The organism is Paraburkholderia sp. J10-1 (assembly GCF_905220165.1).
In the GTDB taxonomy this organism is placed as follows: Bacteria; Pseudomonadota; Gammaproteobacteria; order Burkholderiales; family Burkholderiaceae; genus Paraburkholderia.
This window is the reverse complement of the sequence record NZ_CAJMYW010000008.1, coordinates 57,672-113,470: the sequence shown is the minus strand read 5'-3', so window position 1 is coordinate 113,470 and position 55,799 is coordinate 57,672. Positions and strand designations below refer to the sequence as shown.

The window sequence follows — 55,799 nt, the reverse complement described above, 5'->3', positions numbered from 1 at the left end:
CGGTTCCCTCGCCCAGACGCAGATCGAGCGTCAGCAGTTCACGCGCGCCGAAGTGATCGAGCATGCGGCGGTGCCCTGCTTCGTTCGATGCATGCGCAAACACGCAGTAGTCGCGCACGTTTGGCGCAAGCGAGTCGGCCACGAGCAGCGCCGAGGTCGCGATAAAGCCGTCCACGAGAATCGCCATGCGCGAGCGCGCCGCTTCGAGGTACGCACCCGCCATCATCGCGATCTCAAAGCCGCCGAACGCGGCGAGCACGTCGAGCGGCTCGCGCGCGTCGGCATGATGCGCGAGCGCCGCCGCGAGCACGTTGCGCTTTTTCGCGAGGCCTGCATTGTCGAGGCCCGTGCCGCGCCCGACGCATTCATCGATCGGCACGCCGCACAGCCGGCTCATCAGGCACGCTGCCGACGACGTGTTCGCAATGCCCATCTCGCCAAAGCCGATCACGTTCGTGCCGAGCGCCGCGTGGTGGCGCACGCGCTCCGCGCCCGCCGCGAGCGCGGCGAGGGCTTCGTCGCGCGTCATGGCGCGCTCGCGCGCGAAGTTGCGTGTGCCTTGCGCGATCGGCACATCGACGAGCGCGGGCGACGGCGGCAGCAGCGTCGCCACGCCTGCGTTGACGACTTCGAGCGTGAGCCCTGCCACACCGCTGAACGCGTTGATGGCCGCGCCGCCCGCCACGAAGTTCGCGACCATCTGCGCGGTCACGGCCTGCGGGTACGGGCTCACGCCTTCAGCGGCAATGCCGTGGTCGCCCGCGAACACGATCATCACGGGACGCGCGACGCTCGGGCGCGTCGTGCCCTGGATCATGCCAAGCTGGCGCGCCAGCGTTTCGAGGCGGCCAAGACTGCCGGGGGGTTTGGTCTTCGTGTCGATGAGGCGTTGCAGTTCGTCGCGCAACGAGATGTCGAGCGGTTCGACGGCGAGCAGTTCGGTAAGCGATGACATCATGGTGTGTTTCGTTTCGAAGTGATGCGGGCGCGAACGGCGCGTTAGTGCGCGCCGTTCGCGCCCGGCGAATGCAATAGGGAAGAAGTCGATCCGAGAGTTGGCGAAAGCGCGGGCACAAGCGCCTCGTGCTCGCCCTCGCGTATCAGCACGAGCGGATGGCCGAATGCAGCGCTCGCGCGCTGCGGCGTGAGCACCTCGCGCACGGGGCCCGCGTGAAAGCCGCCACGGCCGTCGAGCAGGAGCGCGTGCGTCGCGAAACGCCGCGCGAGATTGAGATCGTGGCAGGAAAACAGTACGGCGCGTGCCTCACTTTGCACCCACCGCGAGAGCGCTTCAAGACACGCAATCTGATGATGCAGGTCGAGATGCGCAAGCGGTTCGTCGAGCAGCAGAAGCGGCGCGCCCTGACACAACACGGCCGCAAGCGCGGCGCGCTGGCGCTCGCCGCCCGAGAGCGACAGCACATCGCGCGCGGCGAACGCTTCGAGGCCGAGCATGGCGAGCGCGGCGTGCGCGGCGGCACGATCGGCGTCGCCTTCCCAGCCCCAGCCCGAAAGATGCGGATAGCGATTGAGCAGCACGGTGTCGAGCACGCTCGCGCTGAACGCGTCGCGCTGGTCCTGGGGCATCAGCGCGCGGCGCTGCGCGAGGCGCACCGGTTGCCAGTGTGCGAGCGCGATGCCCTCCACTTCCACGCTTCCCGCCGAAGGCTCGCGCAGGCCTGCGAGCGCGCCGATGAGCGTAGTCTTGCCCGCGCCATTTGCGCCCGCGATGCACCAGATTTCGCCGGCGGCAAACCTTTGCGTGAGCGATTCGACGAGCGTACGCGCGCCGGCTCGCAACGTGAGCGCGTGGACCGCGAGAAGAGGTGGAAGTGTGCCGCTCATCGTGCGCGCCTCGCGAGTAGCATCCACAGGAAAACGGGCACGCCCGCGAGCGCAGTCACAACGCCCACCGGCAACTGCGCGGGCGCAGCCACCGTACGCGCGACGAGGTCAGCGCCCATCACGGCGACGCCGCCCGCGAGCGCGGCGGCGGGCACGAGCATGCGCTGGTCGTTGCCGAACGCGAGGCGCAGCATGTGGGGCACGACGAGCCCAACGAAGCCGATGGTGCCGCCCGTCGTCACGGCGGCGGCCGCCGCGAGCGAGGCGGCAAGATAAATGCCCACGCGCAGACGCAACACCGGCACGCCGAGCGCCTGCGCAGCGGCGTCGCCGCGCAGCAACACGTTGAGCATCGGCGCGGCCGGCACGATGCACGCAAGGACCACGCCAAGCGTAACGAGCGCAGGCCACGGCGCGCCCGCGCCATTGAGGTCGCCCGTGAGCCAGAACAGCATGCCGCGCAGGCGCGTGTCGGGCGCGAGTGTGAGCAGCAGCGTGATCAGCGCGCCCCAGCCTGCCGCCGTCACCGCGCCCGTCAACAAAAGCCGCGGCGAGCTGTCCTGCGGCTCGCCGCGCCACAACTCGCGGCGCGCGAGGCCGAGCACGAGCAGGATCGAAACGAACGCGCCCGCACATGCGCTCGCCTGCACGCCCCACCACGCGACGCCCGCGATCATCGCCACCAGCGCGAACGCGGCAGCGCCGCCGGAAACACCGAGCACATAGGGCTCCGCGAGCGGATTGCGCAACAGCACCTGCAACAGCGCACCCGCCAGCGCGAGCAGCGCGCCACAAGCAAAGCCCGCCAACGCGCGCGGCAAGCGCAGCGTACGCACGATTTCAATCGCCATGTCGGGGGCGCCGTGCGCAGGGGTGAGCGCCGCGAGCGCCTGGGCAAACGTCACACTCACGCTGCCGGTTGCAAGCGATGCGACGAACACCGCGAGCGCGGCCGCAGCGAGCGCGCCCCAGATCATGCACGCGCGGCGTGCGCTCATCGCGCGGCGCGGCAGCGCGTGCAACGGCGGCACAGCATGGGACTCATCGCGGCTCATGGAACGCATCGAGGAACTCAGCAGCGGGTTTCAATCAAACTCACACAGAAAGACAGCAGGGATATCGCTGGCCACGACAGCGTGCAGTATTTTTGTCGCTAAGGATTCTGCATGATGTGTGGCAGAGCGTGGCAAAAGCGGCATGGCAAATGCCGTTCACAAAAGCACTGGCAATGGATCATGAATCCGTGATGTTATAACGCGCGGACCCTGAGCGAGACGACGCGCTGCGCGCGGCCGTGGCAAATTGCGTTCCCGCCCGGCCTATGCAGCACACGTAGCGAGGGATTCGTGCCTGATTCGGGTAAGAAGCCGGGTTGTTACGTCTGGAAACGACACAATCATCAAAATACGCGTTAATCCGCGCTAGAATGCCTGTCTTTAGAGGACGCAGCACATGCTCAACGAACTCGAAACACTCTCACAAAACATCGGGCGGCTGATCGAGATTAATCAGCGCCAACACGAAGCACGCCTCGCACTCGAAGAGCAACTCGCGCAGCTGCGTGCGCAATGCGACGAAACACGCGCCGAACTCGAACAGGTCCGCGAAGAGCGCGCCACGCTGCAAGCAGAGCGCGACGCACTCTCGGCCAAGATCGACGATGCGCAGGTGCGTCTGAACGCGATCCTCGAAAAGCTGCCACGCGCACGCGCTGGTAACGAGCGCGACAACCAGCTCGATCTGCTCGAACCGTCGCAGAGCAACGACGACGACAGCAACGCGGCCCGCCACGGAGAAAATGCATGACCACCAAGCAGATCGAAGCGACGATACTCGGCCAAACCTATCGCCTCGTCTGTTCGCCGGAGACGGAACAGGCGCTGCTCGAAGCCGTGGCACGCGTGGACGCCGAAATGTCGAAGATCCGCAATCACAGCAACGTGCGCGGCACCGATCGCATTGCCGTCATGGCCGCGCTCTCGCTCGCTTCGGAACTGCTGCGCCTGCAAACGAGCGTGCGTCACGGAGAAGCATTCCCAGCCGAAGAAATCCGTCGTACAATGCGCCAAATGAATGAACAACTGGGCGCGGTGATTCACCAGTACGGTGTGCAATAAGCGCTGCAGTACGCTGCGGTTGTAAGAGCTAACGTGCGGTATGATGTTGTTCATCGGTAGCGTTGATTTGTTTAGAAACGCGTGTTTCCAAACACAGCTGCCAAACAGTTTAGTCAGCTTCCCTGCCTGGTTCGCCAAGGTCATATATTCCTTGAACCAATGCCATGTGCACGGTTGCGGAAATTTGTAGCACGGGCGTGCGCGTCACACAGTCTGATGTACCCGAAGTGCTGCTAACTGCGACCAATTCTGAACCCTCGGTTCAGGATGCCGGCCTAGCGGCTATGGCGGGGACCTATTCAAACGGCATCGGACCACAGTCCGATGCCGTTTTCCATTGTGCGGCACGAATTGCGCGTGCATGCCTGCCCCTCTCCCCTTTCGACGTGAACTTCGACTCATGCGCTACTGGCTGATGAAGTCCGAACCCGACGAAGCAAGCATCGACGACCTCGCAAACGCGCCGCAGCGCACGCTGCCCTGGACCGGCGTACGAAACTACCAGGCGCGCAATTTCATGCGCGACACCATGCAGCAAGGCGACGGCGTGCTGTTCTATCACTCGAGCTGCCCCGAGCCAGGCATCGCGGGCATCGCGCAGGTGTCGTCCACGGCCTACCCCGATCCCACGCAGTTCGATCCGAAAAGCCCTTACTACGACGCGAAATCGACGCAAGAGAATCCGCGCTGGATGCTCGTCGACGTCGTGTTCAAGAAGAAGTGTCCGCTGATCGCTCTGGCCGCGTTGCGCGAGCACGAGGAACTCGCGGACATGCGCGTGCTCGCCAAAGGCAATCGCCTGTCGATTACACCGGTCACCACGGCCGAGTGGAACTTCATCACGAAACATCTGATGTGATGCGGCTTTGACGCGGACCGGGCACGCACACAGCATCCGCGCGCGACTTCAAGCACAATCGCGCACAGTCGCGCGCTGTTACGTCGTTGTTTCGTTGCCGTTACGTTGCCATTGCGTCGGCGTTACGATGCCGCACGAGCAGCTCGCGCGCGACGCAAGTTCTGCAAGGAGCCTCAATGAACCGAAAAACCGCCGTCACGCTCGCCGCCGCATTCGCAGCCGCCCTCCCCCTCGCCATGACGCTCGCGCCGGGCGCCGCGTTCGCACAGAGCGACGCGCGTTTCCAGCAACCCTCGGGCGTGCTGTCGCTTTCCGCGCAGGCCAGCGCCGAAGTGCCTCAAGACGTCGTCAACATTACGCTGTTCTATGAACAGGAAGCGAGCGATCCCGCCTCGCTCACGGCCACGCTCAATCAGCGCGCCGACGCCGCGCTGCAACGCGCAAGAGGCGTCGCGGGCGTGACCGCGCACTCGGGCCAGTTCTCGATCTTCCCTTCCACCGATCGCGACGGGCGCATCTCCGCGTGGCGCGGACGCACGGAAGTCGTGCTCGAGTCGCATGATTTCGCGGCGGCGTCGAAGCTCGCCGGTGACCTCTCGTCGATCATGCAGGTCGGCAACGTGCAGTTCTCGCTGTCGCCCGAAGCGCAGCGTGCCGCCGAGCAAAAGCTTCAAGGCCAGGCCATCGCCTCGTTTCGCGACCAGGCCCTCTCGGCCACGCGCGCGTTCGGCTACAACAGCTACACGATTCGCGACGTGAACGTGGGGCACTCGGGCGTGATGCCGCGCCCCATGATGATGATGAGCGCGCGCGCCGCTTCGGCTGACGCGAAGATGTCGTCGCCCGTGCCGCTCGAAGGCGGCACATCCACGGTGACGGTCAATGTCTCCGGCTCGGTGCAGATGAAGTAACGCGCGCCATACAAGCAACACGCAAGCAAAAAAGGCCACGGTAAAAACCGTGGCCTTTTTCATGGGCTAAAACGCGTGGAGCGTATGCGCGTGTCAGCTCTTCGCGCCCGCGACCTGCGCGCTATCGTTGCCGTTCTTGTTTCGATTGGCGCGGCGATACGCCCACACCATCAAGCCGATGCCCGCGATGATCATCGGCAGCGAGAGCCATTGGCCCATCGAAAGGCCGAGCGCGAGCAGGCCGAGGAAGTCGTCGGGTTCGCGGGCGAATTCAACCGTGAAGCGCGCAAGACCATAGCCGATCAGGAACATGGCCGAAATCGCGCCAACGGGGCGCGGCTTGCGCGCGAAAAGAATCAGCACGATGAAAAGCGCGATGCCTTCCAGCGCGATTTCATACAACTCGGAAGGATGGCGCGGAAGCAGGTGGTACTGCGCGAACACTTCGTTCAGATGCCACTGCGCGGCCAGTTGCGGATGCGCGGCAAGCCACGCGGCGTCGTCGTTCGCAGCGCCCGGAAACAGCATGGCCCACGGCGAGTCGGGCGACGTCACGCGACCCCACAACTCGCCGTTGATGAAGTTGCCGAGCCGGCCAAAGGCGAGCCCCGTGGGCACCATCGGCGCGACGAAGTCCGTGACCTGCAGCCAGGTGCGGCCGCGTTGCCACGCGAACAGAACCATCGCGAACGTCACGCCGAGGAAGCCGCCGTGAAACGACATCCCGCCTTCCCACACCTTGAAGATGTCGAGCGGATGCGCGAAATACCAGCTCGCCTTGTAGAACAGCACGTAGCCGAGGCGCCCGCCCAGAATCGTGCCGAGCACACCGTAGAACAGCATGTCGTCGATGTCTTTCGCGGTCCAGCCCTGGGCGGCCACGTACGGCAGACGCAGGCGCAGACGGCCGATCACGATCGCCAGAATGAAGCCGACGAGATACATGAGGCCGTACCAGCGCACGGCGAGCGGCCCCAGATGAATGGCGACGGGGTCGAAGTTCGGGTGGATGAGCATCGTGGATGAAGTCTTGTCGGCGATATCAGTTGAAATCGGGTTGTAAGCAGTTACGCGCCACTGGCTAAACAGGCAAAGGGCGTTGGACGTTTGCAAAGCGGCGAGGTTCGCCGCCGGCGTGTCATGGCGTGACATTATCGCCGACGCGAGTAGGCGCGAACCAAAATGCACGTTGGGCGATGCGCCGCGAGTATAACGGTGACAGATGACGTAGCTGGCACGCCCGCGTTCGCGCTAGCCCTCGCGCCTGTGCAAACCCGCCGTCGCTGCATGCGCCCGCACGATCTCGATAAACGCCGCGAGCACCGGGCTCACCTCGGCCGAGCGCCAGACGAGCCCCGTTTCGATGGCCGGCAGCGCCCCGGCAAGCGGCCGGTACACGACGCCCGTGCGCCGCAGATGGCGCAGCGACTGCGGCACGAGCGCCACGCCCATGCCGGCTGAGACGAGGCTCACGATCGTCTGCATCTGGATCGCTTCCTGCCCGATGAGCGGCGCGAGGCCCGCCGCGCCGTAGCAGTCCATGATGGTGTCGTAGAAACCAGGGGCCAGATGGCGCGGAAAGACGACGAGCGGCGCTGCGGCGAGGTCGCGCAGACTCACGGGCTCATCGTGCCAGTCATCGGCGGCCGGCCCGCCAAGGCGCGCCGACAACGCCGACGGCATTGCGACCACGAGCGGCTCGCGTGCGATCGGCTGGTAAGCAAGCTGAGCCGCGTAGCGCGGCGGCACGGGTGCGATCACGAGGCCCGCGTCGATGCGTCCCGCCACCAGCTCTTCCACCTGCACGTCGCTCGTCGCTTCGGCGAGCTGCAAGCGCACGCGCGGATAACGTGCGCCGAAATCGCGCAGCAAAAGCGGCAGCAAGCCGTAATCGGCGGTCGAAACGAAGGCCAGCGCGAGCACGCCCGCCTCGCCGCGCGCGAGGCTCTGCGCGAGCGGCCGCAGCGCCTCGGCGCTCGCCAACAGGCGCCTCACCTCGGGCAACAGATCGGCGCCCACGGCCGTCAACTCCACCGACCGGCGCGTGCGCGCGAACAACTCCACGCCCAGCGTCTCCTCCAGCGCGCGAATGGCCTGCGAGAGCGGCGGCTGTGTCATCGAAAGGCGTGCCGCCGCGCGGCCGAAATGCTGCTCTTCGGCCACGGCAACGAAATAGCGAAGCTGACGCAGATCGGGGATAGTCGGGTTCATCGGCAGCGGTCTCGCGCGGTTATCTTGTTGATTCTTTTTTCGACTCAATAGACCACGAATAATATATTGGACAGCGTTCTCGCGAAATCGCATGCTTCGACAGACGTGCCGGCGCTCGCCAAACCAGAACCCCCACCCGGCATCCGAGACGAATTCCACCGGAGGTCCCCATGTCCTATAACCGTCGTTCGAAGCACATCACGCAAGGCGTTGCCCGCTCGCCCAACCGTTCGATGTATTACGCGCTCGGCTACGAGAAGGCCGACTTCGACAAGCCGATGATCGGCGTCGCGAACGGCCACTCGACCATCACGCCGTGCAACGCCGGCCTGCAGCGCCTCGCCGACGCGGCCGTCGAGGCCATCAAGCGCGCCGACGCGAACCCGCAGACGTTCGGCACGCCCACGATCTCGGACGGCATGTCGATGGGCACGGAGGGCATGAAGTACTCGCTCGTCTCGCGCGAAGTCATCGCCGACTGCATCGAGACCTGCGTGCAGGGCCAGTGGATGGACGGCGTGGTCGTGATCGGCGGCTGCGACAAGAACATGCCCGGCGGCATGATCGCGCTCGCGCGCATCAACGTGCCCGGCATTTACGTGTACGGCGGCACGATCCGCCCGGGCAACTGGAAGGGCAAAGCGCTGACCATCGTCTCGGCCTTCGAGGCCGTTGGCGAATTCACTGCGGGCCGCATGACCGAAGAGGATTTCGAAGGCGTCGAGAAAAACGCCTGCCCCTCCACGGGTTCGTGCGGCGGCATGTACACCGCGAACACGATGAGCTCGTCGTTCGAGGCGCTTGGCATGTCGCTCATGTACTCATCGACGATGGCCAACCCCGACGAGGAGAAAGTCGACTCGGCGGCGGAATCGGCGCGTGTGCTCGTCGAAGCCGTGAAGCAGGACCTCAAGCCGCGCGACATCATCACGAAGCAGTCGATCGAGAACGCGGTGGCGCTCATCATGGCGACGGGCGGCTCGACCAACGCCGTGCTGCACTATCTCGCCATCGCACATGCCGCGGAAATCGAATGGACCATCGACGACTTCGAGCGCATGCGCAAGAAGGTGCCGGTGATTTGCGACCTGAAGCCCTCGGGCCAATACGTCGCGACCGACCTGCACGCGGCCGGCGGCATTCCGCAGGTGCTCAAGATCCTGCTCGATGCGGGCCTGCTGCATGGCGACTGCATCACCATCACCGGCAAGACCATTGCCGAAGAGCTCAAGGACGTGCCGTCCACGCCGCGCGCCGACCAGAAGGTGATCTTTCCCATCAGCCAGGCGCTGTACAAGGAAGGCCACCTGGCGATCCTCAAGGGCAATCTCGCGACAGAAGGCGCGGTCGCCAAGATCACGGGCCTGAAGAATCCGGTCATCACGGGCCCCGCACGCGTTTTCGACGACGAGCAGAGCGCGATGGACGCGATTCTCGCCGACAAGATCCAGGCGGGCGACGTGGTCGTGCTGCGCTACCTCGGCCCCAAGGGCGGGCCCGGCATGCCGGAGATGCTCGCGCCGACTTCGGCGATCATCGGCAAGGGGCTCGGGGAGTCGGTTGGGCTCATCACCGATGGGCGCTTCTCGGGCGGCACCTGGGGCATGGTGGTGGGCCACGTCGCGCCGGAAGCGTTTGAAGGCGGCACGATCGCGCTGGTGCAGGAAGGCGACTCGATCACCATCGACGCGCACCAGCTCCTGCTGCAACTGAACGTGGACGACGCCGAACTCGCGCGCCGCCGCGCGGCGTGGAAGCAACCGGCGCCACGTTACACGCGCGGCGTAATGGCGAAGTACGCAGCGCTCGCGCGCCCGGCGAATCAGGGCGCGGTAACCGGCTAACGGCGCGGCTAACGGCGCGGCCGAGCGCGGCTAGACGCCGCTCAAACCTTCGCCTGCGATAAAGCAAAGGGCGCACGTCCGGAACGTGCGCCCTTTGCTTTTATAATGCGACGACACAGCCGGCGCACACGCGGGCGGAGACCTGTATGAACAGTAAGTCGCAAGCCAGGAACAAGACAGCGACGCTCGCCGCCGCGCTCGCCATCGGCATTGCCGGCGCGCTCGGGGCCGCCCCGGCCCGCGCGCAGCATGGACCCACCGGCCTCGCGCTCGCTCAGCAGCAGAACTGCATGAGCTGCCATTCGGTCACGCGCAATTTCATGGGTCCGGCCCTGCGCGACGTCGCCGCAAAATATGCAGGCAAGCCCGACGCGCAGACCTATCTCTCGCACAAGATTCTCGAAGGCAGCACCGGCGTGTGGGGCACCGTGCCGATGCCGGCCAATACACAGCTCAACCCAGGCCAGGCGGCCCAGCTCGCGAGCTGGATCCTCACGCTCAAGTGAGGCGTACGGTGTACGGCGCGGCGCGGGGTGACCTCCGGCCGCCGCGCCCACCGCGGAATCAGGCCGAAGGCGGGTGTCCCGCGCGCGCGGCCAGTTCCTCACGCACGGCGGCCTTCACCCAGTTGTTGAGTTCCGTTTCGAGCGCGAGACCGATCTCGCGCGACACCTGACCCACGAGCCAGTTCGAATGTTCCTGCATCGCCGCGCTGCAGCGCGCCTCGATCACGGCGCGGCCTTCGCCGGTGAGCCATGTGAGGCAGCGCCCGCGCAGGCGCTCGACGAGCGCGTCGGCGTCGTGCGCAAAGAGGCCTTCCTCGCGTTCGGCCACGGCCGCCTTCACGGCAGCGGCCGTCGCGCTCTTCGCCTCTTCGACGTTGTGCGCGCGCAGCGGATTGCCGGCCACCATCACCTCGCTCAAGAGCGGGATCGCCTCTTCCGGATCGTGCATGCCGGACATGTTTACCTCCATCGATCGGGGCAGTCGGCCTCGCGCCGGTACGCCTCGCGCGTCCGGCCTCAGCCGCCCTGCTTGTAGTTGTTGAGCGCGTAACCGCGGTCGCGGTAAAAACGATAGCGCTCGCGGCCCGACGCGAGTTCGTCGGGCGCATCGCCAATCACTTCGAGCAGGCGCTCGAAGCGTGCGAATTGAGGCGGGACCTGCGCGCCGAGATTGAGCAGCACACGATGATGCGGCGCACGCTCGAGATCCGTTGCCAGCACGATGGGCGATTCGCCCGCATGCGGGCTCTCCGCCATGCAGTGCGGCACAAAGTCGAGCGGCGAAAAGGTCCACAACATTTCGTCGAACGCGCGCAGGCGCGCGGGCTCGGCCAGCACCACCGCCTGCTGGCCCGCCTGATACGCCTTGCGCACGAGGCGGCACGCATACAGCAGCGAGTCGCCGACGTTCGTGTGGAAATCGATACGCGTCATGCCCACACCACTTTACACGCCGCCTGGCATGCAGCAATCGTCATGCCTGCCTTCATTGCGCCGCGCGGTCGATGAGGAACTGGGCAAGCAGCGGCACCGGACGGCCCGTTGCGCCCTTCGCCGCCCCGCTCTTCCAGGCCGTGCCCGCGATGTCCAGGTGCGCCCACGGGTAGTTTTCGGTGAAGCGCGAGAGGAAGCACGCCGCCGTCACGCTGCCCGCCGGACGCCCGCCAATGTTGGCGAGGTCGGCGAAGTTCGACTTGAGCTGGTCCTGATACTCGTCGTCGAGCGGCAGGCGCCAGGCCGGGTCGCCCGCTTCGCGCGAAGCGTCGAGCAGTTCGCCCGCGAGCGCGTCGTCCTTCGAGAACAGGCCGCTGTTGTGATGACCGAGCGCGATGATGCACGCGCCCGTGAGCGTGGCGATGTCGACCACGGCGGCCGGCTTGAAGCGCTCGGCGTAAGTGAGCGCGTCGCACAGGATGAGGCGGCCTTCGGCGTCGGTGTTGAGCACTTCGACCGTGAGGCCCGCCATCGTCGTGACGATGTCGCCCGGCTTCGTGGCGTTGCCCGCGGGCATGTTCTCGCAGGTCGGGATGATGCCGATCACATTGAGCTTGAGCCCCATTTCGGCGACCGCGCGGATCGTGCCGAGCACCGAGCCCGCGCCGCACATGTCGTACTTCATCTCGTCCATGCCCTCGCCCGGCTTGAGCGAGATGCCGCCCGTGTCGAACGTGATGCCCTTGCCGACCAGCACGATGGGCGCGGCCTTGGCGCTTGCGCCCTGGTAGTGCAGCACGATGAACTGCGGCGGCTCGACCGAGCCCTTTGTTACAGAAAGAAACGAGCCCATCTTGAGCGTCTCGATCTGACGCTGGCCGAGCACCTCGACCTTGAGCTTCCAGTCGCGCGCGAGCTTCTTGGCCGTGGCGGCGAGATAGGTGGGCGTGCAGACGTTGCCCGGCAGATTGCCGAGGTCGCGCGTGAGGTCCATGCCGTTGGCGAGCGCGACGGCTTGCTTCGCCGCGACCTTCGCTGCCTTCTCTTCGGCGGCGTCGATGCTGAAGACCACGCGCTTGAGCGCCCGCTGCGCGACGTCGGGCTTGCTCTTCATCTGTGTGAAGCGGTAGGTCTCGTTGCGCAGCGCGAGAATGGCGGCGCGCACGCCCCATTCGCCCGTGCGCTCCTTCACCGGCAGTTGCGCGAGCGTGAACGTGACCTGTGCGATCTTCGTGCCGAGGATCGCGCGCCATGCGGCTTTGACCGCGTCGCCGTAAGCCTTCTGGCTAAACGAGTCCTGCTTGCCGAGACCCACGAGCAGCACGCGCGAGGCGCCGATGCCGCTCACTTCCGGCAGAAACAGTGTGGAGCCGGCCTTGCCGTCGATGTCGCCGGCCTTGACGACGCGCGCGATTGCGCCGCCAATGGCGCTGTCGATCGCGAACGCCGGGCCCGAGAGGGTTTGCGCCTCGAACACGCCGACTACGACACAATCCGACTTGCCGGTCAGGAAGGAGCCTTCCCCGCCTTTGCTCCAGTCACAGGCTTTTATGCTAAAGTCCATCGCGCTTGTCCTCGGATAAAATCAGGGCTTAGGATGAAAGCCGCAATTATCCGCTATTTTTCCCGCGGCGGCTCCTGGGCGGTTGCGCGAGCTGCGCGCCTCCCGGCACGGGCCGCCCGCCCTGCCCATCAAGAATGATCTTCGAACGTTCCCTGCAGCGCGAACTCGCGTACACGGCCGGCGCCGTGTTCATGGTTCTGCTCACGATCATGCTGACGACGATGATGATCCGCATCGTCGGCTTCGCCGCGTCCGGTCAGATCGACCCGCGCGACGTGCTGGTGCTGATCGGACTGACCGTGATCGGCTACATGGCCGTCATGCTCATCGTCACGCTCTTCGTGTCGATCCTGTTCGTCCTCACGCGCTGGTACAAGGATTCCGAAATGGTCGTATGGCTCGCCTCCGGGGTGAGCCTCACGCGCCTGATCAAGCCGGTCGCCACCTTCTCCGCGCCGATCATCCTGCTTATCGTGTTCTTCGCGTTCATCGGCTGGCCGTGGTCGAACGCGCAAAGCAAGCTCATTCGCGCGCGCTTTCAGCAGCGCGATGAAGTGTCGCTGCTCGCGCCTGGCCAGTTCCGCGAATCGCCCACCACGCACCGCGTGTTCTTCATCGAGCGCATGAGCCCCGACCAGGCGCGCGTGGAGAATGTATTCGTCACGAGCACGGAAAACGGCAAGGTCAGCGTGATCGTCTCGAAGACGGGCCACACCGAAACCATGCAGAGCGGCGACCGCTTCGTCGTGCTCGAAAACGGCCGCCGCTACGACGGCGAGCCGGGTCACCCGGACTTTCGCATCAGCGAGTTCCAGCGCTATGGCGTGAAGATCACGAGCCAGCCGCTCGTCAACACGCCTTCGGCGAGCACCACGTCCACACCGGGCCTGTTGCGCCATCCCACCGACGACAACCTGGGCGAGCTCGCCTGGCGCGCCGGCTTGCCGCTCATCGCGATCAACCTGATGCTGCTCGGCATTCCGCTCGCGTACCAGAATCCGCGCCGCAGCCGCACGATCAACCTCGTGATGGCGGTGCTGATCTACCTCACCTATTCGAACCTGCTCAACGTCGTGCAGTCGCAGATCGAACAAGGCAAGATGCCGTTCGGCGTCGGCCTTGTGCTGCTGCACACTGTGGTGCTCGCGCTCGTCGTGTTCATCTTCTGGATACGCGTGCGCAACCGGCCGCTCTTCACACGTGCGATGTTCCGGCGCGCCTCTTCAGGAAACTGAGAGGAAAACTGACCGATGCGCATCTACGAAAAATACTTCGCTCGCCAGGTTTACCTGACGTTCATCTTCATTCTGTTTGCCTTCTCCGGCCTGTTCTTCTTCTTCGACCTCATCAACGAGCTGAATTCGGTCGGGCACGGCAACTACAAGTTCCAGTACGCGGTGCTGCGCGTGGCGCTCCAGGCGCCCTCGCGGCTTTACGAGATCATCCCGGTCGCAGCGCTCATCGCCGCGATCTACGTGTTCGCGCAAATGGCGGCGAATTCCGAGTACACGATCTTTCGTGTGTCGGGCCTCGCCACGAACCAGGCGCTGCGCTCGCTGCTCAAGATCGGCGTGCCGCTCGTGCTGCTGACCTATCTGATCGGCGAAGTGGTCGGCCCTTACACCGACCAGCTTTCCGAGCGCGTGCGTCTCGAGGCGTTGGGCTCGGCGGTGTCGAGCAACTTCCAGTCGGGTGTGTGGGTGAAAGACACGCTCACCGCGCGCGCCGACGGCGAACAGGTCACGCGCTTCGTGAATGTGGGCGAGTTGCTGCCCAATGCGACCATCACGAACGTGCGCATCTACGAATTCGATTCGAAGTTCCGGCTCTCCAACGTGCGCCTGGCGAAGAGCGGCACGTTCCAGCCGCCGGGTCACTGGCTGCTCAAGGACGTGACCGATACGCAGCTCATCAGCGTGCCGCCGCCGCAGAACCAGCCTGTCGATGCGCTCAATCCGGTCTATCGCGCAGAACAGACCTCGGCGCCCGAATACTCGCTGCGCTCGGAGCTCACGCCGAACATTCTCTCGGTGCTGCTCGTTTCGCCCGACCGGATGTCGATGTTCAACCTGTTCCGCTATATCCAGCACTTGACCGAGAACCATCAGGACGCGCAGCGCTACCAGATCGCGTTCTGGCGCAAGCTGCTCTACCCGTTCGCCGTGTTCGTGATGCTCGTGCTCTCGCTGCCGTTCGCGTATCTGCATACGCGCGCCGGTGTGGTGGGCATGAAGGTGTTCGGCGGGATCATGCTCGGCATGAGCTTCCAGCTCGTCAACACGCTGTTCTCCCACGTGGGTACACTGAACACCTGGCCTGCGCCGCTTACCGCGGCGACACCGGGGCTCATTTATCTCGCGGTCGGGCTGATCGGGCTCAAATGGGTTGACCGGCATTGATGCCGGGCGCCCTCGTCCGCTAGCTCGTCCAATTCGCTGATTCGCACAGGCTCGCAGGCATGGGCACGCACGGCATGATTCTCTTTGGCCACGGCGCGCGCGACGCGCGCTGGCAAGAGCCGTTTCAGCGCCTGGCCGCAAAGCTCGCCGCCGCGCGCGGCGATGCGGGTCCGGTCAGCCTCGCCTTCCTGGAACTCATGGCCCCGAGCCTGCCTGATGCCATCGCCTCACAGGCCACGGCGGGCTGCGACACGATTACGGTCATACCGGTGTTCTTCGGCCAGGGCGGCCACGTGCGGCGCGACCTGCCCGCGCTGATCGCGCAATGCCAGAGCGAACATCCGGGTGTGCGCCTGCGTTGCGCGGGCGCCGTCGGCGAGGACGACGCGGTGCTCGATGCGATCGTGCGGTTTTGCATCGACAACGAACGCGACTGACAACGCGCACGCATAAAAAAACGGGCTCGCCTTTCAGCGAGCCCGTTTTGCTTTCCTGGCCTTGATCGTGTGGCGCTCAGGCGGCGGCGCGGCGGTTTTGGCGATCGCCTTGCACTTCATCCTCGCGCTGCACCTGCCCTGCGCGTTCGGCGAACGCGTCGCCGATCATGAGCAGGCTTGGCTGCGCCGGGTCGAGCCAGTCCTGCGCCTCGCCCGCTTCGAGGCCCGCCAGCGTCAGCGTGAGCGTGCGCTCGCGCGCGGTGCTGCAAGCTTCGACGATCGCCACCGGCGTGGCGCCCGCGCGGCCCGCTTCGATGAGCTGGCGCGCGATCTCGGGCGCGCTGTCGCGGCCCATGTAGAACACGAGCGAATCGGCGTTGACCTGCTCGCGAATCTCCTCGCTGCCCGCCGCGCGCGAATACGTGGCGAGCGCAACACTGCGGGCCACGCCGCGCAGCGTCAGTGAGCGTTGCAGCGTCGCCGCGCTGGCGAGCGCCGCCGTGATGCCCGGCACGACTTCGAAGTCGATGCCGGCCGCTTCGAGCGCGCGCATTTCCTCGTCGGCACGGCCGAACAGCATCGGGTCGCCGCCCTTCAGGCGCACGACCACGCCATGCTCACGCGCGGCGTCGACGAGTTGCTTGTTGATGAAGTGCTGCGCCGTGGAACGCTGCCCGCAGCGCTTGCCGACCGCGATGAACTTCGCGGTTGGCGGCGCGTACTCGAGCATGGCCGGCTCGACGAGCGCGTCGTGCAGCACGACGTCGGCGCTCGCGAGCAGCCGTGCGCCGCGCACCGTGATGAGGTCCGCTGCGCCCGGTCCCGCGCCGATCAGATATACCTTACCCATTTGCTTCGAATCCATTATTGCGGCCGCGCGCGGCCGCAACGTCGCGCGACGCCTTAGGCCGAGAACGCGCGGATCATGCCCGCGGCCACCGTGTGATGCGTCGCCTCGTCGATCAGCACGAACGCGCCGGTGCCAGGATTCGCATCATACAGGTCGCAGACGAGCGGCTTCTGCAGCGAGAGCGCCACGCGGCCGATATCGTTCATTGCGAGTTCGTGGCGGTCGGTGGCGTGCGAGAGCGTATGCACGTCGAGCACCTGCTTGACCGCGCCGATCTTCGCGAACACCGTGCTCGTGGTCTGCTTGAGCAGGTACTTGCGCTGCGGCGAGAGCGGCTCGTCGTCGAACCAGCAGAGGTCCGCTTCGAGCTTCTTCGCCGGCTGCGCGTTGTCCGACGCTGGCACGAAGGTGTCGCCGCGCGAGACGTCCACGTCTTCGGTCAGACGAATCGTGACGGTCTGACCCGCGAACGCGCGGTCGACCTGCGCCGTGCCGCCCGGCACGGGCGCGATGATTTCCGCGACCGTTGCGCTGCGGCCTGCCGGCAGCACCGTGATGGCGTCGCCGAGCTTCACTTCGCCCGCTTCGACGCGGCCCATGTAACCGCGGAAGTCGTCGGCGCTGGAGCCGTCCTGGCGCGCGACCCACTGCACCGGGAAGCGCAGCGCTTCACCCGTGGCCTGCGCAACCGGCAGTTGCTCGAGCACGTCGAGCAGCGGCTCGCCCGCGTACCAGGGCATGCGCTCGCTCGCGGCCACGATGTTGTCGCCCTTGAGCGCCGAGACCGGCACGAAGCGCACGTCATTGAGGCCGAGCTGGCGCGCGAGCGCGACATACGCTTCGCGGATCAGATTGAACGTGGCTTCGCTGTATTCGACCAGATCCATCTTGTTGATCGCGACGATCACGTGCTGCAGGCCCAGCAGCTTGACGATGGCGCTGTGGCGCTTGGTTTGCGGCAGCAATTGCGTGACGCCGTTCTCGACCGTCACACGCGTGGGGTCGATCAGGATGATCGCGGCGTGCGCCGTGGAAGCGCCCGTGACCATGTTGCGCGTGTACTGCTCGTGGCCAGGGGTATCCGCGATGATGAACTTGCGCTTGGCCGTGGCGAAGTAGCGATACGCCACGTCGATCGTGATGCCCTGCTCGCGTTCGGCTTCGAGGCCGTCGGTGAGCAGCGACAGGTCGATCTCGTCGCCCACCGTGCGCTTGTTCTTCGCGCGCGAAAGCGCCGAGAGCTGATCCGAGAGAACCGCCTTGCTGTCGTACAGCAGACGGCCGATCAGCGTGCTCTTGCCGTCGTCCACGCTGCCCGCCGTGATGAAGCGCAGCACGCCGAGGTCTTCAGGTTGATGCGTCGTAACCATGTCTAATCTTTCCTCTCGCGTGCTCTTTAGAAATAACCTTGCTTCTTGCGCTGTTCCATCGCCGCTTCCGACGCCTGGTCGTCCATGCGTGTCGCGCCGCGTTCCGTGATCTCGGTCACGGCCGTCTCGGCGATGATCTTCTCGACGTTGTCCGCGTCGCTCGCCACCGGGCACGTGCAGCTGATGTCGCCCACCGTGCGAAAGCGCACCTGCGCCATTTCGCTGACTTCGCCTTCCTTCATCGGCGTGAGCGGCGTGACCGGCACGAGCAGGCCGTTGCGGCGCACGATCTCGCGCTGGTGCGCGTAGTAGATCGACGGCAGCTCGAGCTTCTCGCGCTCGATGTACTGCCACACATCCAGTTCCGTCCAGTTCGAGATGGGGAACACGCGCAGATGCTCGCCGTTGTGCAGGCGCGCGTTGTAGAGGCTCCACAGTTCCGGGCGCTGCGCCTTCGGGTCCCACTGGCCGAATTCGTCGCGGAACGAGAAGATACGCTCTTTCGCGCGGGCCTTCTCTTCGTCGCGGCGCGCACCGCCGATCATCGCCGTGTAGCCGTATTGCTCGATCGTTTCGAGCAGCGTGACCGCTTGCGCGGCGTTGCGCGAATCGGTTTCGCGGCGCAGGCGCACGGTGCCCTTCTTGATCGAATCTTCCACATGGCCGACCACGAGTTCCGCGCCGATTTCGGCCGCGCGGCGATCGCGGAAGTCGATCACTTCCTCGTAGTTGTGACCCGTGTCGATATGCACGAGCGGGAACGGCAGCGCGGTCTTGCGGTTCGCGCCAAGGCCGAACGCCTTCAGCGCGAGCGCCAGCACGACGACCGAGTCCTTGCCGCCCGAGAACAGCAGCGCCGGCTTGCTGCATTCGGCGACGAGTTCACGCAGGATGTGGATCGACTCGGCTTCGAGCCAGTCGAGATGGTCCATGCGGTTCGCCGTGACCTGGAGCGGCGCGTTCACTGCTGAGTCGAGCGTGGTGCTCATGTTCGGATCCTTCCTTTATTCGCACCCCTTTTACGGGGCACGCGGTACTCGGTATACGGTAGCGCGCCGGTCTTCACGACGGCGCGGCAAAACTCAATCTTAGTTCGCCTGGTGGATCGACGACACTTCGACGACCGGAATGGCTGACACGGACGTAATGTGCAAGCCACATTCCTTCGTGTCGCGCGACTCCCACCACCAGCGGCCGGCGCGGCTGTCCTCGCCGGGACGGATTGCGCGCGTACAGGGCTCGCAGCCGATGCTCGGGTAGCCGCGTGCGTGCAGCGGGTTCACCGGCACCTCAAAGGCGCCCAGATAAGCCCAGACATCGGCTTCGGTCCAGTCCGCGAGCGGATTGAACTTGTCGATGTTGCGCGCTTCGTCGCGTTCTTCCTCGTGCAGTTCCGCACGCGTGACCGACTGCTCGCGGCGCTGGCCCGTGACCCAGGCGGAAACGCCGGAAAGCGCGCGGTTCAGCGGCTCGACCTTGCGGATTTCGCAGCAGCGCTTGCGCAGGTCCACGCTCTCGTAGAACGCGTTCAGGCCGTGCTGGGCGACGTACTCGTCCACCGCGTCCTGTTGCGGATGAAACTGCTCGATCTCGTAGCCGTAGCGCTCGCGCACAGCGTCGAGCATGCCGAGCGTTTCGGCGTGCAAACGGCCCGTGTTCAGCGAGAAGATGCCGATTTTCACGCCGCGCGAAAGAATCGCGTGGGTGAGCAGCATGTCTTCGGCTGCGAGGCTGCTGGCCAGCTTCACGCTGGCGTGACGCGCGGCGATCGAGTCGAGCAGCGCATCAAGGCGCTCGATTTTCGCCTGCAGGTCAGCCGTGATTTCGGTCGCTGGGGTTGTCAAAGCGGTGCTCATGCTGCTGCGCCTTGCTGTGCCAGGCGGCGGCGGAACAGCGGCGACGGCTCGTCGAATGCGCCCTGGTATTGCACCGTGAACTCGGTGAACGCCTTGAGCGCGTCGTGGATGTCCTTGTCGGCGCGCACGGCGAACGCGTCGAAGCCGCAGCGTTCGTGAAAGCGCAGCTGGTCGCGCAGCACGTCGCCGATCGCGCGCAGTTCGCCCTTGTAGCCATAGCGCTCGCGCAGCAGGCGGCCGATCGAAAAGCCGCGGCCATCGCGGAACACGGGGAAATCCACGCCGATCAGCGCGAGCTTGTCGAAGTCGGCGGCGATATCGGCCGGTTCGCTGTCCGGCGCGAGCCACACGCCGAGTTCGTCCTTGCCGCGCGAGGCGACGAGCGCGTCGCGCTGCGCCTGCCAGTAAGCGAGCGGAACCAGCACCTTGCCTGCGGGCAGCGCCGACACCTCGGGCAGCGCGCCGTCTTCGGCCGCACGCACGACTTGCCAGTTGTCTTCAACGATCTCGCGGTTTTTGATGATCAATGCCATTGCTCGAATCTCGTCTCTCGTTGCGTGCGGTTAAGCGTGGGCCGGCTGGCGCGATGCGTACACGCGCTCCTTGAACGGCGTGATGCCGACGCGGTCGTACGTGTCGATGAAGCGCTCGCCGTCGATGCGCAGCTCGACGAACGTGTCGACCACCTTCTGGATCACGTCGGGCATTTCTTCCGCCGAGAACGACGGTCCGATCACGCGGCCAAGGCGCGCGCCGTTGGCGCCGTTGCCCTGCTCGCCGCCGAGCGACACCTGATACCACTCAGAGCCGTCCTTATCCACGCCCAGAATGCCGATGTTGCCGACGTGGTGATGACCGCACGAGTTCATGCAACCCGAGATATTGAGCGACAGGTCGCCGAGGTCGTAGACGAAGTCGAGGTTGTCGAAACGCTCCTGGATCGCCAGCGCGATGGGGATCGACTTCGCATTGGCGAGCGAGCAGAAGTCGCCGCCCGGGCACGCGATGATGTCGGTCAACAGGCCGATGTTCGCCGTCGCGAAACCTTGCGCCTTCGCCTTTTCCCACAGCGCGAAGAGGTCGCGCTTCTTCACGTCTGCGAGAATCAGGTTCTGCTCGTGCGAGACGCGGATCTGGCCGAACGAGTACTCGTCGGCCCAATCGGCCACGGCTTGCATCTGCGCGTCGGTGGCGTCGCCCGGCGCGATGTCGCGCGGCTTGAGCGAGAGCGTGACCGACGCATAGCCCGTCACGCGGTGCGGACGCACGTTGCGCTCGACCCAGCGCGCGAACGCGCGGTTTTCCAGCAGATGCTTTTCGTACGACGTGTCCGTGTCGGCGATCTTTTCATACGCCGGCGGCACGAAGTACTGCGAGACGCGGTCGACTTCTTCCTGCGTGAGCGTCGAGGGGCCGTCCTTCAGGTGCTGCCACTCTTCTTCGACCTGCTCGGCGAACTTCGCCGGCGAGAGCGCCTTCACGAGAATCTTGATACGCGCCTTGTACATGTTGTCGCGGCGGCCGTAGCGGTTGTACACGCGCAGCACGGCTTCGCAGTAGGTCAGCAGGTGCTGCCACGGCAGGTCGCGCTTGATGATGGCGCCGACGATCGGCGTACGGCCAAGACCGCCACCCGCGAGGATGCTCGCGACCACTTCACCCTGCTCGTTACGGTCGAGGTAGACGCCCAGGTCGTGGATCTGCACGGCGGCGCGGTCTTCCTTCGTGCCCGACACGGCGATCTTGAACTTGCGCGGCAGCCACGCGAATTCGGGGTGGAACGTCGACCATTGGCGCAGGATTTCGGACCACGGACGCGGGTCGACGACTTCGTCGGGCGCGACGCCCGCGAACTGGTCGGCGGTGATGTTGCGGATGCAGTTGCCCGACGTCTGGATGCCGTGCATCTGGACCGAGGCCAGCTTGCGCAGGATTTCCGGCGTTTCTTCAAGCTTGATCCAGTTGTACTGGATGTTCGAGCGCGTCGAGAAGTGGCCGTAGCCGCGGTCGTGCTCGCGCGCGATCGTGGCGAGCATGCGCAGCTGGTCGCTGCGCAGATTGCCGTACGGAATCGCGATGCGGTGCATGTAGGCATGGCGCTGGTAGTACAGGCCGTTCTGCAGACGCAGCGGGCGGAACTCTTCTTCGCTCAATTCGCCCGACAGGCGGCGGCGAACCTGGTCGCTATATTGCGCGACGCGTTCGTCGACGATGGTCTGGTCGTACTGATCGTATTGGTACATTCGGGGACCCCAGGGTTGGTTCAATCGCGGCGTTCCGGTTACGCCGCGCTCCGACTTCTCGACTTCGTTCTTTCCGCACTGTTTTGCCTGCTCGAGGCGGCCGCGCCTTCAATCGCGCCGGTCATTTGCTAATGACCAAAACAGATATCCATATTGGAAAAGTTGGAGGAATGGTAATAAACTCGCTTTATATTTCAAACGACTCAAAAATCAGGTCGATATGCAATCAGGTTATAAGGGTTATCTATGAACCTGCACCAGTTCCGTTTCGTCCGCGAGGCCGTACGCCAGAACTTCAACCTCACGGAAGCGGCCAAGGCACTGTATACGAGCCAGCCGGGCGTCTCGAAGGCGATCATCGAGCTGGAGGACGAGCTTGGGGTCGAAATCTTTACACGACATGGCAAGCGCGTGCGCTCGCTCACGGAGCCGGGCCGGATCATCCTCGCCTCGGTGGAGCGCATTCTGCAGGAAGTGGAAAGCTTGAAGCGCGTCGGCAAGGACTACGCCGCACAGGACCAGGGCAACCTGACCATCGCCGCCACGCACACGCAGGCGCGCTACTCGCTGCCGGCCGCCATCGCCGAGTTCAAGCGGCGCTTCCCTAAGGTGCACCTTTCGATCCTGCAGGGCAGCCCCACACAGGTCGCGGAAATGGTGCTCCATGACCAGGCCGATCTCTGCATCGCGACCGAGGCCATCTCGGGCTACAAGGAACTGGTGTCGCTGCCCTGCTTCACCTGGCACCACGTCGCGGTGATGCTGCCCGACCACCCGCTGCTCGAGCGCAAGCCGCTCTCGCTCGACGATCTGGCCCAATATCCGCTGATCACCTATGACAACGCGTTCGCCGGGCGCACCAAGATCAACGACGCGTTTCGCCTGCGCGGCCTCTCGCCCGACATCGTGCTGGAAGCCATCGACGCCGACGTGATCAAGACCTATGTCGAGCTGGGTCTCGGCGTGGGGATCATGGCCGACATCGCCTTCAACGCCGAGCGCGACCGGCACCTGCGCGCGGTGCCCGTGGGGCACCTGTTCGGCAGCAACGTCACGCGCGTGGCGCTCAAGCAGGGCGCTTACCTGCGCAGCTATGTGTATACGCTCGTCGAACTGCTTTCGCCGAGCCTGAACCGCAAGCTGATCGAGCAGGCGCTCAAGGGCGAGCACGAGACTTACGAGCTGTAGCGGCCCGTTGCAGGATCGGTGCCGGAAGAAAGATCAGACAAAATCCGCAATACAACAACATCACTTCTCGCCTGGAGATTCAACGGATGAAGCCGCGCTTTACTTTCGTGCAGTCCCTGCGCCCGCTCGTCGTGGCCGCCGCCCTTGCTGCCGCCGCCTGCGCGTCTGTCGCGCATGCCGACATCAAGGTCGGTATCGACCTCTCGAGCACGGGTCCGGCAGCCGCCATCGGCATCACGAGCAAGAACGCCATGCTGATGTGGCCCGACACGATCGCGGGACAGAAGGCCGACTACATCGTGCTCGACGACGGCTCCGACCCGGGCGCCGCCGTGCGCAACATCCACAAGCTCATCAACGAAGATCACGTGGACGTGATCGTCGGGCCGAACATCACACCGGCGGCGCTCGCGGCGCTCGACCCGGTGGCGCAAAGCAAGACGCCGATGATTACGCTGGTCGGCTCGGGCTCGGTGGTCGAACCGCAGCAGGGCGCGCGCGTGTGGGCGTTCAAGATGGCGCAGACCGACGCCGCCATGGCCGACGTCATGACGCGCTACATGGCCGCGCACGGCGTGAAGACGGTGGGCTTCATCGGCTTTGCCGACAGCTACGGCGACAGCTGGCTCAATGAATTCACGAAGTACGCGAAGGAACGCAACATCCAGATCGTGGCGACCGAGCGCTACAACCGCACCGACGCGAGCGTGACGGGCCAGATCCTCAAGCTGATGGCGGCCAAACCCGACGCGATGCTGATTGCCGGCGCAGGCACGCCGACCGTGCTGCCGCAACGCACGCTGATCGAGCGCGGCTACAAGGGGCCGATTTACCAGACGCACGGCATCGCCACGCCTGAATTCATCAAGCTTGGCGGCAAGGACGTGGAAGGCACCCTGTTCCCGACCCAGCCCGTGGTGGTGGCGCGCACGCTGCCCGCCGACCAGCCGGCGCAGAAGGCGGCGCTCGCCTTCGTCGATGCCTACGAGGCGAAGTACGGCCCGGGCACGGTCACGCAGTTCGCGGGTGACGCGGCAGGGGTGTATCCGCGCTTGCAGGACGCCGTTGCGCGCGCGCTCAAGACCGCGCAGCCGGGCACGGAAGCGTTCCGCGTGGCATTGCGCAGCGAACTGGAGCACGCGCACGAAGTGGTCGTGCCCAATGGCATGGTCAACACGAGCCCGACGGACCACGTGGGCCTCGACCAGCGCGCGAGCGTGATGGGCACGGTACGCGGCGGCAAGTTCGTGTATCTGAGCCAATAAGTTGCGCGAGCGGCGGCGCCCTGCCGCCGCTCAGTCGACTGCGTCCGGCCAGCGGCGCGCGCTGTGCAGGACGCGCAATATCGTGAGCGCTTCGTTCTCGTACCGGTAGGCAAGCACGAACGGCGTTGACTCGACCACCAGCTCCCGCGTGCCGCTCACGCGGCCGACCCGGCCAAGGTTGGGGAAAAGTCGTAACCGTCGGACGGACGCCGAAATCCGCTCGTCCCACACGACAGCCCGGCGCGGGTTGCTAGTCACGGTGAAGTTGAATGCGGCCTCGCGGTCGGCCAGCGCGAGCAGCGACCAGCCTACCCTCAACTTTTCGCCTGGCGCTTGCGCGCACGCTCAGGCTCGCCGGCCACCGCCGCGCGCCGCTTCGCGAAGTGCGCCTCCACCGCTTCGTCCGCCACCGCCGGCTGCGGGTCCTCCAGCGCCTCGCGCACTTTGGCCCGGAACCACGCGTCGTGCGCCACCGGATCGACGGCGAAATCGAACGGCAACGCGCCCTCGTTCGCAATACGCGTGAGCAGAATGCGTACGGCGTCCGATACCGTGAGCCCCATGTTGTCGAGCACTTCGGCCGCGCGCTGTTTGAGCGCGTGATCGATGCGAACCTGTACCAATGCGTTTGCGTTCATCGACTCACTCCCTGGTTTGGCCGTTAGCCTTGAGGCCGGCCTCGTCGAATACGCAGTGTAATTCAATTGAATGACATTAGACATGCTCTACCTTTGAAGCGGGTTAAACATGTCGCAAATTTCGTTGCCTGGCCCTGCGCGCTCAATTCATCCGAATGGCCAATCACGGCCGCACGATGCTGCACCACGCGCCGCCAGCCTTATTGCTCGCCAGCACGGCCTCGATGAAGCGCAACCCTTCCACGCCGTCGTCGACCGTGGTCAGCAGCCGGCTCTCGGGCGGCGCCGCAACGCCCGCCTCGCGCGCGCGGATCTGCGCGGCGGCGTCGCGATAGAGCTGCGCGAACGCCTCCAGATAGCCTTCCGGATGCCCCGGCGGCACACGCGTGGCGTGCAGCGCGGCGGCCCCCGTCACGCGGCCGCGCGTGAGGCGCTGCGCCTCGCCGCCCTGGGGCGTGAACCACAGCACGTTGGGCTCCTCCTGATCGAACGCGAGGCCCGCCTTCGTGCCATACACGCGCAGCCGCAACGCGTTTTCCGCACCACTCGCCACCTGGCTCGCCCACAACATGCCGCGCGCGCCGTTGGCATAGCGCAGCATGGCCTGAACGTGATCGTCCACGCGGCGGCCCGGCACGAAGGTATGCACTTCGGCAGCAAGTGATTCCGGCACGAGCGCGCTCACGAACGCCGCCAGCTGATACGCATGCGTGCCGATGTCGCCCAGACACCCCGCCGGCCCCGCCAGCGCCGGATCGGTGCGCCACGCCGCCTGGCGGTTCGCGCCGCCGCGCTCGACAGGGTTGGCGAGCCAGTCCTGCGCGTATTCGACCTGCACGATGCGCACATCGCCAATCTCGCCCGCCTCCACCAGCTCACGTGCGTGCCGCGCGAGCGGATAGCCCGAATACGTATGCGTGAGCGCGAACACGAGATTCGCGTCGCGCGCGTGCCGCGCAAGCGCTTCGCCCTCGGCGAGCGAGACCGCGAGCGGCTTGTCGCAGATCACGTGAATGCCCGCATCCATGAACGCATGCGCGACCGGCGCGTGCAGATGGTTCGGCGTGACGATGGCCACCGCGTCGATGCCATCCTCGCGCCCGGCTTCCACGCTCGCCATCTCGCGCCAGTGGTCATAGCTGCGCGCGAGACCGAGCGCCTCGGCGCTCGACTGCGCGCGCGCCGGATCGGACGACAGCGCGCCCGCTACAAGCTCCCAGCAATCGTCGAGACGGGCCGCGATGCGATGCACCGCGCCGATAAACGCGCCCTCGCCGCCGCCGACCATGCCGAGCCTGAGTCTTCGTGTCATTGCCTGGCTCCCGTGAGAAACGCGTTCAGAGGCCCAGCACGCCCTTCACCTGCGCCGCATCGACGCCGCTGCCCGCGAAGTCGTCGAACGCATGCTCGGCCACGCGGATGATGTGCCGTTTGATGAATTCGGCGCCCTCGCGCGCGCCGTCGTGCGGATGCTTGAGCGCGCATTCCCATTCGAGCACGGCCCAGCCCGGATAGCCGTACTGCGTGAGCTTCGAGAAGATCGCGCCGAAGTCGATCTGCCCGTCGCCGAGCGAGCGAAAGCGCCCCGCACGCTCGACCCATCCGCTGTAGCCGCCGTACACCCCTTGCTTGCCCGTGGGGCGGAATTCGGCGTCCTTCACGTGAAAGGCCTTGATGCGCGCGTGATAGAGGTCGATGAACGCGAGGTAATCGAGCTGCTGCAGCACGAAGTGGCTCGGGTCGTAGAGGATGTTCGCGCGCGGATGATCGTCCACGGCCGCCAGAAAGCGCTCGAACGTCACGCCGTCGTGCAGGTCCTCGCCCGGATGCAGTTCGTAGCAGACGTCCACGCCCGCCGCGTCGAACGCATCGAGGATCGGCCGCCAGCGGCGCGCGAGTTCGTCGAAGGCGGTTTCGACGAGACCCGCCGGCCGCTGCGGCCACGGATAGAAGTACGGCCACGCCAGCGCGCCCGAAAACGTCACGTGCGCGCTGAGCCCCAGATTCTTCGAGGCGCGCGCGGCCAGCATCAACTGCTCGACGGCCCACGCCGTGCGCGCTTCGCGATTGCCCCGCACCTGCGGCGGCGCAAAGCCGTCGAACAGCGCGTCGTAGGCGGGATGCACGGCCACGAGCTGTCCTTGCAGATGCGTGGAAAGCTCGGTGATCGTCACGCCCGCGTCGTCGGCCTGCTGGCGCAGGTCGTCGCAGTACGCGGTGCTCGACGCCGCCTGCGCGAGATCGACGAGGCGCGCATCCGTGGGCACCTGGATGCCCTTGTAGCCGAGCTGGGCCGCCCAGCCGGCCATGTGCCCGAAGCTGTCGAACGGCGCGTCGTCGCCGAGAAACTGCGCGAGGAATATGGCCGGGCCTTTGATCGTCTTCATCGCAAGCCCCGTCCTTAGAACGGCGAATCGGGAAAGTAGAACTGCTTCGCGTTTTCCTTGGTGATCAGCACGGAAGGGATGATCGTCGTAGGCGGCAGCGACTTGCCCTGCAAGCGCGCTTCGGCCGTGAGCTTGATCGCGTCGTAGATGAACTTCGGCGAATACGACACGTCGGCCTTGATGAGCGGATCGCCGTCCATCACGCGCTTGACCATCTCCTTCGATCCCGCGCCGCCGAACACGATCTTGATGTCGTTGCGCTTGGCCTGGTCGATGGCCTTGAGCACGCCCACGGCCATGTCGTCGTCGGCGGCCCAGACGGCGTCGATGTGCTTGAAGCGCGTGAGGTAGTCCTGCATCGTGCGGAACGCGTCGTCGCGGTTCCAGTTCGCGTACTTCGCGTCGAGGATCTTGATGTCCGGATAGTTCTTCAGCACCGACGTGAACGCGGTCCAGCGCTCGTTGTCGAGCGTGGTGGGGATGCCGCGCAGCGCAACGATATCGCCCTTGCCGCCCAGTTGCTTGGCGAGATATTCGGCGGGGATCTTGCCGAACGCCGTGTTGTCGCCGGCGACATAAGCGTCCTGCGCGCTCGTGTCGGTCAAGCCGCGATCGACCACCGTCACGTACACGCCCTGCTTCTTCACCTGTGCCACCGGCTGCGTGAGCGAAGCCGATTCATACGGGAAGATCACGAGTGCGTTGATCTTGTTGACGGTCACGAGGTCCTGCAACTGGTTCGCCTGATCGGGTGCGTTCGCCGCCGTCTTGACGATGACCTTGAGGTCCGGGTGCGCCTTCTCCAGATCCTTCTTCGCCTGATTCGCCCACCAGACGATGCCGCCCGTGAAGCCGTGGTCGGCGGTGGGAATGGCCACGCCCAGCGTGACCTTGTCGTCGGCGCGCGCCGCGCCCGCACCGACCGTCGCCGCCACGCCGAGCGCCAGCGCGCCCGCACACATCGTTCGAATCATCTTCTTCATGATGCCGTCTCCTTTTCGTGCGGGCCCACGCCCGTTCTTGCGTTGAGTTTTCGCTGCCTCCTTCGACTTCCCGACTGCCTTGCCAGATCTGCTTCGCCATCCTTATCGTCTGCCGCGCTGCAGGAAGGCCACGGCGATGATCGCCACGCCCTGCACCGCCGCATTCAGATACACGCTGATGATGCTCGTGAGATTGAGAATATTGGCGATGACCGAGAGCAGCACCGCGCCGACCACGGTGCCCGCAACGCGCCCTTCGCCACCCTTGAGCGCGGTACCGCCCACCACCACGGCGGCGATCGCCTCCAGCTCCCACAGCAAGCCTGTCGTCGGCGTGGCGGAGCCGAGGCGCGGCACATAGAGCACGGTCGCCACGCCCACGCACACGCCCAGCAGCACGTAGGTTGCGCACTTCACGCGATCGACGCGGATCGCGGCATAGCGCGCGACCTGCTCGTTCGAGCCGATCGCCTGCACGTGCCGCCCGAACGCGGTGCGGTTCAGAATGAGCGCGCCGCCCGCTGCCGTGAGCGCGAACACCCACACGGGCACCGGAATGCCGAAGAGGCTCGCGTAATACACCGGGCCGTACAGATCGACGAGATTGTTCTGCAGCGTGAGCGCGCCGCCGTCGGCGAGCCACGTGAGCACCGAGCGGAAGATGCCGAGCGTGCCGAGCGTCACGATGAACGGCTCGATGCGCCCGCGCGTGATCAGCAAACCATGCGCGAGCCCGAACACCGCGCCGAGCACGAGCGCAATCGCAATGCCGATCGCGACGATGGCCAAAGGGGCAAACGCATGGTCGCTCGCGGCCAGCGTATTCATGACCCAGATCATCACGCCCGCGATGAGCGCGGCCATCGACCCGACCGAAAGATCGATGCCGCCCGAAATGATCACGAACGTCATGCCCACGGAAATGATGCCGATGAACGAGGTGCGCGTGAGCACGTTGAGCAGGTTGCCGGCGGTGGCGAAATCGCGGTTCAGCAGGGTGCCTAGCACGCACAGCAGGATCAGGCCGATGAGCGGCCCGACGCCCGCGAGCCGATGCACGAAACGCGCTGCGGCCGAGCGCGCGCCACGGCCTTCGGACGGTGCATCAGTGGGTGCCGGTTGCATGAGCGATCAGCTCCTCTTCGTTCAGATGTTCGCGCCCGAGCGTGGCGACGAGCCGGCCCGCGCGCATCACGGCCACGCGATGCGCCAGGCCGATCAGCTCGACCAGTTCGGACGAGATCACGACGACCGCGCGCCCCGAGGCCGCGAGCCGCTGGATCAGGAAATAGATGTCGCGTTTCGCGCCCACGTCCACGCCGCGCGTAGGCTCGTCGAGCACGATCACGCGCGGGTCGGGCTGCAGGAACTTGGCGAGCGCGAGCTTCTGCTGGTTGCCGCCCGAGAGCATGCGCGCGCGGCTGTCGAGGTCGCCGGTGCGGATGCCGAATTCGCGCACCGCTTTTTCCAGCGCGCGGCGGGCCGCCTTGAGGTCGAGCAGCGGATGGCCGTAGCGCTCGAGCGTCATGAGCGTGAGGTTGTCCTGCAGCGTGAGGTTCATGTGCAGGCCGCGTCCTTTTCTGTCTTCGCTCAGGTACGTGAGGCCGTGGCGCATCGCGTCGCGCGGGTGGCGCAGCGTCACGGCGCGGCCGTCGATCTCGATCTCGCCCGCGTGCCGGTGGCGCAAGCCCACGATCGCCTCGAACGCCTCGCTGCGCCCCGCGCCCACGAGCCCCGCAAAACCGAGAATCTCGCCCGCGCGCACCTCGAAGGAGAGATCCTCGACCCAGCCCGGCACGGCGAGATTCGTCACGCGCAGCGCGACAGGCGCATCCGCGCTCGCTGCGCTTTTCTCAGGAAACATGTCGGAGACGTCGCGGCCCACCATAAGGTTCGCCATCTGCTGGCGCGCGAGCCCCGCCGTCGCGCTCGCGGCCACGAAGCGCCCGTCGCGCATCACGACCACGTCGTCCGTGATGCGCTCCACTTCGTCGAGCTTGTGCGAGATGTAGACGAGCGTCGTGCCGGCGGCGCGCAGCTTCGTCATCAGCGCGAAAAGCCGTGCGGTTTCGGCGGGCGTGAGCGTGGCCGTGGGCTCGTCCATGATGAGCAGGCGCGCGTGGCGCGAGAGCGCCTTGGCGATCTCCACGAGCTGCTTTTCGGCGACGATCAGATCGCGCACCTTCACGTCCGGGTCGCGCGCGAGCCCCACCTGCGCGAGCAGTTCGCGCGCCTCGCGGCGCATGGCGGCGTCGTCTACGAGCCAGCCTTTGCGCTTTTCGTGGCCGAGGAAGATGTTCTGCGCGATCGTCAGGTGCTCGGCGAGGTTGAACTCCTGGTGGATCAGCACGATGCCGGCGGCCTCGGCTTCGCGCGAGCCTTCGAAGCGGCGCGGCACGCCGTCCACCAGCATCTCGCCCGCACTCGCTTCTTCGTAGCCGGCGAGGATCTTCATGAGCGTGGACTTGCCCGCGCCGTTCTCGCCCAGCAGCCCGTGAATGCGACCCGGCGCAAGCTCGAAGCTCACACCGTGCAGCACGCGCACGGGACCGAAGTCCTTGCGGATGTCGTTGAACTTCACGGCGACGCTCATGCGCGTGCGCTCCTCCAGTGGCCTTGTCTGCGGGTTTTGGCTGACGGCTCGCGCCGTCAGCCTCTGCTCCGCTGGTCTCCCCTGCTATGTGTTCACTGACGTCTGCCGACTTCACCCGCTCTCGCGCACCACCAGCCTGTGCGGCAGCAGCACGCCCGGCACGCTCGCGCGCGGGTCGGCGAAACGCCGCAGCAACAGCCGCGCGGCCGTCTCGCCCAGCTCCCGCATGGGCTGCGCGATCGTCGTGAGCGGCGGATCGATCTGCGCGGCAAGCGCGATATCGTCGAAGCCGACCACGGCGACGTCTTGCGGCACGCGCCGCCCCGCGCCGCGCAAGCCGTTGAGCACCCCCACCGCGAGCGTGTCCGACACCGCGAAAATCGCGTCGGGCGCCTCGCCTGCGGGCAACTGCATGAGCGCGGCGGCGGCCTGCGCGCCCGCGTCGTAGTCGAGGCAGTTCACGTTCACGCGCCAGGCGTCGCGCATCGCAATGCCCGCTTCGGCAAGCGCATCGCGCCAGCCGTCGCGGCGTTGCTGCGCGTACAGATAGTGTTCGTCGGAGTTGATCAGCGCGACACGCCGCCGCCCCCGCGCGATCAGATGCCGCACGGCGTCGTGTGCGGCCCGGTAGTTGTCGATGCCCACATACGGCACGCCCACGTCCGGATCGAACTCGCAGCAGGCCACCCACGGCAACGCCGTCGATTCCGCCGCAAGCGCGTGCTGGACGGTGGCCGGGTCGAGGCAGATCGCCCCGTCCGCGCGGTGGCGGCGCAGCAGGTCGAAGTAGCTGCGCTCGCGGCCGGCGTCGGCGCCCGTGTCGCACAGCAGCAGGAAAAAGCCGTGCTGGCGCGCCACGCTGTCGATGCCGCGCACGATCTCCGCATAAAACGGGTTGCCGAAGTCGGGCACCATCGTCAGCAGCAGGCGGCTTTCGGCGGTGCGCAGGTTGCGCGCGAGTTCGTTCACGCGATAGCCGCTCGTCTCGATTTCGGCGAGCACGCGCTCGCGCGTCGCGGCGCGCACGTTCGCGTGGCCGTTGAGCACGCGCGAGACCGTCGCGACCGACACGCCCGCGCGCTGCGCCACCGCCGCGATCGAGCCTCCGCGCACGGCGGTGTCCCCGCGGGCGCGGGCGTCTTCGTGTTGCGCTTGCGGCGATCGGGACGAGCGAGCGGGCATGGGCGAGAAGCGATCGTGACCGGTTCGGAACGGCGTGGCGGCGCAGGCGCGGGGCCTGCGGGCGCGGCCGGATGTAATCGATTACATTTTTGGTACGAGAACCGCAAAATCGCAAGGCTCACGAAGCCAGGACAAACACCGATCCGTTAGCGCCCGCGCAACGCCCGCCCGCTGCCGGCGGCGCGGCCGGGCCGCAAGCCGGTTTGCTACAATTCTCCGATTGCCCGACGCCTTTTTTGCCGGGCTTTGATACGAACCGATCCCGACCACAACGCCGAGTCACCATGAACATCGAACAAGCGCGTTTCAACATGATCGAACAGCAGATTCGCACCTGGGAAGTGCTCGACCAGGACGTGCTGAACCTGCTCGCGATCGTCAAGCGTGAGCATTTCGTCCCCGAGGCCTATACCGCCCTCGCGTTCGCCGACCTCGAACTGCCGCTGCCGAACGGCCAGCACATGCTGGCGCCGCGCGTCGAAGCGCGCGTGCTGCAGGAGCTCGCGGTGAAGAAGCACGAGAGCGTGCTGGAAATCGGTGCGGGCTCCGGCTACATGGCGGCGCTGCTCGCGCACCGCGCGCAGAAGGTGCTGACCGTGGAAATCGATACGGAACTCGCCGAATTCGCACGCGCGAACTTCGTCAAGAACGGCGTGCTGAACGCCGAAGTCGTGGTCGGCGACGGCGCGCGCGGCTGGGCCGCGAATGCGCCGTATGACGTGATCTGCGTCTCCGGCGGCCTGCCGGTCGTGCCGCAGGAGTTGCTCGAGCAGCTCAAGGTGGGCGGGCGTCTCGCCGCTTTCGTGGGCGGCGCGCCGGTCATGGAAGCGCAGATCATCACGCGCATCGACGAGAAGCAGTTCCGCATTGCGGGCGTATTCGAGACGTATGTCGAAGCGCTGCAGAACGCCGTGCATCCGCCGCGCTTCAAGTTCTGAGCGCAGCTAACCTGTTGTATCGCCGGGTGTCTTTCATGGTTGCCCGGCCTTTTACCCGATCGAGTCTTCCATGCAGAATCTGACCGCCCCCGCCCTCGCCGAATGGCTTGCCGACACCACCCGCGAGGCCCCCGTGCTGCTCGACGTGCGCGAGCCGTGGGAAATCGAAACGGCAAAGATCGCCGGCAGCACGTCGATCCCCATGCGCGAGATCCCCGCGCGCAGCGAGGAACTGGACGACGAGGCGCAGATCGTCTGCATTTGCCACCACGGCGCGCGCAGCGCCCAGGTGGCGATGTTCCTCGAATCGCGCGGCCATACGAAGGTGTTCAACCTGCAAGGCGGCATCGACGCCTGGTCGCGTCAGGTCGACCCCAAGGTGCCAACGTACTAAGCCGGCGCACGCCAGCTTTGACACAAGGGCGCGGCTTAGGCCGCGCCCTTTGTCATTTCTGGGCCGCTCGCCCAGTTCCCACTCCGTTCCCGCACAGTTCCCCCTCCGTTCCATCGCAGTCCACCTCGCGCAGCACCAGCGTTGCGCTCATGCACAACGATGCAGCGTGCCTGGCGATCCCGGTCGGCCCGCTTCATGCAGGCGCGCACTGACACGATGCAGCGCGCCCGAACATGCATCTCGCTGCACCACAATCGCCCGCCCGCCGCACGTGCACCGATGCGCTTCGCATCGCCGCGTGCCTTATGGGGCAAGCCTCGTGCTTTCCCCTCGCGCTGGCACAACGCTTGCAGAAGGGTGTGCGCAAGACAGGCCACACACACCGGGCGGCGCGCAAGACGACAAACCACCACGCGCCACGGCCCACGACTCACTCACGGACAAGAGGCACAAAAATGAAACGTCGCAGTCTGTTGAAACTCGGGACGATGTCGGGCGCACTCGCGGCAGCGGGGCGCATGCCGTTCGCTCACGCGGACACCGGCAGCGGGCCGATCAAGGTCGGCATCCTGCATTCGCTCTCGGGCACGATGGCCATTTCGGAGACCTCACTGAAAGACACCGCGTTGATGACGATTGCCGACATCAACAAGAATGGCGGCGTGATGGGGCGTCAGATCCAGCCCGTGGTGGTCGACCCGGCCTCCAACTGGCCGCTCTTCGCCGAAAAGGCGCGCCAGCTCCTCACGCAGGACAAGGTGGCCTGCGTGTTCGGCTGCTGGACCTCGGTGTCGCGCAAGTCGGTGCTGCCGGTGTTCGAGGAACTGAACGGCCTGCTCTACTACCCCGTGCAGTACGAAGGGGAAGAGATGTCGCGCAACGTGTTCTATACGGGCGCCGCGCCCAACCAGCAGGCCATTCCCGCAGTGGAATACCTGATGAGCGCGCAAGGCGGCGGTGCGAAGCGCTTCTTCCTGCTCGGTACGGACTATGTGTATCCGCGCACGACCAACAAGATCCTGCGCGCGTTCCTGCACTCGAAGGGCGTGAGCGACAGCGATATTCAGGAGGTCTACACGCCGTTCGGCCATAGCGACTATCAGACCATCGTCGCGAACATCAAGACGTTCTCGCAAGGCGGCAAGACCACCGTCGTTTCGACCATCAACGGCGACTCGAACGTGCCTTTCTATAAAGAACTCGGCAATCAGGGCATCAAGGCGACCGACGTGCCCGTGGTCGCGTTCTCCGTGGGCGAGGAAGAACTGCGCGGCATCGACACGAAGCCGCTCGTGGGACACCTCGCGGCGTGGAATTACTTCATGTCCGTGAAGGGCGCGAGCAACACGAAGTTCAAGGAGCAGTTCGAAGCCTGGGTGCAGACGAACAACCTGCCCGGCGGCGCCAAGCGCGTGACCAACGACCCGATGGAAGCGACCTTCGTGGGCATCCATATGTGGAAGCAAGCAGTGGAAAAGGCGAAGAGCACCGACGTCGACAAGGTGCGCGTGGCGATGATCGGCCAGACCGTGGCGGCGCCCTCGGGCTTCACGCTCACGATGGACGGCAACCATCACCTGCACAAGCCGGTCATGATCGGCGAGATTCGCGGCGACGGTCAGTTCAATGTGGTGTGGAAAACGAAGACCGCCATCCGCGCGCAACCGTGGAGCCCGTTCATCGCCGGCAACGAAGGCAAGCCTGACGTGGTCACCTCGACCACACTGCCCGCCTTCCTGCGCCGCTCGCGCGTAGCCTGACGTTGCCCTTCGCAAGCGCCGCACCGCGGCGTGCGCTTGCGTGCTCTGTCTACGGACACGCGGCGTAACGGCCTGGCCGTTGCCGCGGTCCGCACCAAAAGAAAACATCATGGCTCTCTCACTCCCGAGGTACGCGCGCGCGGGCTTGCGCCACGCGCTCGCCGCGGCTGCGCTCTTCTCGGCGCTATGCACAGGCGCACACGCACTCGATGCGGCCGACGTCGCACCGCTTGGCGGCGACGACTTCGACGCGAAATCCGCGGCCATCGACAAGCTCATCGCCACGCATGACGCCGCCTCGCTGGCGCTCCTGAAAGCGCTCGCTGACGACAACGTCACGGCGACCGATTCCGGCGAAGTGCTCGTGCAGGATGGCGAGAATGCGCGCGACGCCGCAACGGGCAAGCCCGTCGCCGCAAACGTCGCGTCGAGCGCGCAGCCCATCACGCTGAACAACATCCTGCGCTCGAAGGTGGCGGGCGCAGTGTCGGGCCTGCAACTCGCCTCGCCAGACCTGGAAACGCGTCGAGCCGCCATCGCGGAACTGCTGAAGAACCCCGACCCGGCCATGAAGCCGATGATCGACGCCGCGCGCGCGCAGGAAACCGACCCCACCCTCAAGCGCCGCCTCGACACGCTCTGGGCCATGACGGCGCTGCACGATCCGAACACGGCCACGCGTCTCGAAGCGGCGAAGCTCGTCGCGGCGCGGCACGACCTCGACATGTACGAACTGTTGCGCCCGCTCGTCGCGAAGAACGCGAGCGGCGCGTACAACGAGCCCGATGCCGATGTGCGCGCCGCCGCCCAGCAAGGCATCGACGCGCTCGATTCGATCCAGCGCCGCAGCGAGATCTTCGGCACGCTGTTCGCGGGCCTGTCGCTCGGCAGCGTGCTGCTGCTCGCCGCGCTCGGTCTTGCCATCACCTACGGGCTCATCGGCGTCATCAATATGGCGCACGGCGAGTTCCTCATGATCGGTGCGTACGCAACCTATGTCGTGCAAACGCTCGTGCAGCGCTATGCGCCCGGCGCGTTCGACTGGTATCCGCTCTTCGCGATTCCCGCTTCGTTCGTCGCCGCGGCGCTCGTCGGCGCCGTGATCGAGCGGCTCGTGATCCGCCATCTTTACGGCCGCCCGCTCGAAACGCTGCTCACCACGTTCGGGATCAGCCTCATTCTCATTCAGGCCACGCGCATGATCTTCGGCGCGCAGAACGTGCAGGTCGAAAACCCTTCGTGGATGAGCGGTGGCGTGACCGTCATGCCCAACCTCATCCTGCCGTATAACCGTCTCGCGATCCTCGCTTTCGCGCTGATCGTGGTGGGCATTGCGTGGACCGTGCTCACGAAAACGCGTCTCGGCCTCTTCGTGCGCGCCGTCACGCAAAACCGCCGCATGGCCGCGTGCGTGGGCGTGCGCACCGCGCGCGTGGATGCGTGGGCCTTCGCGTTCGGCGCGGGCGTGGCGGGCCTCGGCGGCTGCGCGCTCTCGCAGATCGGCAACGTCGGTCCCGATCTGGGCCAGAGCTACATCATCGATTCGTTCATGGCCGTGGTGCTGGGCGGCGTCGGGCAGATCGCGGGCACCGTGATTGGCGGCTTTGGTCTCGGGCTCGTCTCCAAGGCCATCGAGCCGTTTTGGGGCGCCGTGCTCGCGAAGATCGCCGTGCTGGTGCTGATCGTGCTCTTCATCCAGAAGCGTCCGCAGGGGCTTTTCGCCCTCAAGGGCCGCAGCGCGGAGGCATGACATGACGAGCGTCACTTCCTCTTCCGCGCGTCACACGCTGGGCGCATCGCATGGCCCTGGCGGCGACGCGGAAACGTTCGCCCTCGGCTTGCCCGCGCGCCCCGCCCTGCTCTCGCCGCGCGCATGGCTCGCGCTCATCGTGCTGATCCTCGCGATCGGCGTGGGCGTGCCGCTTTGCGCGCTGGTGCTGCCGCAATCGAGTGCGCTGCATCTTTCCGCCTATGCCATGACGCTAGGCGGCAAGCTCATGTGCTACGCGATCGCGGCGCTCGCGCTCGATCTCGTGTGGGGCTATTGCGGCATTCTGAGCCTCGGTCACGGCCTGTTCTTCGCGCTGGGCGGCTACGCCATCGGCATGTACCTCATGCGCGAAATCGGTCACGACGGCAAGTACGGCAGCGACCTGCCCGACTTCATGGTGTTTCTCGACTGGCACGCGCTGCCGTGGTACTGGCAGGGCACCGAGCACCTCGGGTATGCGCTCCTGCTCGTCGTGCTCGTGCCCGCCATGGTCGCGTGGGTATTCGGCTTCTTCACGTTCCGCTCGCGCGTGAAAGGCGTCTACCTCTCGATCATCACGCAGGCCATGACGTTCGCCGCGATGCTGCTGTTCTACCGCAACGAAACGGGCTTCGGCGGCAACAATGGCTTCACCGACTTCAAGCGCATCGCGGGCATGCCGATCACGCATCCAGGCACGCGCACCGTGCTGTTCCTGCTGACGTTCGCTGTGCTCGTACTCGCGTTTCTCGGCGCGCGGGCCATCGTCACCTCGAAGCTCGGGCGCGTGGTGACCGCCGTGCGCGACGGCGAAACGCGCCTCATGTTTCTCGGCTACAGCCCGCTTGGCTACAAGCTGTTCGTGTGGACCGTCTCGGCCATTCTGTGCGGCATTGCGGGCGCGCTTTACGTGCCGCAGGTCGGCATCATCAACCCGAGCGAGATGTCGCCCGGCAATTCGATCGAAATGGCGATCTGGGTGGCCGTGGGCGGACGCGGCACGCTGATCGGGCCGATCATCGGCGCCTTCGCCGTGAACGGCGCGAAGAGCTTCTTCACCGCGCATTTCGCCGAGTACTGGCTGTTCTTCCTCGGCCTGATGTTCGTGCTCGTGCCGCTGCTGCTGCCCAACGGCATCATGGGTCTCATCGAACTCATCCGGAACCGGATCTCTGACCGGACCCATGCGCGGACCACCTCGCGGAGCGAACGCCCATGAACGGACATATCCTGCTCAACGACCCGCTCAACCACAACCCGTTCGACGACGCCCTCAAGCACGACGAACTCGCCCTCTCGGGCGTGGCGGATCTCGGGCACGTGGTCGAGCCCGGCGCCATCGACACCTCGCACGGCACGATCCTCTACCTCGAAGACGTGACCGTGAGCTTCGACGGCTTTCGGGCGCTCAACAAGCTGTCGCTCGTAATCGACGTGGGCGAGCTGCGCTGCGTGATCGGCCCGAACGGCGCGGGCAAGACCACGATGATGGATGTCATCACCGGCAAGACCTCGCCCGACTCGGGCAAGGTGTTCCTCGGCCAGACGCTCGACCTCACGCGTATGAACGAGCCCGCCATCGCGCGCACGGGCATTGGCCGCAAGTTCCAGAAGCCCACGGTGTTCGAGCAGCATCCTGTATGGGAGAACCTCGAACTCGCGATGAAAGCCGACAAGGGCTGGTTCGCCACGCTGCGCGCGCGCCTTGGGCGCGAGGCGCAGGCGAAGATCGAGGAAACGCTCGAAGTGATCCGGCTCGAGAGCGACGCGCGGCGCCTCGCGGGCGAGCTGTCGCACGGCCAGAAGCAGCGGCTCGAAATCGGCATGCTGCTCATGCAAAAGCCGCAACTGCTGCTGCTCGACGAGCCCGCCGCCGGCATGACCGACGACGAAACCATGGAACTCGCCACGCTGCTCAACCGCCTGCGCGGCACCTGCTCGATGATGGTGGTCGAGCACGACATGGAATTCGTCGCGGCGCTCGCGGGCGAAACGGGCCGCGTGACGGTGATGGCCGAAGGCAGCGTGCTCGCGCACGGCACGCTCGACGAAGTCAAGCGCGACGAAACGGTGATCGAATCGTATCTGGGCCGCTAGGCCGCATCGACAATATCAGCCATGCTAACTATCGAATCGCTGAATCAGTATTACGGCGGCAGCCACATCCTGCGCAATGTCTCGATGACGGTGCCCGAAGGCGAACTCACCGTGCTGCTCGGGCGCAACGGCGTGGGCAAGACCACGCTGCTGCGCTGCCTGATGGGCGTCGTGCCGACGAAAAACGGCGCGATCGCGTGGCGCGGCGAGGCGCTCACGAAACTGCCCACGCATGCGCGCGTGGCGCAGGGCCTCGCTTACGTGCCGCAAGGGCGCGATATCTTTCCGCGTTTGAGCGTCGAAGAGAATCTGCTGGTGGGCGCGGCGAGCAAGAAACGCATGCCTTCCGCCGTGCCCGCGCATATCTACGAACTCTTTCCCGTGCTCAAGGACATGAAGGCGCGGCGTGGCGGCGACCTCTCGGGCGGCCAGCAGCAGCAGCTCGCCATCGGCCGCGCGCTGATGAGCGATCCGCAATTGCTCATTCTCGATGAGCCTACCGAAGGCATTCAGCCTTCGATCATCCAGGACATCGGCCGCACGCTGCGCAGGCTCGTGGAAGAGATGCACATGACGGTGCTGCTGGTCGAGCAGTACTACGACTTCGCCAAGGCCATTGCGGACCGCTACTGGGTGATGAGCCGCGGCGAAATCGTGGCGGGCGGTGCTGGCGCAAACATGGATGCGGATGGCGTGCGGGAGTTGATCGCCGTATAAGGGACATCAGGGTTTGTGCTGCCATCCTGTCTTTTGCCAGGCAGACAGGATGGCACGCGCGAACGCGCTACCGCTTGGGTACGCCGTCGCGCCACTCGCCCCAATGCGTGACGATGTCCTGCACGAGCGGATTGCCCGCGAGGTACAGGTTGCCGATCGCGATCGTGAAGCCGCCCTGCGATGCGTAGTTGAGCAGATTGTCGGCGCTCGACTGGCCCGCATACGGCCGGTCGAAGTCCGACCCCGCACGCAGCACCGCGACGCGGTTCAGGTCGACGCGCTTCACGGTCGCCGCGCGCGTGAGCGCCTCGAACGTGGCGTTGTCTTCCTGCTGCGTCGTGCAATAGGTGCCCTTGCCGTCGGTCAGGATCTTCGTCCATTGCCGCGCGCGCTCGCCGAGGTCCGTGCCCGACCACCAGGTATCGCCCGCCAGCGTGTCGCACTGGAGGACGGTGGGCGGTCGGTTCGCGGGCGCATAGCTGTATTTGGCGCGGGCGGCTTGCGCCTGCGCGTCGTCGGAGAGCGTCACGCTGCGCGACAGCGCGAAGGCCGCGTTCGAGAGCGCCGGATTGAGCTGGAACACTTCCGTGCGATAGTCGAGCGGCGGCTTTTGCGTCGGGCCCGTCGTGTTGATGCCGAGATAGCCGGTGGTCCAGCCCTGGGGAATTTCGCGTCCGTCGATCTCCCACTGAATGCCGAAGTCGACGAGCCAGTTCGCCCACGCAGCGGAACCGACGGTGCCCTGACCCGGGTCGATACCGGCGATGCCCGCCACCATGAAGTACGTACGGCGCAGGTCGAAACGCGGCGAGAACGTCAGCGCCATGATCGACGCGGCGGCATTCGCGTGCCCCATGCCCGTCGTCATCACGCACACGTCCTGGCGATTGCAGTGCACGGCCGGGTAGTCAGGAGACAGACCGGCGACCGTAATGTCCTGCCACGGTCCGAGATGATCGAGCCATACCTGGCCTTCCGGTCCGAACATCGAAATGATCATCACCTTGACCGGACGGCCATGCGAGCCGCCGTCGTCCTGCGAGAAGCTGTCGTCGGCATGCGCGACGACCGGTGCAACGGCCGCGCCGGCCATGAACAGCGACGAAAGCACCGCACCAAAAGCGCGATTTAGCATAAGAGGCCCCACCTTGTTTAAGAACTGCGGTTGCGAGAAGTGAATCGCGTGCCGTGTTGTCGACGGATGTCATGCTTGTTTTTCGGCGTGCAGCGTGGGGCCTGGGCGTGAGCCGCGCAGGCGAAAGTGAGTATAGGCGGAGAAAAAAATGCCATCGTTTCCGGCGCGCAAGTGCCCTCGCGCGTGACCAGCGCGCGTGGGCGAGCGTGCTATCCTGCACGCCATTGTTCGCCTCTTCCCCTTCACTACGCATGACGCTCCACGTCGATCACGCCTCACTCGCCAACACCACGTTTCGCAGCACCGCGCATCAGGAATGGGCCGCGAAACTCGAACTCGGCTTCGAGCGCCAGGGCGCGCGCACCGCGCTCACCCATCGCCTGCACGCGGGTCCGTTGCGCGTGCAACGGCCGCTCTACCCAGAAGGCGATGCGATCTGCCACGCGGTGATCGTGCATCCGCCCGCGGGGATTGCTGGCGGCGACCGGCTCGACATCGACGTGAACGTGGGCGATGGCGCTCACGCTGTACTCACCACGCCGGGCGCGACCAAGTGGTACAAGTCGAACGGCCGTGTGGCGCGCCAGCGCATCAATGTGCGCGTGGGCGCCGGCGCGAAGCTCGACTGGCTGCCGCAGAACAACCTCGTGTTCGATCACGCCCACGCCGAACTCGAATTCGCGCTCACGCTCGGCGCGGGGGCCACGGCCATTGGCTGGGACGCGACGCAACTGGGCCGGCAGGCCGCCGGCGAGCGCTGGTCGGCGGGCATGGTGCGGGCGCTCACGCGCGTGACGCGCGCAGCGCCGGAAAGCGACGGTGACGATCAACTGCTGTGGCTCGAACGCGCGCTCATCGACGCCAACGACCCGCTGCGCGACGCACCGCAAGGGCTCGCGGGCTACCCCGCGTTCGGCGTGCTGTGGGCGATTGGCCCGGCGTGCAACGAGGCGCTCGCGCAAGACCTCGCCGCGATCCTGCCCTTCGACGACGCGCAGCGATCGGGCGCGACCTGCATCGTGCCGGGCGTCCTGCTCGTGCGCGTGGTCGCGCGGTCGATGGAACCGCTGCAGCACACGCTCACGCAGTGCTGGACGGCGCTGCGTCCGTTCGTGCATGGCGTGAAGGCCGCGCCGCTGCGCTTGTGGACGACCTGAGCGCGCACCGCAGCGGTGCTCGTTAGCACTTCCACGCACAGTAGCGCAGCGCAGCAACGCCAATACGGTGCAAATCCGCCATTAAATTGGTGCATCGACGCTGTCCCCTTCATTGGCACACACCTTGCTGTGAGCTTGCATCGATTCGTGCGCGCCGCGCGCGAGGCCGCAAGCTGCGCGTAACCCGGCTCCCGTAAGCTGGGCCGACAGCCTTGCCCCAACCGACCCAGAACGATGAAGCTCACGCCACGCGAGAAAGACAAGCTCCTGATCTTCACCGCCGCGCTGCTCGCCGAAAGGCGCCGCGCCCGCGGCCTCAAACTCAACTACCCGGAAGCCGTCGCGTTCATCAGCGCGGCGCTCATGGAAGCGGCCCGCGACGGCAAGACCGTCGCCGAGGTCATGCACTACGGCACCACGCTGCTCACGCGCGACGACGTGATGGAAGGCGTGCCCGAGATGATCCCCGACATTCAGGTCGAAGCGACCTTCCCCGACGGCACCAAGCTCGTCACCGTTCACCATCCGATCCCCTGAGCCGGGAGGAGCCACCCATGATCCCCGGCGAAATGCTGATCGACGACGGCGAAATCGAACTCAACGCAGGCCGCGAGACCGTCACCGTGAAGGTGGCGAACACGGGCGACCGCCCCGTGCAGATCGGCTCGCACTTCCACTTCTACGAGGTCAACGACGCACTCGCGTTCGACCGTGATGCCGCGCGCGGCTTTCGCCTGAACATTGCAGCGGGCACGGCCGTGCGCTTCGAGCCAGGACAGGAGCGCACCGTGGAGCTCGTGGCGCTCGCGGGAGAGCGCGCCGTGTACGGCTTCAACGGCCGCGTAATGGGCCCGCTCTGAGCGCGGCCAGCGAATTCAGGCGAATTCATCAGGAATCCGACATGACATTGAAGATCGGCCGCCGCGCCTACGCGGAGATGTTCGGCCCCACCACCGGCGACCGCGTGCGCCTCGCCGATACCGAACTCATCATCGAGATCGAGCGCGACTACACCGTCTATGGCGACGAAGTGAAGTTCGGCGGCGGCAAGGTGATCCGCGACGGCATGGGACAGTCGCAGCGCACGCACGCGGAAGTCGCGGACACCGTCGTCACGAACGCCGTGATCATCGATCACTGGGGCATCGTGAAGGCCGACATCGGCATCAAGGACGGCCGCATCTGGAAGATCGGCAAGGCGGGCAACCCCGACGTGCAGCCGGGCGTGACGATTCCCATCGGCGCTTCGACCGAAGTGATCGCCGGTGAAGGCCAGATCGTCACCGCGGGCGGCATCGACACGCATATTCACTTCATCAGCCCGCAGCAGATCGACGAAGCGCTCGCCTCGGGCGTGACGACCATGCTGGGCGGCGGCACCGGCCCCGCCACGGGCACCAACGCGACCACCTGCACGCCGGGCCCGTGGCACATGGAGCGCATGCTCCAGGCCGCGGACGGCTGGCCAATCAACCTCGGCTTTCTCGGCAAGGGCAACGTGAGCTTGCCCAAACCCGCCGAAGAGCAGATCGCCGCGGGCGCGATTGGCCTCAAGCTGCACGAGGACTGGGGCTCGACGCCCGCCGCCATCGACAATTGCTTGAGCGTTGCGGACGCAACGGATACGCAGGTGGCCATTCACACCGACACGCTCAACGAGTCGGGCTTCGTGGAAGCGACCGTGGCCGCCTTCAAGGGCCGCACGATCCACACGTACCACACCGAAGGCGCGGGCGGCGGCCACGCGCCCGACATCATCAAGGTGTGCGGCGAAGCGAACGTCCTGCCCTCCTCGACGAACCCCACGCGCCCGTACACGATCAACACGCTCGACGAGCATCTCGACATGCTGATGGTGTGCCATCACCTCGATCCGTCGATTGCCGAAGACATTGCGTTTGCCGAGTCGCGCATCCGCCGCGAGACTATCGCCGCCGAGGACATCCTGCACGATCTCGGCGCACTGTCGATGCTCTCTTCGGATTCCCAGGCAATGGGCCGCGTGGGCGAGGTCATCATCCGCACGTGGCAGACCGCGCACAAGATGAAGGTGCAGCGCGGCGCGCTGCCCGGTGATAACGCGCGCCACGACAACTTCCGCGTGAAGCGCTACGTGGCGAAGTACACGATCAACCCTGCGCTCACGCATGGCATTGCGCATGAAGTAGGGTCGCTCGAGCCAGGCAAATGGGCCGACCTCGTGTTCTGGGAGCCGGCGTTCTTCGGCATCAAGCCTTCGCTCATCCTCAAGGGCGGCATGATCGCGCTCGCGCAGATGGGCGACCCGAACGCCTCGATTCCCACGCCGCAGCCCGTGCATTACCGCGAGATGTTCGCCACGCGCGGGCGGGCGCTCGCGCAAACGTCGCTCACCTTCGTTTCGCAGCTCTCGCTCGACAAGCGCATTCCCGAGCGCTATGGTCTGCAAAAGCGCGTGGTGGCGGTCCGCAACTGCCGCAGCGTGACGAAGGCCGACATGATTCACAATGCCTGGCAGCCCACGATCAGCGTCGATCCCGAAACGTACCAGGTCGTCGCCGACGGCCAGTTGCTCACCTGCGAGCCCGCCACGGTGCTGCCGATGGCACAGCGTTACTTCCTGTTCTAAAGTTTTAGCCATGCGCACGATCGACAAACGACTCAACGCGAAGCTCGCGCCGGTGCTCAGGCAGCGCGCGCCCACGCTCACGCTGCCTTATGACGCGCGCTGCAAGAGCCGCTTCGCGGCCACGCTCGACACCGGCGAGGAAGTGGGCGTGGTCATGCCGCGCGGCACCGTGCTGCGCGACGGCGACATGCTCGTGGCCGACGACGGCGGCCTCGTGCGCGTGATCGCGGCAGCCGAGAGCGTGCTGCGTGTACGCGCGCCCGATCGCCTCACGCTCACGCGCGCTGCGTATCACCTCGGCAATCGTCATACGCCGGTGGAAGTCGGCGCGGAGGAACTCAAGCTCGAAGCGGACCCCGTGCTCGAAGACATGCTCAAGCGCCTCGGCGCGCAAGTCGAGCGCGTGCAATTGCCGTTCCAGCCCGAATCGGGCGCGTACGGCGGCGGCCACCGCCACGGCCACGACGAAACCTTCGCCGACGACTACGCGCTTGCGCAACGCGTGTACGACGAACATCACGGACACGCGCATTCTCACGACCATTCGCAGGGTCACGCGCACCATCACGCTCATGGCGATGATCACGCGCACGACCACGAATGCGGACACGATCACGGTCATTGCGACGGCCACGCGCACGACCACAGCCATGAACATCGCTGAACTCACTGCCCTGCTGCATCTGGCTTCGCCGGCACTGCCCATTGGCGCGTTCAGCTACTCGCAGGGCCTCGAAGCCGCAATCGATGCGCAACTCGTGAAGGACGGCGACGACGCCGCGCATTGGATAGCGGGTGGCCTCGCGAACGTGCTCGCTTGCGGCGAGCTGCCCTTTTTGGCGCACCAGATGGAACGCTGGCGCGCGCATGACGCGCACGCGCTCATCGTGGCGAACGACGAATTCGTCGCGAGCCGCGAATCGTCGGAACTGCGGCGCGAAACCGCGCAGATGGGTTGGTCGCTGCGTCAGCTCTGCGCACAGCTCGAATGGGGCGATGCAGAGCGGCGCGCCACGCTGGAGCGGATGACGCCCATTGCGCAACCCACGGCCTTCGCATTCGCAGCATGGGCGCACGAGGCCGCGCCCGACGCCGCGCTCGCCGCCTACGCGTTTAGCTGGATCGAAAATCAAACGGCCGCCGCCCTCAAGGCCGTGCCGCTCGGCCAGCTTGCGGGGCAGCGCATTATCGTCGCGCTGCGGCCCGAAATCGAAACAGCCGTGGCGCGCGCGCTCGCCACGCCGCCCGAGGCGCTCAACACGTTTGCGCCGCAACTCGGCGTGCTCTCCGCGCGCCATGAATCGCAATACTCGCGGCTTTTCCGCTCCTGAACCTGATACCAACCATGAATTCGCACGCACCCAGCAAACGAACGAAGAAACTGCCGCCGCTGCGCGTCGGCGTGGGCGGCCCCGTCGGCTCCGGCAAGACGACCTTGCTCGAAATGCTCTGCAAGGCCATGCGCGAGCGCTACGACCTCGTCGCCATTACCAACGACATCTACACGAAGGAAGATCAGCGCCTGCTGACCGTTGCGGGCGCGCTGCCCGCCGAGCGCATCATGGGCGTCGAAACCGGCGGCTGCCCGCACACGGCGATCCGCGAAGACGCGTCGATCAACCTCGAAGCCGTCGACCAGATGCTCACGCGCTTTCCCGATGCGGACATCGTCTTCATCGAATCGGGCGGCGACAATCTCGCGGCGACCTTCAGCCCCGAGCTTTCTGACCTCACGATCTACGTGATCGACGTGGCGGGCGGCGAAAAGATCCCGCGCAAGGGCGGCCCCGGCATCACGAAGTCGGACCTGCTCGTCATCAACAAGACCGACCTCGCGCCGCTCGTGGGCGCAAATCTCGACATCATGGCCTCCGACGCGAAGAAGATGCGCGGCGAGCGGCCCTTCGTGATGTGCAATCTGAAGGCGCTCGACGGACTCGATCAGGTGATCGCGTTTATTGAAAAGCACGGCCTCCTGGTCGCATAAAACGCTAACGCAACACCGCCGATCTCTCAGATCGACGGATCGATGTAGGCGGCGTTCTTTACGATCCAGTCCGGGTTCAGGTGTGACCTGTCCTCATAGAGTGCCGACCATTTTCCCGTCACGCGGATGCACGCCTCATCCACACACAGGTCTGCGTCGGGGTCGATGATCAAGGCGTGATCGCGCTTGGCGAGCGCGATCAGTTCCTTGCGAACGCTCTGTTGCAGACCGTCTATTTTTACCCGTTGCTCAGCCTGGCCTGGGTCGAAACGCCCGATTCTCGCCAGGAATACATGTGGGTCAAACGGGTCACCTATCGGATTGTCGAGCAACACGTAGACCCGCTTGTGCTGCGCCTGCAACTCCCTGATTTCCCGATCAAGCTCGGCGAATGCTGCAGCCCTTCCTTCAGGCGCGGCCAGACTCACTTCCCTCCGGCCGCTCACCACGTAGTAAGCCGCGGTGTTGAAGTAGTAACTCCAATACCCGCCGATCACAACCGTCGTAATCCGGCTATTCGCGGCTTGCTCCAGCGCCTCGCGCCGGACCGACCAGCATTCCGAATCAGCCGGTAAATCGTGATTGAAAACATGCGCAATGGGCGGGCAAGCGGCTGCAACGGCAAAGATGGCGCCGTTTCGCGAAGCGTTGCGCGCTTCATCGTCGTAGATTCGCTCGGCATACTGAGCGACATGCGAATCGCCGAGAAAAAGCGTTGTGGACTTTCGGTCGTCGTGCAACGCATAGATGCCGTCTCGAACCTGTCCATCGGGTGTCCGCGACGCGAGGAAGTCCCAACCCGTGTGCGTTGCAAGGTTGACAGCGTCGATGCGGGGTTGGATGAGCGCGTTCTTGATCGCCACGCCGCTAGCCAGCATCAGCGCGAGGCCGAGAGACAAGAGAAGCGCCATTCGATTCGCAGAGCGATGCCAGCGAATTGGCCTCTCGACATAACGGTGCGTGAGCCAGGCCAGTAAGATTGAAACCAACACCACCGCAATCTTCGTGGGGTGGCCATTATCCGGCCAGACCAGATGCGCAAACGACAACAATGGCCAATGCCACAAATAAAGCGGGTAGCTAATCAGACCGCAAGTCACGAAGGGTCGGCTCGATAGCAGCGTGCGATTGATCCACGCACCTGAACCCGCTGCAATGACGAGGAAAGTGCCCATCGTCGGCAGCAATGCCCACAATCCCGGGAACGGGCGCTCATGATTGATCAGCAGGAAGCCCGAGAGCAAGAGACCCGCTCCGAGCGCACAGAGCACGTTGCCGTGCCGGGCGATCAGTTCCGGGCGACGCAAAGCGATATAGGCAAGCGAGCCCCCGACCATGAGTTCCCAGAAGCGGGAAAGCGGTGAGTAGAAGGCAGCAACCGGATCCCGCGAGGCAAGCCATACGCTAATGCCAAAGGACATTGCAATGATCACGCCATTCACGACCGTGAATCGCCAGCGATGCGTCCATGCGTAACTCAAAAGCAGGGGCCAGAATATGTAGTATTGCTCTTCGACCGCAAGACTCCAGAGGTGCAACAAGGGTTTTGCCTCGTGGCCGCTATCGAAGTAACCGCTCTCGCCCCACAAGACAAAGTTCTGGACGAAGGACGTCCCACCGACAAGGTGTTTCCCGAGTTGCCGGTATTCGTCACGCATGAGCACAAGCCAACCAGCAGACGCACAGAAGAGCATCACGACAAGCAGTGCCGGGAAAATTCGCCGAATTCGTTTCCCATAAAACTCTGCAATGCTAAATTTTTCGCGCTCGAGATTGGACAGGATGATGGTGGTAATGAGATATCCGGATATGACGAAGAAAACATCAACCCCGATAAAACCGCCCGCCATTCGGCTTGGAAACGCATGAAAGAGAATCACTCCTATCACTGCGATCGCTCGCAATCCGTCGACGTGGGGACGATATTCATGCGCCGCTGCGCTGCGGATCACGGCTCGATCCGGCGATCTGTCGACGATCTCCGTCGCGGACGGAACCGGCAGCACTTGCGGGGTAGTCGTCGGTGACATGAGCTGTCCTTCGATGACTGCATATCGGCGAGTCGAACACCAATGACACCGATATTGAGCAACGCGTTCCTTACGCACACGTGGCTCGAACGCAAATCAACCACGTGAACCCAGTACACCTGCGCTCAGGATTGAGCGTATGTGCGCACGCGTACGCATCGTTTCGTATCAAGCAACGCAAAGGCGCGACCCTTTCATGTGCCCATACATCGCCCTTCATGCGTCTATAAATTGCCCTTCACGCAGGCGCATTTGACTCTTTCAAAAAGCGAACTTTCAGATAACAGACAAACGCCTCGCGACGAAAAGTGACGGATGCCGTGTTAGGCCTGCCGAATTAACTCGTGTACCGGTGGTCTGCACGGTCAAGCCCCGCGTTCGGCGCTGTCGCGCGAGGTTGTACCGGTAGGGCTTCGGTGGCGCATTCCCGGGCTCGCGCTCTTTGCATAGACCCCGCGATTCAGCGATCACCGTGAAATAGATAGCTTTCCTATTAAATTCGGTGAAGCCGGGTAGTCACGGTTGAGATTGCTATCAGTTTGTTCACAGCCGCTCTCGCACCTGCAGAGTCCGCGCGCAAGAGAAGAAGTCGTAGCAAGGACGCGGAGCGCACGTATAGCACGGCAGTCGGGTCGCCCACGAACTCGAGCGCCGCTGTTGCACGAATGCGCTGCGCCAGGTTCACCAGATGAACTGACCTGGCGAAGTAGGCTGCGCGCGCTGCAGCAAGAGACAGCGCAGCGCGATCGGATGCGGCGCGGCTGGACGGCGAGTGCGCCAACCGCACGGTGGCATAATAGCCCTTGGTCAAAGGATACGGATGTTGCGGGCATGCTCATGCAGAGTGAAAAAAGGAAAGACGAAACGATCCGTGCTTTTATAAATAAAAGCCTTCGCGTTCCTCATCCGGAGATTATTCAGGATGAGGTTGAGAATCTCTCTTTCTACAAGAAGATTTCACTTTTTAAAAAACAGCTGCATAAATGGTCGATACTTGCCCTTCACCGGCAACTCGGTCTGTACACAGAAGTCGCCGACTTGCGTGCCGGCGCCCGGATTTTATTGGTGTATAGCGGCGTCAACAACATCGGCGACGCGTTGATGGATCTTTCGGGGCGTGCGCTGGTTGGCGGCACTCCGTACAAGCTGGATGTACTGCTCGACCCGTCTCTGGCCGAGCTCTTTCGGCATGACCGGTTCTTTTCGAATATCTACACGGATTTTCGCGAAGTCGATTTTGGCGAATACGATTTCGTCATACTGAACAAACTGGGAATTCGCGTAATCAAGGAGAAGGCCAGACATGCGAGTCAATCCAGATTCACGAGCCTGATCGGATGGTACGCAGGGCGGAATTACAATCACATACAATTCAGCTACTACGCGTTCAACAAGATTCTGAAATGCGGGATCGACGATAGGGACCTGTTTGAAAATTCGCGTCTGGTTCTCGACGCGCCCAGGTGTGATGATTTCCCATCGGAAAGCGGTGCCGGGAGAGTCGCCATTTCTGTCGGCGGCCGTGAATCGCACCGTATCTACGGTAAATGGGCAAACGTTCTAGCCAGTCTTGACAACGATGATGAGTTGTCGCGTTTTGAGTATGTCCTGGTCGGGTCGGATAATGGACTCAAGGAAGCCAACGATCTGATCGGCATGCAATTCAGGCACTTGAGGTTGACCTCGTTGGTTGGCAAATTGAAGATCCATGAATGCTTTTCCCTGTTAGGCCAAAGCAGGCTTTTTGTCGGGGCGGATGGCGGGCTTCTGCATATTGCGCATGCGGCAGGCGCACCGACCATCGCCTTGTTTAGCAATGACATTGATCCAAGAACCCGCTACGTCGAGAACGATTTTTTCAAATGCTCTCCACTGACGGGGGCTAGTGATGTGACGAGCATCGCCCCAGAAGATGTGGTCGACGTCATGAGAGCTGTTCTGCTGGGGTGAATCGTGAGATTCGCTGACATCGTCTCGCTTTCTTGCCGGCCGTTTCTTTGGCGCACCGACTAAGCAGTGAACGAGCCGCCTCATTGAGGTGCGGCGAACGCCGTGGAACTGAGCGGGTTACGCGCTACCGCGCACGAAGTCATACATCCGGGACGAGCGCCTGGATAACGTCCACCGTGCGCGCCGTCGCGCCGCGGTGGCGCGACGCGAATGCCGCCGCAGCCGCGCCCATGGCAACCCGGCGCGGTTTGTCGTTGAAGAGTTCGCGCAAGGCGCGCGCGAGATCGGCGGGGTCCTGAACCTGCAGGGCTGCGCCTGCGGCCGTGGCGTCGGCGGTGGCCTGCGTGAAGTTGAACACGTGCGGCCCGATCAGCACCGGCACGCCCACGGCGCACGCTTCGATCAGGTTCTGGCCGCCGAGCGGCAAGAGACTGCCGCCGATAAACGCGAGGTCGGCGGCCGCGTAGTAAGCGCCCATCTCCCCCATCGAATCGCCGAGCAGAACGCTCACGTCCTGCGGCAACACACGCACGCCCTCATGCGCCGAGGCCGCGGCAGCTGCGGCCGGCGCCCAGCGCGAGCGCCGCTCGAGCTTGAAGTTCTTGCGCTCCACGAGCGCCGCCACTTCGTCGAAGCGCTGCGGATGGCGCGGCACGAGGATCAGCAGCGCGTCCGGTACGTTCAGTGCAGCGAAAGCCTGCAGCACGAGTTCCTCTTCGCCTTCACGCGTGCTCGCCGCGACCCACACCGGCCGCTCGCCAATCGCGCGCCGCCATTCGCGGCCGCGCGCGATCAGCGCCGGCGGGCTCGCCATGTCGAACTTGAGGTTGCCGAGCACCGCCACGTTGCGTGCGCCGAGTGCGGTGAGGCGCTCCGCGTCCGAGGGGCTTTGCGCAAGCACGCGCGTAAAGCCGCCGAACACCTCGCGCGCGCCCGCACCGAACTTTGCCGCGCGCTTGAACGAGCGCGCCGACATGCGCGCGTTGGTGAGCACGAGTGGCACGTCGGCACGCTTGCATTCGTCGATGAGCGTGGGCCAGACCTCGGTTTCCATCACGAGACCGAGTGACGGCCGCCATGCGCGCAGGAAGCGGCGCACCGCGTGCGGCATGTCGTACGGCAGATAGCAGCGCAGCACGCGATCGCCGAAGAGCTGCTCGCCGGTGGCGCGGCCGCCCGGCGTCATGTGCGTGAGCAGAACGCGCGCGTCGGGGCGCGCCGCCAGCAGCGCGTCGACGAGCGGCTGCGCCGCGCGGGTCTCGCCCACGGAGACGGCATGCACCCAGATGAGCGGCGCGTCGTCTTCAGGCAAGCGCCCTGCCGAATAGCCGAAACGCTCGCCGATATGCTCGCGATAGCCGCGCTCGCGGCGCGAGCGAATGAGTAGCCGCAGCACCGCGAGCGGTGCAATGAGCCACCAGGCCGCGCGATAAATCGCTCTCAGCATCGGGCCCCCGCGACGGCCAGGGTCATGCAAAACGCCGCGGCCGCGCGGCTGGAGGCGTCGGTTGGCACGTTGGTCGGCACGTCAGTTGGCACGTCAGTTGGCACGTCAATCGGCAGGCTCATTGCGTGTGGATTCAAACCAGTTCCTTGCCCTTGAGGCGTTCGAGGATGCCGAGCGGCGCCCATTCGGGATGCACCATGTCCTTCACCGGCAGGAAGAAGGTCTGCTCCATCATGAACTGACCTGACATCACGGCATGCGAAGTGTGATCGGAGAAGCACACCCACACGCTGCCAGGCGGAAAGCCGATGGTCTCCTGCGGGCACGCCTTCTGATAGCCGAGATCGGCCTTCATGCCGTCGTGGAGGTTGAGCATCAGGTGGTCGTACTCGCTGCGCGGCGACTTCGTGATGTGCAGCAGATTCTGCAGCCACGCCGAGCCCGGAAACTGCGGCTTGATGTTCGGCAGGAAGCGCTTGGCCATCTCCTCGAACGGCTCGCCCACGCGCCACACGCGCGGCACGCCGTCCGGGTTGACGTTGGTGAACACGCGCAGGATGCGCTCGCCGTAGTTCGGGCGCGAGGGAAACGCATCCACGTGCAGGCGCGAATCGTCCTTGCGCCACGAGGTCTCACGCGTTTCCACCTGGTGCAGACGCAGGCTCGTGGGCGCCACGCGCAGCTTGCCGGTGTACTCGGGAAAGAGGCCGTCTACCAGCGTGCGAGCGCACGTCTGGTAACGCGCGATCAACGCGCGCACAGCCGACTGCGTGACGGCGTCGCCGAGCACGCCATGCAGCGCGCCGCCGTTGGGGTCGAGGCTGATGTTCTTGCGCTTGGGGTCGGCGATCGCGGGGTCGAGCAGCGCGCGCTCGCCGCCTTCGATCGCAAAGGCCAGGTTCGGAAAATACAGCACCTTGCCCTGCTCGACGGCGTCGAGCAGCGTCTCGCGCGGTTGCGAGAGTTGCTGGCCGTGCCAATCGGCGGAAGTGATTTCGATGATCTGGGATTCGTTCATGGTCGCCCCTGGAAGCGATGGATCTGATTGCCTGCCGGCGCGGTGCGAGCGTGGCGCGGCTCGTTGCCCGCCTTTTTTCAACTCGCGCGGCTCATGCCGGCCAAGCCCTGGCGCCCGCTTGTGCACATTCGTGCACCCTCGTGCGCGCCGATTCTTATACCCGCAGCCTCCCGGGTGTGCCTTGACGCGCCGCAGCCCCTCAGTCTGTCTGGCGCCCACGCTGCGGCGGCACGCCGCTACAGCAACCCGAAGCCCGCCAGCGCGCCCTTCACCTGCGCGAGCGTTGGCGGCTGGCCTGCCGTACCCAGATTGACGACGTTCGGCGACCAGTAGCCGCCCGTGCGCCAGGCGGTCGCGAAATTGTACAACTCGACAGTCGGGCGCTTCAGCGCGGCCGCGATATGCACGAGACCCGTGTCCACGCCCACCGTGGCCGCCGCGCCGTCGATCAGGCCGACCACGGCCGGCAGCGAGAGTTTGGGCGGCACGATTGCCGCTTCGCCGAATTCGCGCGCGAGGCGCTCGCTGGTGGCGCGCTCGCCCTCGCTGCCCCAGGGCAGCACGAGCGACGCACCACGCCGCACGAGCGCCTGTCCCAGCTCGATCCAGTGCTGGTCAGGCCACTGCTTGTCGGCACGCGACGTGGCGTGCACGAACACCACATAGGGCACCGGCAGATTCAGCCCCACTTCCGCGAGCGCCTGGGCGGCGCGGTAGGTGTCGAGGCCGAAGTCGATGTCGTCGGTGCTCGAGGGCGGCGCGAGATCGAGCGCGCCCGCAACCAGTTGGCGCGTGCGCTCGACCACGTGGGTGCGCGGCTCGATGCGGATCGAGCGGTCGTAGAAGAAACGCACGGGCCATTCGTAGCCCGCGCCGTCGGTGCGGTTGCCGAGGCCGACTAGCGGCCCGCGCGCCCAGCTCGCGACCCAGGCCGTCTTGATGAGCCCCTGGCAGTCGATCACGAGGTCGTACTTCTCGGCCGCGAGTGCGCGCCGGAAAGCGCCGATCTCGCGCCAGTTGGCGCTCGAGAAGAGCCTCTTGCGCCAGCGGCGCAGCGAGAACGGAATCGCGCGGCGCACGCCCTCCACGAGCTCGACGAGCGACTGGAAGCTCTCTTCGACGAGCCAGTCGATCTGCGCGTCGGGATACCGCCGCCGGATATCGGCGATGACGGGCATGTTGTGGACGACGTCGCCAAGCGACGACACGCGCACGATGAGGATCTTTTGCACGCTCAAGGCAATTTGTGCGGACGAATGAAAAAGGTCCGCAATTTTAGCGCGCCGGGCGAAGATAAGCGAAAAAGGGGGGAGAAAGCGCGGGCATGTGCGCCACTCCCCCCAAAGGCCTCGGGGCCCATAAAAGCCGCCGCCGCGGAAACCGGTATCGAGGCGCAAGCGGCGCGCCGCTTGCGCTCCGCGGCGGCAAACCTTTCTTACTGGACCAGTCTTGGCGGCGTGTACGCCCCGTAACTTGGCCCAACCCCTCCCGAATTCGCTGTCTCGCAATGGCTCATGTCGTTGGACATCTGTGCCAGCACGTAGGGCGTAGAGCCGTTGCTCGCATCGAGAATGTGCAGACAGGCAAATGCCAGAACCGGCTGAAAGCCGCTCGTCTGCGGATCGTTCACGACAACCACCGTCGCCCAGGCGCATTGCCCATTGCCCGCAGCGCTACAAGCGGCCGTGTCCTTGAAGATCGAGTTTTTCTCGCCGGTCTGAATCCACGTTCCCGGCGACCCACCCACAGAGAACGTCGTGCTGTTGCCATTTGTCAACAGGCTACTGGCATAGCTGGCACTGTTGTCGTTGACGTTAAACGTCGTCCACTGGCCGGATTGACAGGTTCCGTATTGATAGCTGGATCCGATCTGAAAAATGTACGGCTGTCCCGCAACCTGAGGCGTCGAAAAGCCAGACACGGTGCCGCTGGTGGGCGAGAGCATCGGCGAATTGGTCGACGAATTCCAGTAGTTGTTGTACAGGCACTGCGACATCGCCATGGGAAAGAGCCCGCCAGGTCCCACGTTGCCGGGCGAGGACAGCACGGCCGTCGCCACCGCACTGGCTTTGAGGACGCTGACGCCGAACACGCTGCTCAGAAAGCCCGTGACCGAGCCGTTCGCGTTCGAGCCGTCTTTGCGGATGGTCACCTGTACGGCAGCCAGGTCGTTCGCTCCCGGTGTGAACGGCAGTGCCTCGAGGCCATACGGCGTTCCAGTAGCGTTCCAGTATCCGGTCGCCACCGTACTCGCCTGCACATAGGCGCCCTGGACCCGGTTGGTCGCGTTTGACGTCGAGAACGTCGACGCTGTCGCTGACGCCGTCGTGAAATCGGGCTGGGTAGCGGAGCTGTTGCCGCACTCGGTGCGCGGTTTCAGACAACCCGCACCGGCCAGCGCGGCCGCATCAGCCGCATTCTGGAGTTCGCTTCGAGCGACCATCAGATTGCCGATGTCGATGGCCAGCGCCGCGGTTCCCAACAGAAAGACCATGAACACCGCAACCGTGATGGCCACCGCCCCTTTCTGCTTCCGTCTGCTCCCCGTGCGCATGATTGTCCCCTTTATTCGTTGTTCATGACGGTCGTGGCGGACAGCGTAAGTGCACCCGTGATGGGGGCCACCATTC

At 65.1% G+C, this 55,799-nt stretch carries 55 protein-coding genes and 1 other RNA gene (2 of these 56 cut by a window edge); 27 read left to right on the top strand and 29 right to left on the bottom strand.

Annotated features, from left to right (window positions below):
• The 3 genes in view from cobT to U5A65_RS24045 are tightly spaced (at most 44 nt apart) and all read right to left on the bottom strand, a layout consistent with a single transcriptional unit that may run on beyond the window.
• On the bottom strand, positions 1-955 hold the 5' portion of the coding sequence (cobT, locus tag U5A65_RS24055; RefSeq protein WP_415765567.1) for a nicotinate-nucleotide--dimethylbenzimidazole phosphoribosyltransferase. It extends 107 nt beyond the left edge of the window; the window shows 955 of its 1,062 coding nt (coding positions 1-955); its start codon is at positions 953-955; its stop codon lies beyond the left edge, outside the window.
• A gap of 44 nt (positions 956-999) precedes the next feature.
• The gene (locus tag U5A65_RS24050) at positions 1,000-1,845 is read right to left on the bottom strand and encodes an ABC transporter ATP-binding protein (protein ID WP_321947793.1); all 846 of its coding nucleotides are present in this window, start codon (positions 1,843-1,845) and stop codon (positions 1,000-1,002) included.
• Complete coding sequence (locus tag U5A65_RS24045) at positions 1,842-2,900, bottom strand: iron ABC transporter permease (RefSeq protein WP_321936468.1); 1,059 nt, start codon at positions 2,898-2,900, stop codon at positions 1,842-1,844. Before U5A65_RS24045 ends, U5A65_RS24050 begins: the two co-directional genes overlap by 4 nt.
• A 397-nt stretch (positions 2,901-3,297) precedes the next feature.
• Between U5A65_RS24045 and U5A65_RS24040 the strand changes: the two genes are divergently transcribed.
• The 5 genes from U5A65_RS24040 (at position 3,298) to U5A65_RS24020 (ending at position 5,732) form a co-directional block, all read left to right on the top strand.
• Positions 3,298-3,651 carry an ATPase gene (locus U5A65_RS24040; RefSeq protein ID WP_321912746.1) on the top strand — a complete coding sequence of 118 codons (354 nt, stop codon included), beginning with the start codon at positions 3,298-3,300 and terminating at the stop codon, positions 3,649-3,651.
• Positions 3,648-3,962: a cell division protein ZapA gene (locus U5A65_RS24035; protein WP_042268772.1), complete on the top strand. Its 315-nt coding sequence runs from the start codon at positions 3,648-3,650 to the stop codon at positions 3,960-3,962. Before U5A65_RS24040 ends, U5A65_RS24035 begins: the two co-directional genes overlap by 4 nt.
• A 116-nt stretch (positions 3,963-4,078) precedes the next feature.
• Positions 4,079-4,260, top strand: a non-coding RNA gene (gene ssrS, locus U5A65_RS24030) — 6S RNA.
• 102 nt (positions 4,261-4,362) lie between these two features.
• On the top strand, positions 4,363-4,821 hold the full coding sequence (locus U5A65_RS24025; protein WP_201693722.1) for an EVE domain-containing protein: 459 nt from the start codon (positions 4,363-4,365) through the stop codon (positions 4,819-4,821).
• 176 nt (positions 4,822-4,997) lie between these two features.
• Positions 4,998-5,732 carry an SIMPL domain-containing protein gene (locus tag U5A65_RS24020; protein ID WP_321912747.1) on the top strand — a complete coding sequence of 245 codons (735 nt, stop codon included), beginning with the start codon at positions 4,998-5,000 and terminating at the stop codon, positions 5,730-5,732.
• 93 nt (positions 5,733-5,825) lie between these two features.
• Here the strand turns inward: U5A65_RS24020 and lgt are convergent, their stop codons facing one another.
• Together lgt and U5A65_RS24010 are read right to left on the bottom strand one after the other, a co-directional pair.
• Positions 5,826-6,749, bottom strand: a complete 924-nt coding sequence (gene lgt, locus U5A65_RS24015; protein WP_321912748.1) for a prolipoprotein diacylglyceryl transferase — start codon at positions 6,747-6,749, stop codon at positions 5,826-5,828.
• A 234-nt stretch (positions 6,750-6,983) separates the two neighbouring features.
• On the bottom strand, positions 6,984-7,943 hold the full coding sequence (locus U5A65_RS24010; RefSeq protein ID WP_321947791.1) for a LysR family transcriptional regulator: 960 nt from the start codon (positions 7,941-7,943) through the stop codon (positions 6,984-6,986).
• Between the two features lie 170 nt (positions 7,944-8,113).
• Between U5A65_RS24010 and ilvD the strand changes: the two genes are divergently transcribed.
• Both ilvD and U5A65_RS24000 read left to right on the top strand, forming a co-directional pair.
• Complete coding sequence (gene ilvD / locus U5A65_RS24005; protein ID WP_321912750.1) at positions 8,114-9,787, top strand: dihydroxy-acid dehydratase; 1,674 nt, start codon at positions 8,114-8,116, stop codon at positions 9,785-9,787.
• 146 nt (positions 9,788-9,933) lie between these two features.
• Positions 9,934-10,293 (top strand): c-type cytochrome, encoded by a 360-nt coding sequence (locus U5A65_RS24000; RefSeq protein ID WP_321947789.1) that lies wholly within the window; start codon positions 9,934-9,936, stop codon positions 10,291-10,293.
• A 58-nt stretch (positions 10,294-10,351) separates the two neighbouring features.
• Here U5A65_RS24000 and U5A65_RS23995 read toward each other — a convergent pair whose 3' ends face one another.
• The 3 genes from U5A65_RS23995 to U5A65_RS23985 are packed head-to-tail and all read right to left on the bottom strand — an operon-like array spanning position 10,352 to position 12,790.
• A complete protein-coding gene (locus U5A65_RS23995) occupies positions 10,352-10,750 on the bottom strand; it encodes a DUF2486 family protein (protein WP_321912754.1) in 399 nt (132 codons plus the stop codon).
• A gap of 59 nt (positions 10,751-10,809) precedes the next feature.
• Complete coding sequence (locus U5A65_RS23990) at positions 10,810-11,226, bottom strand: DNA polymerase III subunit chi (protein WP_158757228.1); 417 nt, start codon at positions 11,224-11,226, stop codon at positions 10,810-10,812.
• Positions 11,227-11,278: 52 nt separating this feature from the next.
• A complete protein-coding gene (locus tag U5A65_RS23985; RefSeq protein WP_321912757.1) occupies positions 11,279-12,790 on the bottom strand; it encodes a leucyl aminopeptidase in 1,512 nt (503 codons plus the stop codon).
• A gap of 134 nt (positions 12,791-12,924) precedes the next feature.
• Between U5A65_RS23985 and lptF the strand changes: the two genes are divergently transcribed.
• Genes lptF through U5A65_RS23970 form a run of 3 tightly spaced genes read left to right on the top strand, consistent with a single transcriptional unit; the run spans position 12,925 to position 15,626 of the window.
• A complete protein-coding gene (lptF, locus tag U5A65_RS23980; RefSeq protein WP_321912759.1) occupies positions 12,925-14,025 on the top strand; it encodes an LPS export ABC transporter permease LptF in 1,101 nt (366 codons plus the stop codon).
• 15 nt (positions 14,026-14,040) lie between these two features.
• Positions 14,041-15,189 carry an LPS export ABC transporter permease LptG gene (gene lptG / locus U5A65_RS23975; protein WP_321912761.1) on the top strand — a complete coding sequence of 383 codons (1,149 nt, stop codon included), beginning with the start codon at positions 14,041-14,043 and terminating at the stop codon, positions 15,187-15,189.
• Between the two features lie 59 nt (positions 15,190-15,248).
• Complete coding sequence (locus U5A65_RS23970; RefSeq protein WP_321912763.1) at positions 15,249-15,626, top strand: CbiX/SirB N-terminal domain-containing protein; 378 nt, start codon at positions 15,249-15,251, stop codon at positions 15,624-15,626.
• Between the two features lie 76 nt (positions 15,627-15,702).
• Here the strand turns inward: U5A65_RS23970 and cobA are convergent, their stop codons facing one another.
• The 6 genes from cobA to U5A65_RS23940 all read right to left on the bottom strand — a co-directional run bounded on the left by cobA (position 15,703) and on the right by U5A65_RS23940 (position 21,945).
• Complete coding sequence (gene cobA, locus U5A65_RS23965) at positions 15,703-16,476, bottom strand: uroporphyrinogen-III C-methyltransferase (RefSeq protein ID WP_321947787.1); 774 nt, start codon at positions 16,474-16,476, stop codon at positions 15,703-15,705.
• Between the two features lie 53 nt (positions 16,477-16,529).
• Entirely contained in the window at positions 16,530-17,846 is a 1,317-nt protein-coding gene (locus U5A65_RS23960; RefSeq protein ID WP_321936463.1) for a sulfate adenylyltransferase subunit 1, read from the bottom strand.
• Positions 17,847-17,872: 26 nt separating this feature from the next.
• Positions 17,873-18,835 (bottom strand): sulfate adenylyltransferase subunit CysD, encoded by a 963-nt coding sequence (cysD, locus tag U5A65_RS23955; protein ID WP_321912767.1) that lies wholly within the window; start codon positions 18,833-18,835, stop codon positions 17,873-17,875.
• A 99-nt stretch (positions 18,836-18,934) separates the two neighbouring features.
• A complete protein-coding gene (locus tag U5A65_RS23950; protein WP_321912768.1) occupies positions 18,935-19,702 on the bottom strand; it encodes a phosphoadenylyl-sulfate reductase in 768 nt (255 codons plus the stop codon).
• The gene (locus U5A65_RS23945; protein WP_321936461.1) at positions 19,699-20,235 is read right to left on the bottom strand and encodes a DUF934 domain-containing protein; all 537 of its coding nucleotides are present in this window, start codon (positions 20,233-20,235) and stop codon (positions 19,699-19,701) included. The genes U5A65_RS23950 and U5A65_RS23945 overlap by 4 nt, the downstream gene beginning before the upstream one ends.
• Before the next feature lie 30 nt (positions 20,236-20,265).
• Complete coding sequence (locus U5A65_RS23940) at positions 20,266-21,945, bottom strand: nitrite/sulfite reductase (RefSeq protein WP_321912770.1); 1,680 nt, start codon at positions 21,943-21,945, stop codon at positions 20,266-20,268.
• Positions 21,946-22,191: 246 nt separating this feature from the next.
• Between U5A65_RS23940 and U5A65_RS23935 the strand changes: the two genes are divergently transcribed.
• Entirely contained in the window at positions 22,192-23,133 is a 942-nt protein-coding gene (locus tag U5A65_RS23935) for a CysB family HTH-type transcriptional regulator (RefSeq protein WP_321912771.1), read from the top strand.
• 86 nt (positions 23,134-23,219) lie between these two features.
• Positions 23,220-24,398, top strand: coding sequence for an ABC transporter substrate-binding protein (locus tag U5A65_RS23930; protein ID WP_321912772.1), 1,179 nt, complete (start codon positions 23,220-23,222; stop codon positions 24,396-24,398).
• Between the two features lie 30 nt (positions 24,399-24,428).
• Here the strand turns inward: U5A65_RS23930 and U5A65_RS23925 are convergent, their stop codons facing one another.
• The 8 genes from U5A65_RS23925 to U5A65_RS23890 form a co-directional block, all read right to left on the bottom strand.
• Complete coding sequence (locus U5A65_RS23925) at positions 24,429-24,716, bottom strand: type II toxin-antitoxin system RelE/ParE family toxin (protein WP_321912774.1); 288 nt, start codon at positions 24,714-24,716, stop codon at positions 24,429-24,431.
• The gene (locus U5A65_RS23920) at positions 24,713-25,036 is read right to left on the bottom strand and encodes a type II toxin-antitoxin system RelB/DinJ family antitoxin (protein WP_321947785.1); all 324 of its coding nucleotides are present in this window, start codon (positions 25,034-25,036) and stop codon (positions 24,713-24,715) included. The genes U5A65_RS23925 and U5A65_RS23920 overlap by 4 nt, the downstream gene beginning before the upstream one ends.
• Positions 25,037-25,199: 163 nt before the next feature.
• A complete protein-coding gene (locus U5A65_RS23915) occupies positions 25,200-26,348 on the bottom strand; it encodes a Gfo/Idh/MocA family oxidoreductase (protein ID WP_321912777.1) in 1,149 nt (382 codons plus the stop codon).
• Positions 26,349-26,373: 25 nt separating this feature from the next.
• Complete coding sequence (locus U5A65_RS23910) at positions 26,374-27,423, bottom strand: sugar phosphate isomerase/epimerase (RefSeq protein WP_321947784.1); 1,050 nt, start codon at positions 27,421-27,423, stop codon at positions 26,374-26,376.
• Between the two features lie 14 nt (positions 27,424-27,437).
• Positions 27,438-28,406, bottom strand: coding sequence for a substrate-binding domain-containing protein (locus tag U5A65_RS23905; protein WP_321936458.1), 969 nt, complete (start codon positions 28,404-28,406; stop codon positions 27,438-27,440).
• A gap of 102 nt (positions 28,407-28,508) precedes the next feature.
• Complete coding sequence (locus tag U5A65_RS23900) at positions 28,509-29,531, bottom strand: ABC transporter permease (RefSeq protein WP_321912782.1); 1,023 nt, start codon at positions 29,529-29,531, stop codon at positions 28,509-28,511.
• A complete protein-coding gene (locus U5A65_RS23895; protein ID WP_321947782.1) occupies positions 29,512-30,999 on the bottom strand; it encodes a sugar ABC transporter ATP-binding protein in 1,488 nt (495 codons plus the stop codon). Before U5A65_RS23895 ends, U5A65_RS23900 begins: the two co-directional genes overlap by 20 nt.
• Positions 31,000-31,110: 111 nt before the next feature.
• Positions 31,111-32,181 (bottom strand): LacI family DNA-binding transcriptional regulator, encoded by a 1,071-nt coding sequence (locus U5A65_RS23890; RefSeq protein ID WP_321947780.1) that lies wholly within the window; start codon positions 32,179-32,181, stop codon positions 31,111-31,113.
• Positions 32,182-32,465: 284 nt separating this feature from the next.
• On the opposite strand from U5A65_RS23890, the gene U5A65_RS23885 reads away from it, so the two are divergent.
• The 7 genes from U5A65_RS23885 to urtE all read left to right on the top strand — a co-directional run bounded on the left by U5A65_RS23885 (position 32,466) and on the right by urtE (position 39,837).
• Positions 32,466-33,119: a protein-L-isoaspartate O-methyltransferase gene (locus U5A65_RS23885; RefSeq protein WP_321912788.1), complete on the top strand. Its 654-nt coding sequence runs from the start codon at positions 32,466-32,468 to the stop codon at positions 33,117-33,119.
• A 70-nt stretch (positions 33,120-33,189) separates the two neighbouring features.
• Positions 33,190-33,513, top strand: coding sequence for a rhodanese-like domain-containing protein (locus tag U5A65_RS23880; protein WP_158757209.1), 324 nt, complete (start codon positions 33,190-33,192; stop codon positions 33,511-33,513).
• 455 nt (positions 33,514-33,968) lie between these two features.
• Entirely contained in the window at positions 33,969-35,273 is a 1,305-nt protein-coding gene (urtA, locus tag U5A65_RS23875) for an urea ABC transporter substrate-binding protein (protein ID WP_321912792.1), read from the top strand.
• Positions 35,274-35,382: 109 nt separating this feature from the next.
• Entirely contained in the window at positions 35,383-37,023 is a 1,641-nt protein-coding gene (gene urtB, locus U5A65_RS23870; RefSeq protein ID WP_321912794.1) for an urea ABC transporter permease subunit UrtB, read from the top strand.
• A gap of 1 nt (position 37,024) precedes the next feature.
• The gene (urtC, locus tag U5A65_RS23865; RefSeq protein WP_321912795.1) at positions 37,025-38,242 is read left to right on the top strand and encodes an urea ABC transporter permease subunit UrtC; all 1,218 of its coding nucleotides are present in this window, start codon (positions 37,025-37,027) and stop codon (positions 38,240-38,242) included.
• Positions 38,239-39,120: an urea ABC transporter ATP-binding protein UrtD gene (gene urtD, locus U5A65_RS23860; protein WP_321947778.1), complete on the top strand. Its 882-nt coding sequence runs from the start codon at positions 38,239-38,241 to the stop codon at positions 39,118-39,120. Before urtC ends, urtD begins: the two co-directional genes overlap by 4 nt.
• Positions 39,121-39,141: 21 nt before the next feature.
• The gene (gene urtE, locus U5A65_RS23855) at positions 39,142-39,837 is read left to right on the top strand and encodes an urea ABC transporter ATP-binding subunit UrtE (protein ID WP_321912799.1); all 696 of its coding nucleotides are present in this window, start codon (positions 39,142-39,144) and stop codon (positions 39,835-39,837) included.
• Positions 39,838-39,904: 67 nt separating this feature from the next.
• On the opposite strand, the gene U5A65_RS23850 is transcribed toward urtE, so the two are convergent.
• Positions 39,905-40,972: a purine nucleoside permease gene (locus U5A65_RS23850; protein ID WP_321947776.1), complete on the bottom strand. Its 1,068-nt coding sequence runs from the start codon at positions 40,970-40,972 to the stop codon at positions 39,905-39,907.
• Positions 40,973-41,223: 251 nt separating this feature from the next.
• Between U5A65_RS23850 and U5A65_RS23845 the strand changes: the two genes are divergently transcribed.
• The 7 genes from U5A65_RS23845 (at position 41,224) to ureG (ending at position 46,724) form a co-directional block, all read left to right on the top strand.
• Positions 41,224-42,129 (top strand): urease accessory protein UreD, encoded by a 906-nt coding sequence (locus U5A65_RS23845; protein ID WP_321912804.1) that lies wholly within the window; start codon positions 41,224-41,226, stop codon positions 42,127-42,129.
• 234 nt (positions 42,130-42,363) lie between these two features.
• Positions 42,364-42,666 carry an urease subunit gamma gene (ureA, locus tag U5A65_RS23840; protein WP_017773123.1) on the top strand — a complete coding sequence of 101 codons (303 nt, stop codon included), beginning with the start codon at positions 42,364-42,366 and terminating at the stop codon, positions 42,664-42,666.
• A 17-nt stretch (positions 42,667-42,683) separates the two neighbouring features.
• Entirely contained in the window at positions 42,684-42,989 is a 306-nt protein-coding gene (locus tag U5A65_RS23835; RefSeq protein WP_321947775.1) for an urease subunit beta, read from the top strand.
• A gap of 41 nt (positions 42,990-43,030) precedes the next feature.
• Entirely contained in the window at positions 43,031-44,737 is a 1,707-nt protein-coding gene (gene ureC / locus U5A65_RS23830; protein WP_321912807.1) for an urease subunit alpha, read from the top strand.
• A 10-nt stretch (positions 44,738-44,747) separates the two neighbouring features.
• A complete protein-coding gene (gene ureE / locus U5A65_RS23825; RefSeq protein ID WP_321912809.1) occupies positions 44,748-45,401 on the top strand; it encodes an urease accessory protein UreE in 654 nt (217 codons plus the stop codon).
• Positions 45,388-46,068, top strand: a complete 681-nt coding sequence (locus U5A65_RS23820) for an urease accessory protein UreF (RefSeq protein WP_321947773.1) — start codon at positions 45,388-45,390, stop codon at positions 46,066-46,068. Before ureE ends, U5A65_RS23820 begins: the two co-directional genes overlap by 14 nt.
• Before the next feature lie 14 nt (positions 46,069-46,082).
• The gene (ureG, locus tag U5A65_RS23815) at positions 46,083-46,724 is read left to right on the top strand and encodes an urease accessory protein UreG (protein WP_321912811.1); all 642 of its coding nucleotides are present in this window, start codon (positions 46,083-46,085) and stop codon (positions 46,722-46,724) included.
• A 26-nt stretch (positions 46,725-46,750) separates the two neighbouring features.
• On the opposite strand, the gene U5A65_RS23810 is transcribed toward ureG, so the two are convergent.
• Complete coding sequence (locus U5A65_RS23810; RefSeq protein WP_321947771.1) at positions 46,751-48,754, bottom strand: acyltransferase family protein; 2,004 nt, start codon at positions 48,752-48,754, stop codon at positions 46,751-46,753.
• Between the two features lie 657 nt (positions 48,755-49,411).
• On the opposite strand from U5A65_RS23810, the gene U5A65_RS23805 reads away from it, so the two are divergent.
• Positions 49,412-50,704 carry a glycosyltransferase family 9 protein gene (locus U5A65_RS23805; protein ID WP_321947769.1) on the top strand — a complete coding sequence of 431 codons (1,293 nt, stop codon included), beginning with the start codon at positions 49,412-49,414 and terminating at the stop codon, positions 50,702-50,704.
• Between the two features lie 139 nt (positions 50,705-50,843).
• On the opposite strand, the gene waaA is transcribed toward U5A65_RS23805, so the two are convergent.
• From waaA to U5A65_RS23780, 5 genes are all read right to left on the bottom strand, one after another.
• The gene (waaA, locus tag U5A65_RS23800) at positions 50,844-52,151 is read right to left on the bottom strand and encodes a lipid IV(A) 3-deoxy-D-manno-octulosonic acid transferase (RefSeq protein WP_321947767.1); all 1,308 of its coding nucleotides are present in this window, start codon (positions 52,149-52,151) and stop codon (positions 50,844-50,846) included.
• A 133-nt stretch (positions 52,152-52,284) separates the two neighbouring features.
• Entirely contained in the window at positions 52,285-53,169 is an 885-nt protein-coding gene (locus U5A65_RS23795) for a Kdo hydroxylase family protein (RefSeq protein ID WP_321947765.1), read from the bottom strand.
• A gap of 236 nt (positions 53,170-53,405) precedes the next feature.
• Positions 53,406-54,407, bottom strand: a complete 1,002-nt coding sequence (gene waaC, locus U5A65_RS23790) for a lipopolysaccharide heptosyltransferase I (RefSeq protein ID WP_321947763.1) — start codon at positions 54,405-54,407, stop codon at positions 53,406-53,408.
• Between the two features lie 197 nt (positions 54,408-54,604).
• Complete coding sequence (locus U5A65_RS23785; RefSeq protein WP_321912821.1) at positions 54,605-55,687, bottom strand: pilus assembly protein TadG-related protein; 1,083 nt, start codon at positions 55,685-55,687, stop codon at positions 54,605-54,607.
• 47 nt (positions 55,688-55,734) lie between these two features.
• Positions 55,735-55,799, bottom strand: the final stretch of a protein-coding gene (locus tag U5A65_RS23780; protein ID WP_321912823.1) for a TadE family protein. 313 nt of this gene lie beyond the right edge of the window; only the last 65 of its 378 coding nucleotides appear in the window; its start codon lies beyond the right edge, outside the window; the stop codon is at positions 55,735-55,737.

Excerpts from the sequence above, each read along its gene's own strand:
- U5A65_RS23995 (WP_321912754.1), bottom strand. The coding sequence starts at position 10,750 with ATGTCCGGCATGCACGATCCGGAAGAGGCGATCCCGCTCTTGAGCGAG.
- waaA (WP_321947767.1), bottom strand. The coding sequence starts at position 52,151 with ATGCTGAGAGCGATTTATCGCGCGGCCTGGTGGCTCATTGCACCGCTC.
- U5A65_RS23810 (WP_321947771.1), bottom strand. The coding sequence starts at position 48,754 with ATGTCACCGACGACTACCCCGCAAGTGCTGCCGGTTCCGTCCGCGACG.
- urtA (WP_321912792.1), top strand. The coding sequence starts at position 33,969 with ATGAAACGTCGCAGTCTGTTGAAACTCGGGACGATGTCGGGCGCACTC.
- urtE (WP_321912799.1), top strand. The coding sequence starts at position 39,142 with ATGCTAACTATCGAATCGCTGAATCAGTATTACGGCGGCAGCCACATC.
- U5A65_RS23960 (WP_321936463.1), bottom strand. The coding sequence starts at position 17,846 with ATGGTTACGACGCATCAACCTGAAGACCTCGGCGTGCTGCGCTTCATC.
- urtC (WP_321912795.1), top strand. The coding sequence starts at position 37,025 with ATGACGAGCGTCACTTCCTCTTCCGCGCGTCACACGCTGGGCGCATCG.
- ureC (WP_321912807.1), top strand. The coding sequence starts at position 43,031 with ATGACATTGAAGATCGGCCGCCGCGCCTACGCGGAGATGTTCGGCCCC.
- urtD (WP_321947778.1), top strand. The coding sequence starts at position 38,239 with ATGAACGGACATATCCTGCTCAACGACCCGCTCAACCACAACCCGTTC.
- U5A65_RS23935 (WP_321912771.1), top strand. The coding sequence starts at position 22,192 with ATGAACCTGCACCAGTTCCGTTTCGTCCGCGAGGCCGTACGCCAGAAC.
- U5A65_RS23910 (WP_321947784.1), bottom strand. The coding sequence starts at position 27,423 with ATGAAGACGATCAAAGGCCCGGCCATATTCCTCGCGCAGTTTCTCGGC.
- U5A65_RS23950 (WP_321912768.1), bottom strand. The coding sequence starts at position 19,702 with ATGAGCACCGCTTTGACAACCCCAGCGACCGAAATCACGGCTGACCTG.
- U5A65_RS24020 (WP_321912747.1), top strand. The coding sequence starts at position 4,998 with ATGAACCGAAAAACCGCCGTCACGCTCGCCGCCGCATTCGCAGCCGCC.
- urtB (WP_321912794.1), top strand. The coding sequence starts at position 35,383 with ATGGCTCTCTCACTCCCGAGGTACGCGCGCGCGGGCTTGCGCCACGCG.
- U5A65_RS23985 (WP_321912757.1), bottom strand. The coding sequence starts at position 12,790 with ATGGACTTTAGCATAAAAGCCTGTGACTGGAGCAAAGGCGGGGAAGGC.
- U5A65_RS23820 (WP_321947773.1), top strand. The coding sequence starts at position 45,388 with ATGAACATCGCTGAACTCACTGCCCTGCTGCATCTGGCTTCGCCGGCA.
- U5A65_RS24035 (WP_042268772.1), top strand. The coding sequence starts at position 3,648 with ATGACCACCAAGCAGATCGAAGCGACGATACTCGGCCAAACCTATCGC.
- U5A65_RS23940 (WP_321912770.1), bottom strand. The coding sequence starts at position 21,945 with ATGTACCAATACGATCAGTACGACCAGACCATCGTCGACGAACGCGTC.
- U5A65_RS24000 (WP_321947789.1), top strand. The coding sequence starts at position 9,934 with ATGAACAGTAAGTCGCAAGCCAGGAACAAGACAGCGACGCTCGCCGCC.
- cobA (WP_321947787.1), bottom strand. The coding sequence starts at position 16,476 with ATGGGTAAGGTATATCTGATCGGCGCGGGACCGGGCGCAGCGGACCTC.
- U5A65_RS23845 (WP_321912804.1), top strand. The coding sequence starts at position 41,224 with ATGACGCTCCACGTCGATCACGCCTCACTCGCCAACACCACGTTTCGC.
- U5A65_RS23970 (WP_321912763.1), top strand. The coding sequence starts at position 15,249 with ATGGGCACGCACGGCATGATTCTCTTTGGCCACGGCGCGCGCGACGCG.
- U5A65_RS23880 (WP_158757209.1), top strand. The coding sequence starts at position 33,190 with ATGCAGAATCTGACCGCCCCCGCCCTCGCCGAATGGCTTGCCGACACC.
- lptG (WP_321912761.1), top strand. The coding sequence starts at position 14,041 with ATGCGCATCTACGAAAAATACTTCGCTCGCCAGGTTTACCTGACGTTC.
- U5A65_RS23945 (WP_321936461.1), bottom strand. The coding sequence starts at position 20,235 with ATGGCATTGATCATCAAAAACCGCGAGATCGTTGAAGACAACTGGCAA.
- ureG (WP_321912811.1), top strand. The coding sequence starts at position 46,083 with ATGAATTCGCACGCACCCAGCAAACGAACGAAGAAACTGCCGCCGCTG.
- U5A65_RS23795 (WP_321947765.1), bottom strand. The coding sequence starts at position 53,169 with ATGAACGAATCCCAGATCATCGAAATCACTTCCGCCGATTGGCACGGC.
- U5A65_RS23990 (WP_158757228.1), bottom strand. The coding sequence starts at position 11,226 with ATGACGCGTATCGATTTCCACACGAACGTCGGCGACTCGCTGCTGTAT.
- lgt (WP_321912748.1), bottom strand. The coding sequence starts at position 6,749 with ATGCTCATCCACCCGAACTTCGACCCCGTCGCCATTCATCTGGGGCCG.
- U5A65_RS24010 (WP_321947791.1), bottom strand. The coding sequence starts at position 7,943 with ATGAACCCGACTATCCCCGATCTGCGTCAGCTTCGCTATTTCGTTGCC.
- U5A65_RS23835 (WP_321947775.1), top strand. The coding sequence starts at position 42,684 with ATGATCCCCGGCGAAATGCTGATCGACGACGGCGAAATCGAACTCAAC.
- U5A65_RS24040 (WP_321912746.1), top strand. The coding sequence starts at position 3,298 with ATGCTCAACGAACTCGAAACACTCTCACAAAACATCGGGCGGCTGATC.
- U5A65_RS24025 (WP_201693722.1), top strand. The coding sequence starts at position 4,363 with ATGCGCTACTGGCTGATGAAGTCCGAACCCGACGAAGCAAGCATCGAC.
- U5A65_RS24045 (WP_321936468.1), bottom strand. The coding sequence starts at position 2,900 with ATGAGCCGCGATGAGTCCCATGCTGTGCCGCCGTTGCACGCGCTGCCG.
- lptF (WP_321912759.1), top strand. The coding sequence starts at position 12,925 with ATGATCTTCGAACGTTCCCTGCAGCGCGAACTCGCGTACACGGCCGGC.
- cysD (WP_321912767.1), bottom strand. The coding sequence starts at position 18,835 with ATGAGCACCACGCTCGACTCAGCAGTGAACGCGCCGCTCCAGGTCACG.
- ureA (WP_017773123.1), top strand. The coding sequence starts at position 42,364 with ATGAAGCTCACGCCACGCGAGAAAGACAAGCTCCTGATCTTCACCGCC.
- U5A65_RS23915 (WP_321912777.1), bottom strand. The coding sequence starts at position 26,348 with ATGACACGAAGACTCAGGCTCGGCATGGTCGGCGGCGGCGAGGGCGCG.
- U5A65_RS23850 (WP_321947776.1), bottom strand. The coding sequence starts at position 40,972 with ATGCTAAATCGCGCTTTTGGTGCGGTGCTTTCGTCGCTGTTCATGGCC.
- U5A65_RS23895 (WP_321947782.1), bottom strand. The coding sequence starts at position 30,999 with ATGAGCGTCGCCGTGAAGTTCAACGACATCCGCAAGGACTTCGGTCCC.
- ureE (WP_321912809.1), top strand. The coding sequence starts at position 44,748 with ATGCGCACGATCGACAAACGACTCAACGCGAAGCTCGCGCCGGTGCTC.
- ilvD (WP_321912750.1), top strand. The coding sequence starts at position 8,114 with ATGTCCTATAACCGTCGTTCGAAGCACATCACGCAAGGCGTTGCCCGC.
- U5A65_RS23885 (WP_321912788.1), top strand. The coding sequence starts at position 32,466 with ATGAACATCGAACAAGCGCGTTTCAACATGATCGAACAGCAGATTCGC.
- U5A65_RS24050 (WP_321947793.1), bottom strand. The coding sequence starts at position 1,845 with ATGAGCGGCACACTTCCACCTCTTCTCGCGGTCCACGCGCTCACGTTG.
- U5A65_RS23890 (WP_321947780.1), bottom strand. The coding sequence starts at position 32,181 with ATGCCCGCTCGCTCGTCCCGATCGCCGCAAGCGCAACACGAAGACGCC.
- U5A65_RS23930 (WP_321912772.1), top strand. The coding sequence starts at position 23,220 with ATGAAGCCGCGCTTTACTTTCGTGCAGTCCCTGCGCCCGCTCGTCGTG.
- U5A65_RS23900 (WP_321912782.1), bottom strand. The coding sequence starts at position 29,531 with ATGCAACCGGCACCCACTGATGCACCGTCCGAAGGCCGTGGCGCGCGC.
- U5A65_RS23905 (WP_321936458.1), bottom strand. The coding sequence starts at position 28,406 with ATGAAGAAGATGATTCGAACGATGTGTGCGGGCGCGCTGGCGCTCGGC.
- U5A65_RS23920 (WP_321947785.1), bottom strand. The coding sequence starts at position 25,036 with ATGAACGCAAACGCATTGGTACAGGTTCGCATCGATCACGCGCTCAAA.